Here is a 51,568-nt window from a genome sequence, read left to right as displayed (position 1 = left end):
GAGCCGCGCCACCGCGTCGCGCGCCGCCGCATAGCCGCGCCACGACAGGATCGCGAGCGCGAGGATCAGCCCGACGCCGATGGCGTAGGACGGCCAGACGAAGGCCGCGTGCCCGCCCATCGCCCAGAAGGATGCATCCATCACACGGCCACAGCGGACGGCGTCGCGGCCGGCTCGGCAGCGCGGGCGGCCATCAGCGCGCGTGCGCGCCGCTCGAGGATGCCCGTGCGCGTCCTCAGCAGGGCGAGGGCCGCGAACACGAAGAGGAAGCCGAGGCCGGTGACGAGCAGCGGCTGGAGGATGTCCACATGGATGCCAGGTGCGCCGAGTCGCGTCACCGAGGCGGGCTGGTGAAGCGTGTTCCACCAGTCGACGCTGAACTTGATGATCGGCAGGTTCACCGCGCCGATCAGCGCGAGGATCGCCGCAGGGCGGGCGGCGCGCTCGGGGTCGTCGAACGCGTTCGAGAGCGCGATGTGGCCGACATAGAGGAAGAACAGCACGAGCACCGAGGTCAGCCGCGCGTCCCACACCCACCAGGTGCCCCACATCGGCTTGCCCCAGAGGCTACCGGTGATCAGGCAGATGGCGGTGAACACGGCGCCCACGGGGGCGATCTCGCGGGCCGCGATGTCGGCGAGCGGGTGGCGCCAGACGAGCCCGATGAAGGACGCGACGGCGAGGCCGACATAGCCGCCCATCGCCATCCACGCGGCCGGCACGTGGATGAACATGATCCGCACCGTGTCGCCCTGCTGCCAGTCCCTCGGCGCGAACACGAGGCCCCAGGCGAGGCCGGTGACGGAGAGCGCGAGGCCTGCGGCCGCGAGCCACGGCAGGAGCGCGCCGGAAAGCCGCATGAAGCGGCCCGGGTTGGCGAAGCGGTGCAGGGCATTCCCCAGGGTTGGCGCCTTGGGAGCCGGTGGTGTGGCGGGCGGTCCGTCCATCGTCTGCGCCCATCATATGGGCGGGCGGCCGGGGTTTGAAGGGAATCCGGGCGCGTGGCACAAGCGCGCGGCACACACGACGAAGCGAGGAGACGGGGAATGCATTTCACCATCCAATGCGTGGACAAGCCCGACAGCGTGGAGCTGCGCATGGCGACGCGGCCGACGCATCTCGAGTACCTGAAGTCGAACCAGGAGAAGTTCGTCGTGGTCGGGCCGGTGCTGGACGGCGAGGGCAAGCCCCGCGGCAGCCTCTACGTGATCGACATGCCCGACCGCGCGTCGGCCGAGGCCTTCATCATGGCCGACCCCTATGCCAAGGCCGGGCTGTTCGAGAGCGTGGTGATCCGCCCGATGCGAATCGTCTTCAAGGACGGCCAGCAGGTTGCCGGCTGAGCGCGCCATGGCTTACTGGCTGGTGAAGTCCGAACCTGACGCCTTTTCCTGGGACCAGCAGGTGGCCGACGGCACCACCCCCTGGACGGGGGTGCGCAACCATTCGGCCAAGCTGAACCTCCAGGCGATGAGGAAGGGCGACCGCGCGTTCTTCTACCACTCGAACGAGGGCAAGGAGATCGTCGGCATCGTCGAGGTCGTGCGCGAGGCCTACCCCGACCCGACGGCCGACGAGGGCAGCCCCTGGGTGTGCGTGGACATGAAGGCGGTCGGGCCGGTGCCGAAGCCGGTGACGCTCGCGGCCATCAAGGCCGAGAAGGCGCTCGCCGACATCGCTCTGGTGCGGCAGAGCCGGCTCTCGGTGCAGCCCGTCACGCCCGAGCAGTGGAAGACCATCTGCGCCATGGGCGGGGTGAAGAAGGGCTGAGCTGAGCCCTTTCCACCCGCGTCCTGACGTCTCAGACGCTGCCGAACCCGCCATCGACCGGGAGATCGACCGCGGTGACGTAGCTCGCCGCGTCCGAGGCGAGGAACACCACCGCGTCGGCGATCTCCTCCGGCCGTCCGCCGCGGCGGAGTGGCGTCATCTGCTCGACCGCCCCCTCGAAGCCTGCCAGGGCGTCTGCCGGCATGCCCATCTTGTCCTGGAAGGCGGTGCGGACATAGCCGGGCGAGATGCTGTTCACGCGGATGCCGTCGGGTGCGAACTCTGCGGCGAAGCTTCGCGCGAGGCTGCGCACGGCGGCCTTCGACGCCGAGTAGAGCGCCGCGCCCGGAAGCCCCTTCGCATGCACGGTCGAGGCCGTGAGGATCACGCTCGCGCCGCGGCCGAGCAGCGGCTTCAGCGCCTTCACCGTGAAGAAGACGCCCTTGAAGTTGATGCCGACCTGTCGGTCGAACTCCTCCTCGGTGACCGTGTCGATCGGGCCGAACGTGCCGGTCCCCGCATTGGCGACGACGATGTCGAGCCCGCCGAAGACCTCCTTCGCGCGGGATGCGAGCGCGGCGAGGTCGGCCGCCGAGCGCACGTCCGCACCGAGGGCGATCGCGCCATGGCCGATCTCTGCGGCGGCCGCATCCGCCCGGGCCTGGGTCGTGGCGGTCAGGAGGACACGGGCGCCCTCTGCGGCGAGCGCCTTGGCCGAGGCGAGGCCCAGGCCCGAGGACCCGCCGGTGATGACGGCGCGCTTGCCGGCAAGGCGCTGGGAAGGGGTGGTCATGGGATATGTCCTGTCGATGGATGGTTGAACCGTTGCGGTCGCGGCATGACGATGGAGATGTTTGATTGATCGTTCAAGATTGAACATGCATTCAAACACCAATTCGGCTCATCACGGAAGCGGATGGAACGCGCCATGGCCGGCGCACGGCAGTTCGACACCGAGGCGGCCGAGGCAGGCATCACCCGGGCCTTCTGGCGGCACGGCTATTCGGAGACCTCGATTGAGCGGATCGAGGCAGAGACCGGGCTGAAGCGCGGCAGCCTCTACAACGCGTTCGGCGGCAAGGAGGCGATGTTCGCCATCGCGCTCAGGCGCTATGCCGGCATGGCAGCAGGCCATGTGTTCGCCGCGCTCGAGGCCGAGACGCCTGAGCAGGGGGTGGCCACCCTCTTCGCCGGCCAGATCGCGGCCCTTGACGACCCCGCACTGCCGCACGGCTGCCTGGTGACCGACGCGCTGTCGGCCTGCGAGGCGCTGCCGGCCGATGCCGCCAACGCCGTCGCCGCGGTCGCAGCGAGACAGCACGCGATGCTCGCCACGGCGCTCCGGCGCTGGCAGGCGGCCGGGCTGCTCGACCCCGCGGCCGACATGGAGGGGCTCGCGCGGCTGCTGGCCGCGACGATGTACGGCATCGCCGCGCAGTTCCGGTCGGCCGGAGACAGGAAGGCGGCGGAGGCGGCCGCCGCGGCAGCGGTGCGTGCGCTCGACGCGTTCCAGAGGCGTTGACGCGCCGCCCGCGCCGTGGGAACCGCGCGGGCATGGATGATGAGATACCCTGGCGCGCCCTATGCCGGCTCGAGGACATCCCTGATGGCGGGGCGAAGGAGTTCGCTCCCTCGCCAGGCTCCTATTCCGGGCTCTTCGCCGTCCGCCGCGGGGCGGAGGTGGTCGTCTACGAGAATTCCTGCCCGCATGTCGGCGTGCCGCTGAACTGGGCGCCCGACCGGTTCCTCGACGGCCGCTGCGAGCACATCGTCTGCGGTACGCATGGCGCGCTGTTCCGCATCGAGGACGGGATGTGCATCAAGGGTCCCTGCACCGGAGAGGCGCTCGAGCCTATCCCGTTCCGCATCGAGGACGGGGTTGTCTTCGTCGATCCCGAGGCGCCATGAGCTCGATCGCCGTGATCCCCCCTGGGTTCACGGCCGTGATGGTCGCGGCCGCGACGGCGCTTGTGCTGCTCGCCGTACTCGCGGTGCAGCGCCTGCGCGGGCGACCGCTGCGCGGGCCGCTCGCGGCGCTCCTTGCCACGCTGCTTCTGCTCGGCTGCATCCTGGCCGGCGACCAGTGGCGGTTCCGCGTCGAAGGGCTGCGCGCGGCACTGGTTCTGGCCGATGCCTGGGCGGCGGTCTGGCCGCCGCTCGCCGCGGCGATCTGGTGGCTTGGGCGGAGACGGTAAGCGCGGGGCGGCATCCCATCCCTTGCCGTGGGGGCTTGGGCGGGGCCATCGTTTGACCTAAAGCAACGCGCGCGACGCCCCGGCCGTGCCATGCCACCGGCCGGCGTGCTGCACCGCAACGAACCGGGAGGGAGAACGAGATGCCCGATACCGTGGCCCCGAAGACGGGGGAGACGCTGATCCCGGTGAAGCCCGAGATCGCGGCGAAGGCGCATGTCGATGCCGGGAAGCGCCGCGCGATGGTCGAGGCCGAGGCGAAGGACGCGGACACGTTCTGGGCTGGCGAGGCGAAGCGGCTCTCCTGGATCAAGCCGCCCTCGAAGATCAAGAACGTCTCCTTCTCGGGCGACGTGTCGATCCGCTGGTTCGAGGACGGGGTGCTGAACGCCTCCGTCCAGTGCCTCGACCGGCACCTGCCCGCGCGCGCGAACCAGACAGCGATCATCTGGGAGGGCGACAACCCCGCAGAGAGCGCGCACATCACCTATGGCGACCTGCACGAGCGCGTCTGCCGGCTCGCCAATGCGATGACGTCGCTCGGCGTGAAGAAGGGCGACCGCGTCACGATCTACCTGCCGATGATCCCCGAAGCCGCGGTGGCGATGCTCGCCTGCGCGCGCGTCGGCGCGATCCACTCGGTGGTGTTCGGCGGCTTCTCTCCCGAGAGCCTGCATGGGCGCATCGAGGATTGCGGATCGACGCTTCTCATCACGGCGGACGAGGGCCTGCGCGGTGGCCGCAAGGTATCGCTGAAGGCGAATGCCGACGCCGCGCTGAAGCATTGCCCGACGATCAAGGACGTGATCGTCGTCAGGCGCACCGGCGGGGCCGTTGCGATGCAGGAAGGGCGCGACCACTGGTACCACGAGCTTTGCGCCAAGGCCTCGCCGAAGCATGAGCCGGTGCCGATGGGCGCGGAGGACCCGCTGTTCATCCTCTACACCTCGGGCTCGACCGGGAAGCCGAAGGGCGTGCTGCATACGACCGGCGGCTACATGGTCTGGGCGAGCCTGACGCACCAGCTCGTGTTCGACTACCGCGAGGGCGAGGTCTACTGGTGCACCGCCGATGTCGGCTGGGTGACCGGGCACACCTACATCGTCTACGGCCCGCTCGCGAACGGTGCGATCACGTTGATGTTCGAGGGCATCCCGAACTACCCCTCCGTCTCGCGCTTCTGGGAGGTGGTGGACAAGCACAAGGTGAACATCTTCTACACCGCGCCCACGGCGATCCGCGCGCTGATGCGCGAGGGCGAGGCGCCGGTGAAAAAGGCCTCGCGCGCGTCGCTGCGCATCCTCGGAAGCGTCGGCGAGCCCATCAACCCGGAGGCCTGGCTCTGGTACTACCGCGTGGTGGGGGACGAGCGGTGCCCGGTGGTCGACACCTGGTGGCAGACCGAGACGGGCGGCATCCTCATCTCGCCGCTCCCCGGCGCGGTGGACCAGAAGCCCGGCTCGGCCACGCTGCCGCTGCCTGGCGTGAAGCCCGTCCTCGTCGATGCGGAGGGCAAGCTTCTCGAGGGCGCGACGGAGGGCAATCTCTGCATCACCGATTCATGGCCCGGCCAGATGCGCACGGTCTATGGCGACCATGAGCGGTTCAAGCAGACCTACTTCTCGACCTATCCAGGAATGTACTTCACCGGCGACGGCGCCCGACGCGACGCAGACGGGTACTGGTGGATCACCGGCCGTGTCGACGACGTGCTCAACGTCTCCGGCCACCGCATGGGCACGGCAGAGATCGAGAGCGCGCTCGTCGCCCACCCGAAGGTGGCCGAGGCGGCCGTCGTTGGCATGCCGCACGACCTCAAGGGCCAGGGCATCTACTGCTACGTGACGCTCACCTCCGGCACCGAGCCAACGGAGGAGCTGCGGAAGGAACTGGTGGGGTGGGTACGGAAGGAGATCGGCCCGATCGCCTCGCCAGACGTCATCCAGTGGGCGCCGGGGCTGCCGAAGACGCGGTCGGGCAAGATCATGCGCCGCATCCTGCGCAAGATAGCCGCGAACGAGACGGAGAACCTCGGGGATACGAGCACCCTCGCTGATCCGACCGTGGTCGATGACCTGGTGGCGAACCGCGGGGGGTAGGGCGGCTCGGTCGGCGCGATGGGAAGCCAGCGAGCTCGCCCCGATGGGGTCGAGCTCGCTCGGCAGCAGCCAGGTAGCCCTGTCCAGGCCCCTGCGTCAGCGGAGGCCGAGGAAGCTCAGGATGGCGACGACGACGACCACCAGGCCGATGATGTAGATGACACTGTTCATTGCGCTCTCTCCTCTGACACGCAGTTGCGCCCAGCTAACGGAGGGAAGCGGTAGCGGGTTGCATCGCGTGCCGGATATGCCGGTCGTGCTAAGCTTCTGGCCATGGACGAGGCCCGCTTCGCGGCGCTGATCCGCCGCCACCTGCCGTTCTACCGGGCGCTGGCCGAAGGCGCCCGGGCACCTGCCACGGCGGCGCAGAGGCGCTTCGTCGCCGCAGCGCGCGGCGAGGTCGAGCCCGAAACCGAGCACGAGCGGGCCTTCGCCCGCTGGCGCGAGGGTGTGGCCCGGGCGGACAGGGCGCTCGCCACCGAGCCGATGCGAACCAGGCCGGACAAGGAAAGCCGCTCGGAAGCCAGGCTCAGGCTGAAGCGACGATAATCCTCTATTCGCAGCGGGCCCCGGTCACCCGTCGCGCGGCGTCGACGCGGACGGTCAGGCGCGCGGTGTCGAAATCCATCGTGGCTGCGTCGTTCGGCCCGAGGATGCGCACGCGCGCCACGCCTTCCGGCTTCCAGCCGTCCGGCAGAACCCGGCCGCCATGCTCGCGCATGACCGCCTCGGCCGCGGCCGCGCAGGCGCGTTCGGAACCCCTCGCATGCGGGGCGAGGAAGGTCATCACCAGCGCGATCGCGAGCAGGACCGTGAGCGACGCGGCGAGCCTGTTCCAGCGCACGGGGCGAAGCGGGGTCGGGGCGGGCCGGAACCAGCCCTCAGGCCGCGGAAGCATCATCATCCCGGCACGATACACCAGCACGATGTCCCGTGCCCGTTCCCTTGCCCGGGGCGCGCCTCAGGCGCCGACCCGGTGCGCCGAGAGATGCGAGATGCTCTGCGCCTCGTGCGTCAGCGTCACGATCATGGCGATGCCGTTCGCGTCGCCCTCGAGCGCCTTCTTGGCGTTCCTCGGCAGGGGGATGTTCAGGACCTTGCAGCGCCGGATCAGCACTGCGCCGAGATGCGCCGCCGAGAGCTCGGCCTCGCAGGGCTCATGCGCCCCCTGGGCAAGCACCCGGATGCGCGCGGCGAGCGGGTCGGCCGACAGCGCGATGCCCTTCACCTGGGCGCCGCGCGGAACGAGCGCGGGCGCGATGTCGGGCATGTGCGCCTGCACGGCCTCCCGCAGGGCCGGCAGGCCGAAGATGATGCGCCGTTGCTCCTTGATGCTCATGCGGATGCCCCTGTGAGCGGCTCTCGAGACCGATCATGGTTAATGATGATTGATGCAGCATGCAGTGCGATGATTGCGGTCGCGTTAAGAACGCGGCATGCCCCTTATCCGGATACCGCGTCGATCGCCTTGGCGAGCCGGACGTCGCGCGCCGAAAGTCCGCCCGCGTCGTGCGTCGAGAGAACGATCTCCACCCGGTTCCACACGTTCGACCATTCTGGGTGATGGTCCTGCGCCTCGGCGAGCAGTGCGACTCGGCTCATGAAGCCCCAGGCCTCCGAGAAATCCGCGAAGCGGAAGCTTCGCGTGATCGCGTCCCGCCCCTCAACCATCCCCCACCGTGGCAGGGCCGCAGCGAGCCCGGCCCGTTCGGCCTCCGTCAACTTCTCGACCGCCATGTGCTTGCCCTCCCTCTGCGAATTGCCCATGTGGTGCGCATGCGCCGCTTCACCACCGCGCCCACCACCGAGGAGATCGTCGCGCTGGCCGACGAGGCGCTCGCCTGGGCCGCGCAGCGCCTGCCGCGGCACCTCGCCGGCATTCTCGACGGTGTTCACATCCTCGTGGAGGAGATGCCCGACGAGGAGACGCTGGCCGATCTCGGCCTCGAGAACCCGTGGGACCTGACCGGCCTCTGGCGCGGTGTGCCGATGACGGAGCGAAGCGTCACCCACCCATCGGCGATGCCGCCCGCCATCTTCCTCTATCGCCTGCCGATCCTCGCCGAATGGATCGAGGGTGACGTGACGCTCCCCTCGCTCGTGCGCAACGTGCTCATCCATGAGGTCGCCCACCAGGTGGGCTTCTCCGATGCAGAGATCGCCCGGCTCGAGAGGGAGGCGTGAGATGCTGGGTCGTGTGCTCGAAGGGCTCGCGGAAGCGGTCGGTTCTGCCGGCACGGTCCTTGGCGTGAGGGATGCGACCGAGGAGCCGCACTACGAGGTGATCGGCCTCGTCAACGGCGCCGAGGTGCGGCGCTACGGCGACAGGCTGGCCGCGGAGGTGACCGTTCCCGGAGAGGAGGGCGCGGCCCGGCAGGCCGGGTTCCGGCCGCTCGCGGGCTTCATCTTCGGCGGCAACGAGGCGCGCGAGAAGGTGGCGATGACCATTCCCGTCGCGCAGTCACCTGCCGGGGCGGGGGGGTGGACGGTGCGCTTCTTCATGCCCGCCGGCTACACCGAGCAGACGCTGCCGCGCCCTCGCGACGCATCGGTGCGGATCATCACCGTTCCGGGCGGGGACTATGCGGTGATGCGTTTCCGGGGCGTGCCGACCGCCGATGCCGTTGCGCTGCGCAAGGCGCGGCTGATGGCCGCGCTCTCCTCTGGCGCCTGGCAGGCCGAGGGCGAGCCGGAAGGCTGGTTCTACGACCCGCCCTGGACGGTGCCGACGCTCAGGCGCAACGAGGTCGCCGTCCGCGTCAGCCAGCGAGAGCCCGCGCAACCTCCCGCTTGAGGGCGGGCAGAACCTCGGCCTCGAACCACGGGTTCCGCGCCGCCCAGGCGCGCGTGCGCCAGGACGGGTGCGGCAGCGGGAAGTGGCTCGGCAGGAAATCAGCGTAGCGGCGCACCGCATCCTCGAGCTTCGTGTCCTTGCCGAGCACGAGCCGCACCGCATAGCCGCCGACGAGAAGCCTCAGCCCAACCCGCGCGAGCATCGGCACCACCCGTGGGTGCCAGAGCGGTGCGCAGTTCGGGCGCGGCGGCGCGTCTCCGCCCTTCGGCAGGCGCCCCGGATAGCAGAGCCCGGTCGGCAGGATCGCGACGCGGCCGCCGTAGAACTGCTCCTCGTCGAGGCCGAGCCACTCCCGCAGCCTGTCTCCCGAGGCGTCGGTGAAGGGCTGGCCGGAAAGGTGCGCCTTGGTTCCGGGCGCCTGGCTGGTGATGAGAAGCCGCGCATCCGGCGAAAGCTGGAACACAGGGCGAGGCCCGAGCGGCAGCCCCGCGCAGGCCGTGCAGGCGCGAAGCTCCGAGACCAGCGCGAGGAAGCCCTCAGGCCGCATCGAGCAGGCGCCGCACGAAGCCCGGCACCACCACGGTCGCCGGCCCGTGGATCGCCTCGTCGAACATGGTCGTGCCGGCGGAGCGTTCGAGGTTGAGCTCGACCGTCCGCGCCCGCCCGCGCACCTCCGCGACGAACCCGGCCGCGGGATAGACGTTGCCCGAGGTGCCGATCGAGACGAACAGCCCGCAGGCATCGAGGGCTGCGCCGATCGCCTCCATCTGCATAGGCATCTCCTCGAACCAGACGATGTGCGGCCGCATCCCGCCCGTGCGGCCGCAGGCGGGGCAGGCGGTGTCGGTCGAGAGGTCCTCGCGCCACTCGGTGACGGCATCGCACAGGCGGCAGCGCGCGCGGGCGAGCTCGCCATGCATGTGGATCAGGTTCCGCTGGCCTGCGCGGTCATGCAGGTCATCGACGTTCTGGGTGACGACAAGCACGGGCGCGGGCCAGCGCCGCTCGAGCTCGACGAGCGCGTGGTGCGCGGCGTTCGGCTGGACGGCGGGGTCGGCCAGCGCCCGGCGGCGGGCGTTGTAGAACCCGTGCACCCGGGCAGGGTCGCGGGCGAAGGCACGCGGGGTCGCGACATCCTCGATCCGCACCGTCGCCCAGATGCCGTCAGCGTCGCGGAAGGTCGCGAGCCCGCTTTCGCGGCTGATGCCCGCGCCGGTGAGGATAACGATGGAGGGGTGAGGCATGGCCGCAGCATAGCCTGCGACGACTGCAATTGCGTCGCATGATCAAGTTATTGAAATCATTGGACTTTCATCGTGGCGCGTGGTGAATGGCGCGGCCATGGAATGGCCTCTCGTCTTCGCTGCCGCGCTGCTGACGGCGCTCGCCACCGGGCTCGGGGCATTGCCCTTCGCCGTCGTCGGCCCCGCCTCGCTCGGCGCGCGCGGTCTCGCGCTCGGCAACGCTGCCGCGGCCGGCCTGATGCTCGCGGCCTCGGGTATGCTGGCGCTCGAGGGGGTGAAGCTCGGCCCGCTCGCGGCCGCGATCGGGGCCGTCGCCGGGGTGGCCTTCATCCGCGTCTCCGATGCGGTCCTGTCCCGGTTCGAGGACCTCGACCTCGGCGCTCTCAAGGGCGCGGATGCGCGCCGCGCCATCCTTATCGTCGGCATCATGACGCTGCACTCGGCCGCCGAGGGCATAGGCGTCGGCGTGGCCTTCGGCGACGGCGCACCGCTCGGCTGGTTCGTGACCATCGCGATGGCGATCCACAACATCCCCGAGGGGCTTGCGATCAGCCTCGTGCTCGTCCCGCGCGGCGTGTCCTGGCGGTCAGCGGCGTGGTGGAGCGTGTTCTCCTCCCTGCCACAGCCTCTGCTTGCCGTGCCGGCCTACCTCTCGGTGCTCGTCTTCGCCACGCTCCTGCCCGCCGGCCTCGGCTTCGCCGCCGGGGCGATGGCCTGGATGGCGGTGTCGGACATGATCCCCGAGGCGCGGCGCGTGGCCGATACGCGCTCTGTGCTGCTGGTCGCGATTCTCGCTGCCGTCGCGATGCTCGGGCTCTTCGCCGTGATCCCCGGCGGCTGAGCAGGCGTCAACCCGACACCACCGCCTCGACCGTCCAGCCTTCCCGGGGCTCCGCGTGCAGCGCCCAGAAGCGCTCGGCGATCCTTTCGGGATCGAAGGCGGTGCCCGGTGCGACCGTGCCGGCGATCGTCACGGTGCCGACATGGATACCCTCGCCGTCAAGCTCTCCCGCGAGCGCGTGGACGAGGCCGCGCAGGGCCGACTTCCCTGCCGTGAGCGAGGCGACCCCCGCGCCATAACCGGGGTTCAGCGCAAGCCCGCCTCCGGTGAACAGCATCGTGCCGCCGCCTGCGGCGCGCATCGCAGGGTAGACGGCGCGCGCCGCAGCGAATGCACCGGTGACAGAGAGGGCAAGGTCGCGCGCGAAGGCCTCGACGGAGAGTGCCATCGCGGGGCCAGGCGTGACCCCTGCCGCGTTCCAGACGAGCACGGTCGGCGCACCGAGCGCGGCGGCGATGGCGCCGAGCGCGGCCGCCACGGCCTCGGGGTCGGAGAGGTCGGCACCGGCAACGCTGGCGGGGACGCCAAGCGCGGCTGCCTCCTGCTCGAGGCGGGAGGCGCTGCGTGCGGCGAGGCCGATCGCGAATCCCTCGCGCGCGAACCGCCGCGCCACCGCAAGCCCGACGCCGGGACCGGCGCCAAGCACCGCGCAGACGCCGCTCACCGGCCGAGCTCCCGCGCGACGGCGTCGGCGTTCTGGGCCAGCAGCGTCGGGATGGGAACGACCGTCGGCCAGCCAGGCCAGGTCTCCTCCGCCTCGGCGACGACGCGTGCGCGTGCGGCCTCGCTCCAGGCCCCGTCGCGCAGCCTTTCGCGCACCATGCCGCGGAACGCGGAGAGGTAGTCGACCTGCTCCGCGGCGAGCAGCCCGAACGCTGCCGGTGTGCCGTGCCCGGGCAGTGCGACCGTGCCGCTCGGGTAGCGCGCGCGCACCCGCTCGAGCTGCTCGAGCCACTGGCCCGTGAGCCCCTCGAGCAGGTAGGGCGTCACGCGGTTGCCGACGAGGTCGGAGGCCAGCAGCAGCCCTGCGTCCGCCGCGTACAGTGTCGTCATGCTCTGCGCCTCGCCTGGCCCATGCTCGTCGATGCGCCAGCTCCGGCCGCCGAGCGTGACGGTCTCGCCGTCGCGCACGATGCGCGTCGGCGCGGGAAAGTCGGTCGGGGCGGCGGGGCCGAAGATCCGCTGCATCAGCGGCAGCATCGCGGGCTTGGACGCCTCGAGCGCGCGTGCCGTCTCTGCGGAGGCCATGATGGGAACGCCGGCGAAGGCGCGGGAGATGACCTGCAGCCCCGCGGCGTGGTCGGGGTGCTCGTGGGTCAGCACGATCGCCTCGACGCGTCGGTTCAGCGCACGCACGGCCGCGACAACCATCTCCCCCTCGGGGACCGTGCGCTGGCAGTCGACGATCGTGACGCCATCACTGCCGATCAGCAGCCAGGTGTTCACCGCGCCCTCGCCCGGAGTGTTGACGGGCCGCACCGAGGGGGCCGCGCCTTGCGCGCGTGCTGTCGTCGAGAAGCGCGCCACGGCGAGCGATGCGAGCAGAGGCAGGGTGGCGATACTCCGGCGCGACAGCGTCATGGCCTCGTCCTTCTGTTGCTTTCTGTGATCGGCACGCCTGAGGATGTGGACGGAACGCGGGAGCGCCAATCGATCCCGTCGATGCAGCGCATGGATGGGATCGATGCCGGCCGAAAGTGCACTCGACTTGAATCTGCTCGCAGCCTTCGAGGCCTTGTACGCCGAGCGCAGCGTCACCGGCGCGGCGCGCCGGCAGGGCATCGGCCAGCCGGCCATGAGTGCGGCGCTTTCCCGGCTTCGCAGGCTCCTCGGCGACGAGCTCTTCATCCGCGTCGGCGCCACCATGCAACCGACACCGCGGGCGGAGGCGATCGGGCCGCGCATCGCCGAGGCGCTGGCGCTGCTGCGCAGCGCGGTCGCCGCGGACGTGGCGTTCGAGCCAGGCCGGGCGGAGCGCCGTTTCACAATCGCGGCCTCCGATTCCGTCACCCTCGTCCTGATGCCGCGCGTGCTCGGGCTGCTGCGCGAGGCAGCGCCAGGGATCGCCATCAGGATCATCGGGCTTGCGAAGGACGACGCCGTCGGGCTGCTCGACCGCGGGCAGGCCGATGTGGTGATCGGCACGTTCCGGGCCGCGCCGCCCCGGCTGGTCACCACCACCCTGTTCCGCGACCGGTTCATCGGGATCGCGCGGAAGGCGCATCCCGTGCTTGAGGCGCCGGTCACCCTCGATGCCTGGCTTGCCTGGCCGCACGCCTTGTTCACGCTGCGTGGCGACATGCGCGGCGAGGTGGACGACATCCTCGCCCGGCGTGACCGCAGCCGCCGCGTGGCGCTCAGCCTGCCGCACCTTCTTGCCCTGCCGGCCCTGCTCGCCGGCTCGGACCTGCTCGCCGCGGTGCCGTCGCGGCTCGCTCCCGTCCTTCGCGGCGGCGACATCGCGACCTTCCCCCTGCCGATCGCGACCGAGGAGTGGCGCGTCATGATGCTGGCAAGCCCGCTCACGCGGCGCGACAAGGCGCTCGCGTGGCTGCGGGGGATCGTCAGGCAGGCGGCGTCGGCGCTCTGAGCCTCAGCCGGGGGTCCTGCGCCCGCGCGGACCGAGCGGGCGTGCATGGCCGCTTGCGAGCAGGGCCGCGCCGAGATCCTCGCCGCCGACGGAAACGCGGGCGACGACGCGGCCGCCATACTTGTCGTGCGCAACCTCCGTCAGGACCAGCGCGGCCCCCTCCGCGAGCGAGGCGGTGAAGACCCGGGCCGCCGCAGCACGCTCCCGCTCCGCCTCGTCGCGGGAGCGGAGCTCGGGCGCGTTCACGTCGCGCAGCCGCACGCGGGTGACCACCTCGAGGTCGAGCCAGACGGGACGCGGGCGCGGACGAGAAGCGTGTCGCCGTCGATCACCCGAAGCAGCGTCGCCTCCACGGGCCCGGCGATCGTGTCGGTCGCCAAGGCGGGCGCATGGGGGAGGCCGGCGAGGGCGAGCGCGGCGAGGCCGACGAAGGCGTTACGTAGCCGGAAGGAACAGAGCGGGAACGGCATATGCCGACAGTGGCGTGCGAATGCTTAACAAACAATGAGCCGATCCGATTCGGGCGAACGAATCAGGACCGTTCCTGTCATACGATTCGTCCACAAGATGCTGTGGGCGAATCGGACGCGCGCCCACAAGCGCGTTCTCATTCCGCCGACAGGCGCGGCGATCGCGCAGAAAACGCTGCGAAATCAACGTGTTCAGAAGTCGGTGCAGCGGCCTTTCTGCTCCCAGTCGCCATAGCGGGTCGGCTCCGGGCCCTTCGGCCCGCCGATCTCGCGGGGTGGCTTGTCCTTCGCCTCGGGCTTCGGCGCGACCGTCTCGGGCTTCGCGGTCTCTGGCTTGTCCGTGCTCATGCTGCTCATGTGATGGCGCCGGGCTTTGCGCCAAGCGGGCGCGGCCCTGATATACACCGACCGCAAGACCACACACCGGGGGAGCTGCGGGGCATGTCCGGCTACATCAAGACCGCCATCCTGCTTGCCGTGCTCACGGCGCTGTTCGGCGCCATCGGCCTCGCGCTCGGCGGCGAGCAGGGGATGATCATCGCGCTGCTTTTCGCCGGCGGCATGAACCTGTTCGCCTACTGGAACAGCGACAAGGTCGTACTCCGGATGCACAACGCGCAGGAGATCGGCCCGCGCGACGCCCCCCGGCTCTACGCGATGACCGAGGCGCTCGCGAAGCGCGCGGGGCTGCCGATGCCCAAGCTCTACGTCATCGACGAGGACCAGCCGAACGCCTTCGCCACGGGGCGGAACCCGCAGAACGCCGCCGTCGCGGTCAATCGCGGCCTGCTCACCCGGCTGTCGGAGGCAGAGGTCGCCGGCGTCGTCGCGCACGAGCTCGCCCATATCCGCAACCGCGACACGCTGATCATGACCGTGACGGCGACGGTCGCGGGCGCGATCTCGATGCTCGCCCAGTTCGGCTTCTTCTTCCGCGGCGGGTCTGGCGAGAACCGCCCGAACCCGATCGTGATGCTCGCGATGCTGATCATTGCCCCGCTCGCTGCCGGCATCGTGCAGTTCGCGATCAGCCGCTCCCGCGAATACGAGGCCGACCGCGTGGGCGCGGAGATCTCGGGCGACCCCCGCGCGCTCGCCTCCGCCCTCGTCTCGCTGCAGAACTACGCGCGGGGGATCGAGAACCACCACGCCGAGGCGAACCCGGCGACGGCCCATCTCTGGATCGTCAACCCGCTTTCCGGGGCGCGGATGGACAACCTGTTCTCCACCCACCCCGCCACCGAGAACCGCGTCGCAGCGCTCGAGAAGCTCGCGCACGAATGGGGCGGCCAGCCGCCTGCGCCGCCGCCGCCTTCCTCCTCGCCGCGCCGGGCCGGCGGTTCGGTGCCACGCTCGGGCGGCTAGTCCCGCGCGTAGAGAACCAGCGTCAGTCGCTGGCCGCGGCTGTAGTTGAGGCCAGCGACCGTGCCCACCGCCCGCACGCCGATGCCGAGCCGCGCTGCCTCGGCCATGAACGCGGCCTGGTAGCGCTCGCGCACCAGCGCCACACCGCGCGGGCGTTCGGCGAGATGCTGCGCCGCCTCCTGCCCGTTCGCGACAAGGCGGGTGTCGGTGCCTGCGAGGAAGACGAGCGAGGGCTCGTGGAACCCCGCGGTGGCGAAGGGCCGCTCGTCCGCGGGCGGCCGCCCCCCCGTCGCCGCCCAGTGCGCATCGAGCGCGGCGACGACGCGCGGGGCGATCCAGAGCGCCTCGGCGCGCGGCAGCACGCCCTGCAGAAGCGCGCCCGTCACCACCGGAGAGAGGATGAGCCCGGCCGCGGCGAGGGTGGCGAGGTCCTTCCGCCTCAGGGCACCCCAGCCGACCCAGGCGAGCAGCCCGGCCGCGGCGAGAACGAGCGGGCTGCCCCAGGTGAAGCTCCGCGCGGCGATCGGAACGGCGAGGGCGAGCGCGGCAAGGATCGCCAGCGCCGCGAACCAGAGCACGGCGGAAACGCGCGCGAGCCAGCGCGGCGGCTCCCGCCGCGCAGGGTCGAGAAGCCAGGCGGAGGTGAGCATCAGCACGGCGGGGAAGGTGACGGAGACGTAGTGCGGCAGCTTCGTGGGCAGAAGCTCGAACACGATCCAGGTCGGGATGATCCAGGCGAGCAGGAACCGCACCGCCGGCTCGGTGCGCGCAGCCCAGGTGCCGGGAATCGCCCGCAGCACGACAAGGCCGAGCGGGAAGAGGGTGAGCGAGACGAGCAGGAGGTGATAGCCCGGCGGCCCGCCATGCGCCTCGTCCGCCCCCGCCACCTTGCCGCCGAGATCGCCGCCGATCGCGTCAGCGAAGAAGGCGCCGTCCGTCGCGATCCAGATCAGCACCGCCCAGGGCAGGACGATCAGAAGTGCCAGCGGCAGGCCCCAGGCCGGGCGAAGGGCGGCGAGCCAGTCGCGCGGGCGTTTCGCGCGGCGGTCGAGCACGTAGAGGACCAGCGCCGCGAGACCCGCGACCATCGGCGCGACCGGCCCCTTCAGCAGCGCGCCTGCCCCGAGCGCCGCCCAGAACCCGGCCGCGCAGGGCGCCCCGAAGGCTGCAGGGCGGAGATAGGCCTGGGCGAACAGCCCCATCATCACCGCGATGACGCCGAGAAGGGCGGCATCCGTCTTGGCGATATGCGCCTCGACGACGACGACGACCGACACGGGCAGGGCGAGCGCTGCGAGCAGGGCCGCGCGCGGGCCGAAGATCCCCCGCCCGAACCAGAGCGTGGCGAGCGCGGCGAGCATCGCTCCGAGAAGCGAGGGGATCCGGTAGGGCCAGATGCTCGTCCTCGTCGCGAGCCCGAGCCCTTCCGCCACGCTCACGCTCGCGGCCTGCGCCCAGTGGATGCCGACGGGCTTCTTGTTCCGCGCGACGTCGCCGAAGCGGATGGCCACGAAATCGCCCGTCTCGAGCATCTGCTTCGTCGCCTGGGCGAAGCGCGCCTCGTCCCGGTCGGACGGCGGCAGGGAGAAGAAGCCGGGCAGGAACGCGGCGAGGCAGATCGCCAGCACGAGAAGCGTTGGGTGGCGCGTGCCGAGGATGCGGTCGAGGAGGTGGGGGGCGGCCATGCGCGCGCCTTCTAGCCCCGATCCGCCCCGCGCGCCATGAATGCGCCGATGGAGAGATCGTCATCGCCCTCGTCCTCCGGCGTCGCGGCCCGGCGCGCCGCCGTCACGCTTCTCGAGGCTGTTCTGGGCCGTCGTCGCACGCTCGACGAGGCGCTTGGCGCGATGCCCGAGATGGCTGCGCGGGACCGCGGCTTCGCCCACCTGATCGCTGCGACCGTGCTTCGCCGCCTCGGCACGCTCGATGCGGTGCTCGAGCCCTTCCTGCGGCGCGCGCCGCCCGATGCGGTGCTGCATGCGCTCCGGACCGGGGCAGCGCAGCTTCTGTTCCTCGGCACCCAGCCGCATGCGGCGGTGGGCGAGACGGTCGCGGCCGTCAGGACGCTGCCGAAGGGGGACAGCTTCGCCGGTCTCGCCAATGCCGTGCTTCGGCGCGTGGCGGCAGAGGGGCAGGGCACGCTGGCGGGGCTCGATGGGCCGCGCCTCGACACGCCCGACTGGCTCTGGCGCTCCTGGCACGCCGCCTATGGTCCGGCGACGGCGCGCGCCATCGCCGTCGCGCACCAGCGCGAGGCCCCGCTCGACCTCACCCTGAAGCCCGGCGAGGACGGGTCCGCCTGGGCCGCCCGGCTCGGTGCCACCCTCCTCCCGACCGGCTCTCTCCGTCTTCCGGCGGACCATGCGCCTGTGCGCGAGCTCGACGGGTTCGCCGAGGGGGCGTGGTGGGTGCAGGACGCCGCGGCGGCACTCCCCGCCCGGCTTCTCGCCGCGAAGCCTGGCGAGCGCGTGGCCGATCTCTGCGCGGCCCCCGGCGGCAAGACGGCGCAACTCGCCGCCGCCGGCGCGTCGGTCACGGCTGTCGAGCGCGCACCCGACCGGGCGGGCAGGATCGGCGAGAACCTGGCCCGCCTCGCGCTCGCGGCCGAGATCGTGGTCGCCGATGCGGCGACCTGGACGCCTTCCGAGGCGTTCGATGCCGTGCTCCTCGACGCCCCCTGCACGGCGACGGGCACGATCCGCCGCCACCCGGACATTGCCCGCGTGAAGCGCGAGCGGGACGTCGCCGCCCTTGCCCCGGCGCAGGATGGGCTTCTCGCCGCCGCCGCACGGATGCTGAAGCAGGGGGGAAGGCTGGTCTACGCCGTGTGCAGCCTCGAACCCGCAGAGGGCGAGGGGGCGGTGGCACGCGCGCTTGCCGCCGGCCTGCCGCTCCGCCCCGAGCCGTTCACCGAGGCGGAGATCGCGGCCGTTGCCGAGGCGCGGACGGCGGAGGGGCATCTCCGCACCACGCCTGCGCTGTGGCCCGAGCGCGGCGGGATGGACGGGTTCTTCGCCGCCCGCCTCGTCCGCGTTGCATCGTAACGGCCGGTTGACGCGAACGTCAGGTTGACCGGCTTTCCTGCTAAGCTACCTCTCGACCCATGTGGCGCCTGCTCACAGCTCTGTCCGTGCTTCTCGCCCCCGGCGCCGCCGGTGCGGTCGAAAGCGCGCCCGTCACCTCGCCGCGGGCGACCGTCACGGTCGTCTCGTCCGTCGAGGCGATCGCGCCGGGGCGGCCCTTCCGCATCGCGCTTCGCCAGCGCCTCGCTCCCGGCTGGCATACCTACTGGACCAACCCGGGCGATGCCGGTGCGCCGCCGGAGATGGCGCTGGCGCTGCCAGAGGGGGCATCGGCCTCCGACCTCGCCTTCCCGACGCCAGAACGCATCCCCTACGGCCCCCTGGTCAATTTCGGCTACGAGAACGAGGTCCTCTTCCTCGCCACGGTGACGCCGCCGGCGGCGCTCCAGCCGGGCGACCGTTTCGCCTTGGAGGCAAGCGCCTCCTGGCTCGTCTGCGAGAAGATCTGCATCCCCGAGGAAGGGGTGTTCCGGCTCGACCTTCCGGTCGAGGGCACGCCCCGCCCCGCGGCGGCCTCGGCGGAGATGATCCGCGCCGGGGAGGCGGCGCTGCCGCGCCCCTCGCCCTTTGCCGTCACCGTCGGCTTCGAGGGCCAGGGCGGGGCGATCGCGCTCGCCGGCGAGGCCCTGGCGCCAGGTTCGGTGCGCGAGGCCTACTTCTTCCCGGCAGACTGGGGCGTGCTCGACCATGCCGCGCCGCAGCCGATGACGCTCAGCGACGGCGTGCTGACGCTGTCGCTCGCCCGTGGCGTGGGGCCCGTACCCGCCTCCGTCTCCGGCCTCGTCTCGATCGTCGACCGGGGGGGCGTGCGAAGCGGCTACGTGGTCTCGGCAGCGCCCGGGCCTGTTCCGGCGTTGCCCGCCGCACCGGGGCTGCCTCTCTGGCAGGCCATCGCCTTCGCCGCCCTTGGCGGGCTGATTCTGAACCTGATGCCTTGCGTGTTCCCGATCCTCGCGATGAAGGCGATGGGGATTGCCCGGCTCTCGGGCGCAGCGCGGGGCGAGATCCGCGCCCATGCGGCTGCCTACACCGCCGGGGTCGTGCTCTCCTTCCTCGCCCTGGGCGGGCTTCTCGTCGCGCTCAAGGGGGCGGGGATGGCGGCGGGCTGGGGCTTCCAGTTCACCTCGCCCGTCTTCGTCGCCGCGCTCGCGTGGCTGATGCTCGCGGTCGGGCTCAACCTCTCGGGCGTCTATGCGGTGAGCGGACCGATGGGGCTCGGCCAGGGCGCGGCGTCGCAGGGCGGCAAGGTTGGCGCCTTCTTCACCGGCGCGCTCGCCGTGCTGGTCGCCACCCCGTGCACCGCGCCGTTCATGGCCGCCGCCATCGGCGCGGCGGTCGCGATGCCGCCGGCGGCGACGCTCGCGGTGTTCGCTGCCCTGGGCGTCGGCATGGCGTTGCCCTACGTGATTCTCGGCGCGGCTCCTGGCCTCGCCCGCTTCCTGCCGCGGCCGGGGGCGTGGATGGAGCGGCTTCGCCAGGGCCTCGCCTTCCCGATGTACGCCGCGGCGGTCTGGCTCGTCTGGGTCCTGGCGCAACAGGGCGGGGCCGATGCGGTGCTCGCCGTTCTCGCGGGTGCTGTTCTGCTCGGCTTCGGCCTCTGGGCGCTTGGCCAGGCGCAGGGGTCGGCCGGGCGCGGGCGGCGCATTGGGCAGGGTCTCGCCGCCGCCGCGGTGATCGGTGCCGTCGCGCTCCTACCGCGTCTCGACGCCGCTTCCCCTCCGGCAGGCGCGGCGACGGCCTCGGTCTCGATCCTGCCCGACGCCGAGCCATGGTCGCCCGAGCGGGTCGCCGCACTTCGCGCGGAGGGGCGGCCCGTGTTCGTGAACATGACCGCCGCCTGGTGCATCACCTGCAAGGTGAACGAGCGCGTGGCGCTCACCACCGACGCCGTGCAGCTGGCCTTTGCCGAGCGCAACGTCGCCGTACTGGTCGGGGACTGGACGCGCGGCGACGCGGCGATCACCGCCCTGCTCCGCCAGCATCAGCGCGACGGCGTGCCGCTCTACCTCTACTACCCGGCCGGGGGTGGCGCGCCCGCCATCCTGCCCCAGATCCTGACCGAAGGGATCGTTCTCGACGCGATCGGAGCCGCCAAGGGCCCGCTCGTCGGCGCCGCACGCGGCTCGACCATCTGACATCCATACGAGGAGACAAGATCATGCGCCTTCTGACACGACGCACGACTCTTGCCGCCGGCCTCGCGCTGGTTGCCGCCGCGCCGCGCGAGGCCCTCGCTGCGCCGAGCCTCGGCGCGCCGGCGCCCGACTTCGCCCTGCCCGACCAGGACGGAACCATCCGCCGCCTCGCCGAGTTCCGCGGCAAGGCCGTCGTGCTCGAGTGGACGAACCATGACTGCCCGTTCGTGCGGAAGCACTACACCAGCGGCAACATGCAGGCGCTGCAGGCGCTCGCGAAGGAGCGGGGCGTTGTGTGGCTGTCGATCGCTTCGTCGCCCGAGGGTGAGCAGGGCCACGTTACCGGCGGGCAGGCGCGCGAGCTCACCGAGAGCCGGAACGCGACCCCCGCCGCCGTCCTGCTCGACCCTCAGAGCGTGGCCGCCCGTGCCTACGCAGCGACGGTGACGCCGCACATGTTCGTCATCGATGGCGCGGGCATCCTCCGCTACATGGGCGGCATCGACAGCATCCGCTCCACCCGCGTCGAGGACGTGCCGCGCGCCGAGCCCTTCCTCCGCGACGCGATGCTCGCCATCGCCGAGGGAAGGGCGCCCGCGCAGGCGGTGACGCAGCCCTATGGCTGCGTGATCAAGTATTTCGGCGCCTGACGCGCCGGCCCAGCACGGGGCTTTCGATCGGCACGCGCGAGGGCGGCGAGGGGGACCCCGCCGCCCTCCGCCGTTGCACGACGCCCGCCCAGAACATTCCGATTGCAAAACAGTAACGCGGTGACTATTCTGCGATCGTGACGGTCAGACCGGGCCGCCCCTCAAGGGCCGAGATCCGCGATGTTTGCCTTGCCCCGTCCCCTTTCGCCTGCCCGCCTGGTGCTGTGGCTCCTGCTCGCGCTTGCCGCGTGCGGGCCCTCGATCCCGCGCGAGCAGGTGCAGCGCGCGAATGCCGCCTACGAGGCGGTGGCCGGGCGCAGCGATGCGATGCTTGCCAATCTCTCGGTTGCGGAGCGGCGCACGTACCTGCGAACGCTCGCCGCGACAGGTGCCCCGCGCGACGGCGACATCGTCGTGCCAACGGTGTTCGACCCCACCAGCGCCGCCTATTTCTCCTCGGTCGGCGACCCCGTGCTGACGGCGTCGCTTCGGCGCGGCATGGGCCTTGTGGGTGACTACTTCAAGCTGCTCGTCATGCTCGCGGAGGGCAGGCCCGTCGAGGAGGCGAAGGGCCAGATCAACGCGCTCGCCGGCTCCGTCGCCGGGCTGATCACGGTCGCGACCGGTGGCGCGGCGCTGCCCCTCGCGGCGCTCGCCAGGCAGCTCGGCCCGCTGATCGACGGGTGGGGACGGGCGCAGAATGGCGAGGAGCTGCGCCGGCTCGTGCTCGAGGGAGAGCCCATCGTGCGCGAGCAGATCGCCGCGATGCAGGCGGCCTCGACCGCCGCGTACGAGACGCTCACGCGCGAGCCGATGCGCGCGGTGCGCACCACGCTTGCCGACAACGACGCCGCGCGGCGCGCCGCCTTCGTGCAGATGGCAGAGGCGCAGGTGCTCGTCGCCGACTATGTCGTGCTGCTCGACAAGCTCGCGCAGACGCTGACCGCGCTTGCCGCAGCGGTGCGCAATCCCGGCTCGCCGCCGACGCTTGCCTCGCTCTCTGCTTCGGCCGACAGCGCGCTCATCCAGGCCCGTGCCGCGGAGGGCGCGATCGCGATCCTCAAGGCGGGGAGGACACCATGAGCGGCGAGGATCCACGCACGACGCTGAACGCCATGAGCGAGGCGCTCGTCGCGCAGCGGAGGAGCGCGACCGACCCCGCGTTGCGCCAGGAACTCTCCAGGCAGATCGAGGCGATCGAGGACCAGCTCGACGTGCTCGCCGTGCTCAATGCGCGCGAGGCTGCGAGGGCGGTCGATGCAGCGAGCAGCCGGCTCGAGGCGCTGCTCGCCACCGCGCGGGTGAACCCCTTCGACCCGCTGATCCAGAGAGCGTTCAAGGGCGCGGCCGACCGCGTGGTGAAGCGGGCCGACGCGGCGAGCGCAGCCTTCGCGTCGCAGGAATTCCCGGCCGTCGAAGAGGACGAGCCGCCGGCGGTGCAGGACGCGACGCTGCCTGCCGCGGCCGCGCCAAGCCGAGGGGACGCACCGGAAGTGGCGCCTTCCTCAGCACCGGCTGGGGATACCGGCGCCGTCGTCGCCACACCTCCGCCTGCCGCCAAAGATCCTGTCGCGGCTGAACCCGTTGCCGCCCCGGCCGCAGCGGCGCGGACGGAGGCGGACGTCCCGAAACCGTCGGCGCCAGCCACATCGGAACCAGCGCCCGATTCGCTTCCGCCGCTGGTGCGCGGCAACACGCTCGCGCAGCTCGCCGAGGACTACAGGCTGTGCTGGGCCGCCTGCCGCATCCGCCCCGAGAAGCGCAAGGAGGTGGAGGCGGCGACCGACAGGATGCTGCAGGGCCGCGCCCGGTACGAGGCGGTCAGCCGCCGCAGCGGCGGGGTGCCCTGGCAGCTCATCGGTATCATGCATGGGCTCGAATGCGGCTACGACTTCTTCAAGCACCTGCACAACGGCGACAGCCTCGGCGCCCCGACGACGCGCGTGCCGGCCGGCCGCCCACCGGGCTGGACGAGCACAGGCACGTGGGAGGAGAGCGCGCTCGATGCCGTGCGGTTCAAGTTCAAGGGCATCACGGACTGGTCGCTGCCGCAGGTGCTCCATGCGCTCGAGAGCTTCAACGGCTTCGGCTACCGGCCGAAGGGCATGCGCTCGCCCTATCTCTGGAGCTTCTCGAACCTCTACACCAAGGGCCGCTTCGTCGCCGACCACGTGTACGATCCGGAGAAGGTCTCGAAGCAGGTCGGCGCCGCGCTCATCCTCAAGGTGCTGGAGGAGCGTGGCCTCTGGCCGTGATGCCCGCGACCGTCAGATCATCGCAAGCGGTCGCTTGCGCGAGGGCGGCGGAAAGGCCGCGTCGATCGCCGCGAGATCCTCGTCCGTCAGCGTGAGGGTGGCGGCCGCGGCGTTGTCGCGCACATGCGCCTCGTCCGCCGCCTTCGGGATCGCGATCATGCCGCGGTGCCGCAGAGCCCAGGCCAGAGCGACCTGCGCGGTGCTCACCCCATGCCGTGCCGCGCCCGCCTTCAGCGCGGCGCTGCGCAGCAGCCGCCCCCCCTGCCCGACCGGAGAGTATGCCATCACAGGCATGCCGCGCTCGGTGCACCAGGGAAGCAGGTCGAACTCGATGCCGCGCGCTTCGGGGTTGTAGAGCACCTGGTCGGTCGCGCAGGCCCGGCCGGCGGGGAAGGAGAACAATTCCTCCATGTCGTCGGTGTCGAGGTTGGACACGCCCCAGCGCAGGATGCTTCCCGACGCACGCAGCGCCTCGAACCCGGCGACGGTCTCCTCGAGCGGCTCGCCACCGCGCCAATGCAGCAGATAGAGGTCGATCCGATCGGTGCGGAGCCGCTTGAGAGACCGCTGCGCGGCGGCCACGACACCGCGGCGCGAGGCGTTGTGCGGATAGACCTTGGAGACGATGAAGGCGCGGTCGCGCTGCCCGGCGAGCGCCTCTGCCACCACCTCCTCGGCACCGCCCTCTGCGTACATCTCCGCGGTGTCGATCAGCGTGAGGCCGAGATCGAGGCCGAGCCTCAGCGCCGCCACCTCCTGCTTCCGCGCGGCACGGTCCTCGCCCATCTTCCAGGTGCCCTGGCCGAGCGCGGGAACCTCCGTGCCATCCGGAAGCTTGACCCTCCTCATGTGCGATCCTCCCTCCCAGCGGCTATATGGTGCGTCGAACCGTCGCCTTGCGGGAAGGGTGAACGAACGATGCGCGGAATGATGGCTCTGGCCGTGGTGGTTGCCTTCGCCGGTGGCGAGGCGTTGGGCCAGGCGCGGGTGGTGACGCCCGCGATGAGCGACGAGCAGGTCGGACCCTGGGTGATGACCTGCCGGACAGACCCGATGACAGACCGGAGCGACTGCACGCTGCGCCACCGCCTCTGGCTCGAGCTGCCCGACCTGCAGCGTGCCTCGAGCGTCGGCGTCGCCTTCGAGATCGTTCTGCGCGACGGCCAGGCCCTGCCGGCCGTGACGGCACGCGCCCTATCCCTGTCAGACCCGCAGCGCGGGGCGCTCGCGGTGGGCGGTACGGTCGAGCTGCGGCTCGATTCCGAACCGGCGATGGTGATGCCCTGCACGCTCGAGGGCCGCGATGCGATCTGCGCGCCCGAGCCCGGCGAGACCTCGGCGCGGGCCGCCGCGCTTCTGCCCGAGGCACGGCGGGTGCTCCTGCGGCTGAAGGCCCCGGCCCGGGCGGTGACCGGCGGCGGGTCGGACGACATTCTCGCGCTCGACCTTGGCGAGACGTCGCGGGCGATCGCGCTCCTTCGCGAACGCGCCTCGGGCCAGCCGCCACGCCCTCCGGCGCCGAGCGCGACATCCTCCTTCCTCGAGCAGCTCGAGCGCATGCTCCGCCGCTGATGGCGGAGCGGGCGGGCAAGGCCCATCTCCAGGCCATGCCCGGGCTCAGCATCGTCTGGTTCAAGCGCGACCTCAGGGTCGCCGACCACGCTCCCCTCGCTGCCGCCGCCGCGGCCGGGCCTGTGCTGCCGCTCTGGATCGTCGAGCCGGGGCTCTGGGCGGCGGAGGAGGCCTCGGCGCGGCAGTATCTTTTCCAGGCCGAAAGCGCGGCGGAGCTTTGCGCCGATCTCGCCGTCCTCGGCCAGCCCCTCGTCGTGCGCGCGGGCGAGCCCCTCGCCGTCCTCAGCGCGCTCGCCGAGGCGATGCCGGTCCGCGCCATCCATGCGCACCAGGAAAGTACGGGAGAGCGGGACTTCGCGCGCGACCGCGCGGTGCGGGCCTGGGCGCGCGAGGCCGCCATCCCGTTCCACGAGCATCGCCAGAACGGCGCGATCCGCGCCCTGCCGAGCCGGGACGGCTGGGCGGCCCGGTGGGAGCGGTTCACCCGCGCGCCCGTCCTGCCGGCCCCGGCCACGCTCGCCCCGCTCGGCCTCGACCCGGGCACGATCCCGCATCCCCAGGCACTCGGCCTCGCGCCCGACCCATGCCCGGGGCGGCAGCGCGGCGGCAGGCGCGCGGCGGAGGCGCTTCTGTGGTCGTTCCTGGCGGACCGTGCGCTGCCCTATCGCCGCGCGATGTCCTCGCCGCTGGCCGGCTGGGCTTCATGCTCGCGCCTCTCGCCGCATCTCGCCGCCGGAACGCTCTCGGTGCGCGAGGCGGCGCAGGCGGCGCGGCGGGCGCGTGACGGTGAATCGGGCGGGCTTGCCGAAGGCATCGACAGCTTCCTCACGCGGCTCGCCTGGCACTGCCACTTCATCCAGAAGATCGAAACCGAGCCGGCGATCGAACGCAGCGCGATGCACCCTGCCTATGCCGGCATCGGTGGCGCCGGCCCCGGCGAGCCGGTCTTCGAGGCCTGGGCGGCGGGGCGCACGGGCTGGCCCTTCCTCGATGCCTGCATGCGCTGCCTCGTGGAGACGGGGTGGCTCAACTTCCGCGCCCGCGCCATGCTCGTCTCCGTCGCCGCGATGCACCTCGGGCTCGACTGGCGCGCGGTGGGGCTGCATCTCGCCAGGCTCTTTACCGACTACGAGCCCGGCATCCACTGGAGCCAGGTGCAGATGCAGTCGGGCGTGACGGGAGTGAACACGATCCGCATGTACAACCCGGTGAAGCAGGGCTTCGACCAGGACCCCGAGGGCGCCTTCGTCCGCCGCTGGGTACCCGAGCTTCGCGCCCTGCCCGGACGGCTCGCGCTCGAGCCCTGGCGGGCAGGCGGCGCGGCGGGCTACCCCGCACCGATCGGCGATCACGAGGCGCTGGCACGGGCCGCGCGCGAGCGGCTCTGGGGCGTGCGTCATGGCCCGGCCTATCGCGCCGCGGCCGATGCGGTTCAGGCCCGGCACGGCAGCCGGCGCTCCGGCATGCGGCAGGTGGGAAGCCGCCGGCCGCCCGCGCAGCCGCGGCTGGAGCTCGGCGAATGAGGGCGGACCGTTCCGAGATCGAGAGGACGATCCTGTCGCTCACCGCCGCGCGCGGCGAGGGAAGGAGCATCTGCCCATCGGAGGTCGCGCGCGCGATCGCGGGGAACGACGAGAAGGTCTGGCGCCTGCTGATGCACCCCGTGCGCGAGACTGCGCTCGCGCTCGCGCGGGACGGCCGGATCGCGATCCTCCGGAAGGGCAAGCCGCTGCCGCCGGGCGAGCCGGTCCGTGGGGTGATCCGCCTCGCCGCTGTAAGCGAGGGCTCGCCGCCCTCAGCCGACGCCTGAGACGAAAAGGGCGGCCACGAGGGCCGCCCTTCGCGTCGGAAGCCCGCGCAGGCTTCAGGCAGATTTGCGCCGGCGCGCCGCGAACCCGAGGCCGAGCAGGCCTGCGCCGAGCAGGCCGAGCGTGGCGGGCTCGGGCACGGAGGTCGTGCTCGCGGTGATGCGGACCAGCAGGTCGTCGTGGTTGTCGTCGACCTGGTTGCCATCATCGAGCCAGAGATAGACGACATCGCCTGACTGCGGCGCCGTCAGCGGATTGCCGTTGAGGATGTCGAACGTCGCGAAGAAGTTCTGCGCGTTCACCACCGTGTCGTTCACGTTGCCGCTTCCGACGCCCGGAACGATCGCATCGGCGTTGTTGCGAACCTCGTAAACCCCACCATTGCCGCCGTTGATGATGAACTTGAAGTCGAGGCTGTCACTGCTGAACGAGGCCAGCGGGGCTCCGAGGCTCGACGCGCGATTGATGCCGTCGAGCCCAATGCCGGTGTTGCCGCTCGTGGTGAACGTCCCCGCGCCGGGCACGGTGAACTGGTTTCGGTTGCTCGCTTCTGCGCCGAAGAATTCGTAGAGGTAGCTCGCCCCCGCCGTGCCGACGATCGTCGCCCCGTAGTAGCCGTAGCCTGGGCCGGCCGACGTCAGGGGCGCGAACAGCGGCAACAGCTCGTTCGTGTTCCCGCCACCAGACCCGCCCGACGGGATAGAGCCGAACTGCGGCGCGGCGGCGACGCCGTTGCCGATCCCCGCACCGTTGCCGAGCGACAGCAGCGCTGCTTCGGCCACTCCCACCCCGCCGAGCGAGAGGGCGGCCACGGCAGCGCCGGCCATCAGAAGGTTCCGCATTTTTTGTCTCCCAGAAGTCGCTATTTCAGCAACTGTGCAGCTTCGAATTCTGGAAGCAATTTGCATGCCATTGTAGGAAACTGAGCCCGTTCAGCGTCTTGCGGCTGCACCAAAGCGCCGGTCGGACAGACTGTAAAACATCCCGACTCGTTTCGTCGCCGCGCGTATCGGCGTAAAAAGTGCGGAACCGGGTCGTGCCCTGCCCGTGGTCAGCGACCCGAGGCAGGGCGGCCGGGGTGCGTCTCGAGCCGGCGGACGACGCCGCGCAGGATCTCGAGGAACAGCGACGCAAGCGGCGGCAGCGTACGGCCCTTGAGCGTCGCGACGACCGTGGGAAAGCGCCACGGCGGCACCGCAACGGGAAGGACGCGGAGCCGCGCGCGGGGCGCGCCGAGCCTGAGCGCCGAGTCGTGGATCATGGTGATGAAGCGGCCCGTCTCGATCAGCCCGAAGCGGAGGTTGAGCGAGTTGCTGATCACCCGGATCGGCGGCACCGCCATGCCCAGCGCGGCGAAGGCGTCATGCGTGGGCCCTCCCGGCGCGATCTCGGCGCGCGACTGGATCCACGGCGCATCGGCGAGGTCGGCGAGCGTGATCGCCCGCCGCCGCCGCGCCCACGGGGCATCGGGCGCAGAGACGACCATGAGCTGCTCGTTCAGCAGCGGCTCCATCGCGATGTCGGGACCCGTCTCGACGATGCGGGACACGACGAGATCGACGCGGCGTTCACGCAGCAGCCTCAGGCTGTTGTCGGGGTTGCCCTGCTCGAGCTCCAGATGCGCGCGCGGATGGCGCTGGGAGAGCTCGTCGACCGCAGCGGCGACGATGCCGGCCGCGGCGATCTCGGAACAGCCTATGCGGAGGAGGCCGGCACCGGGGTCGGACAGGAAGGCGATCTCCTCCACGCCCTGGCGAAGCGCATCGAACACGGCCTGGCCGTGGCGGATCAGCGCCGCGCCGTAGGCGGTCGGCGAGACGCCGTCCGCGACCCGGTCGAGCAGGCGCACGCCGAGCGTGGCCTCGAGCGAGGCGACTACCTTCGAGACCACCGGCCGAGACACGGCGAGCCTGTCCGCCGCCTTGGCCATCGAGCCCTCCTCGCCGACGACCATCAGCACGTGCAGGTCACGCGGCTTCAGGCGCCTGGCGATGCGGTCCGTCGGCTGCATGGTGTGGTACCCATAATGGAAATAGGGTGTCAGAAAACAGAGCTTGGGGCTACGCCTCGCGTCGGTCCAGTCTTTCCTTGCACGAACCGATCCGACGCAAGGGAACCCGTCGATGGACAGGATGATGCTGAGGCGCCGCACCGCCCTCCTCGCGCCGCTGGCCGCGCTCGCGGCGGCGCGGCAGGCCGAAGCGGCGGTGGACCGGCTCGCGCGCATCATCGTCGGCTCGCCTGCGGGAAGCGGCACCGACACGGTCGCGCGGCTTCTCGCCGGCGCGCTCGTAGATGCCCGCTACGCCCCGGCCGTGATCGTCGAGAACCGGCCGGGTGCGAGCTCCCGCCTCGCAGCGGAAGCGGTGAAGGCGGCTGCGCCCGACGGCGCGACGATCCTGCAGGCGCCGATGCCTGTCCTGACGCTGTTCCCGCACGTGTTCCCGCGCACCACGCGCTACGATCCCATCGCCGATTTCGAGGCGGCGACGACGATCGGCGAGCTCTGCTACGGCCTTGTCGTCCGCGCCGACCATCCTGCGCAGGACCTCGCGGGCTTCCTCGCCTGGGCGCGCGAACGCGGCGGGGCGACCTTCTCTCCCCCCGTACTCGGCGCGCCGCAGCACATGCTCGGCCTCGTGCTCGCGCGCGCCGCAGGGGTGAGCCTCACGGTCGTGCCCTATCGCGGCGGCGCGCTCGCCCAGACGGATCTTCTGGGCGGGCGGATCGACAGCTTCATGAGCCACATGGCGGAGCTTGCGCCGAACGTCCGCGCCGGGCGCACGCGGCTCCTTGCCGTCACGTCGCCGCAACGGCTGAGGAGCCTTCCCGAGGTTCCGACCTTCGCCGAGGCAGGCTTCGCGCAGCTCACCTCGAGCGAGGCCTTCTGCCTGATGCTGCCCGCGGACACACCGACCGGCGTTCGCGACGTGCTCTATCAGGCGGTGAAGGCCTCACTTGCGCGGCCCGACATCGCCGAGCGGCTCGAGCGGCTCGAGATCACGCCGATGGCGCTCTCTCCGGCCGCGACGGCCGAGCGCATCCGCACCGAGCTTGCTGCGTGGGAGCCCGTGGTGCGCGCGTCAGGCTTCACGGCCGAGGAGTAGCCCCCGATGGCAAGGACGCACGATGTCGCGGGCGGAGCGCGGCTTGCGCATCTCGGGCTGGTGGTGGGCGACCTCGCGCGCATGCGGCACTTCTACGCCGAGGTTCTCGACCTTGCCGTAACCGACAGCGGCATCAGCGCGCGGCGCGGCCGCGAGATGGTGTTCCTGAGCGGCGAGGCCGGCGTGCACCACGCACTTATGCTCGTCGAGGGCGAGCGCGGCGCATCGGGCGGGCTCGACCACATCGCCTTCACCGTCCCCTCCCTCGCCGCGCTGCGCGGCGTGCGCGACAGGGCGGCGGCGTGCGGCGCGGCGGGGCTTCGTGCGGCCGATCACGGCAATGCCTGGTCGATCTACTTCGTCGACCCGGAGGGCAACGCCGTCGAAGTGTTCGTGCCCGCGCCCTTCGCGATGACCCAGCCCTCGTCCCGCGCGCTCGACCTCGACCGGAGCGATGACGACATCATCGCGGAGACGAAGCGTGCGTGCGCGGGATAGGCGCATCAGCGTGATGGCGATCCCGCGGCGGGTGCCGCCATGCCGTGCCCGATCGCACAGCCCGCCCCGGCACGCTCGGCTACAACGATCACGCAACGTGATCTGGCGACCATGCACTGCCATACGAGGGACATATCGCATTCGCGGCGACATCCGCATGGTGTCATGCAGGCCCTCCCTCGTATCCCTGCTGGAGCCGGAGTTCAGTCCGGTGAGCGGAGCGCGGCATGACGATGGCGCGGAGCCATATTGTCGCGGAATGGCAACGGGAGCGGCAGTGATGAGTACGCTCTGCGCAGCAACACCCGCCGTCCTCGACGGTGCGGCGCCGGTGCCGCCACAGGTGGGGACGGGAGGAGCGAGGGCTTCGACGATGACCGCGAAGACCGCCCGGCACGGTGCGCTTCCCGCGACCGCAATCGCATCGTCGCGGCAAGGTGAGTGAGCCATGCCGGCAGACCTCACAACCGCCGCGGCCTGGGACGCAGAGCTGCGCCTGATCGTCGGCTTCGTCCTTGGCTACGTGGTCATTCTCGCCACGCCCGGACCCAACATGCTCGCCGTCGCGGGCATCGCGTCGCTGCATGGGGTACGCGGGGCAGCGCCGTTCTGCGCCGGCGTTGCTCTCGGAGCCGGTGCGCTCGGTGCGGCGCTTCTCTTTGCGATCGGCGCTGCGGCCGATGCGGTGCGCAACTGGGACGCCGCTGCACGGGCGGTGGGCGCGCTGCTTCTCCTCTGCATCGCCGTCGCCATCGCACGCACGCGGCCGCCGGCTGTGGACGAGGGCACTGCGACAGGCCGCATTCGGCCAGGTGCGGCTGCCGGATGCCTGGCGGCGCTCGGAGCAGGGTTCTGCACCGCAGCGACCAATCCGACGACCGGCGCGTTCTTCGCCTCCCAGTTCCTCGGCCCGCTTGGCGGCGCCGCACATGGCGAAGCTGTGACTGCGGTCGTCACGCTGATCGCCGTCGTGGCAACCGCACTCGCCTTCTTCCTGACCGTCGCGGCCGTGCTCTCCCTACCCGCTCCACGCCGGGCGGCGCTGGCCTGGCATCGACCGATCCGCGTGGCGGCGGCCACTGCGCTCGTCCTGATGGCCGCCGCGACGGCGTGGTCGTGTCTCTCCTGCGGCTAGTGGATTCGGCAGGGTGGCGCGACGAGGAGGGCGTATCGACGCCGGAACGGCCATGCTCCGGAGAGGCGCATCGGCGTGCATCCATTTTTGCGCCAGGCGCTGCCATGGCGTGTCGGATCGCACATCGGGCGGCGGGGCCGTCGCATACCATCGCGACATCGAAACGGGAGCGACGATGATGAGGACGCTCTACGCAGCAGCATTGGCCGTGCTCGCCACCGCGGCGGCCTCCCCCGCATTGCCGGCGGAAACCCTGGTCCTGCGCATGACCGCGAGCGTGGAGTACGCGCTGCGCAACCGGATGCAGGACAGCGACGGGTTCTGGTTCGCCACCTACGAGCTCAAGGGACATGCCTTCCCCAACGGCAGCGACAGCATCGCCTACGACCTCTCCTGCGTCGGCGCCTCCTGGGGCATCGATGCGTCGCTCGGCGGAGAGGAGGCGATGTGCCGCCTCGGCGAGGACGGCGCGCCTGTCCTGTTCGCCCGAGGCAGCGCGGTCGACGGGCGCGCGCGCACCGCGCTTCTGCGCTTCGAGCTCTATGGCGGCCGCGGGCGGTTCGCCGGTCTCGACGGCACCATGACGATGGAGCGCGGAATGGACCTGAGTGGCGAGCGGCCGACGGGAAGGGCAGGGCTGATGCTCCGCCTCGCCATGGTCGCGCGCGACAGGGCGGCCGAGTGACCGTGCGTACGCTCGCGGCAGCCGCGCTCCTTATCCTTGCCTCGTCGCCTGCGCTGGCGACGCGCGATCTCGGCACGATGCCGTTCAGCGGCGTCATGACCGTGGAATGGATCGCGTCGGAGCCCAGCGATGGCGACGTGGAGACGGTGCGCTATCGTATCGTCGGTTCCGTCGACGGCGACACCGGCGACGGGCGGGAGGCCCTTCTCTCGGGCTTCGATCTCCGATGCGTGGGGACGATGGAGCTCGGCGGCGGGCTTATCCAGTCCGACGAGGCCTCCTGCCGGGTGACCGACCGGTACGGCGAGGGCATGTGGCTCGACCTCGCTTCCGGCCAGGATACTTGGTCCTGGCACACGCTGAAGGCGAGGTTCGGCGACGGCACCGGACCCTACGCTACGGTTCGCGGCGAGGGGGAGCTCACCCGCGCGATGCTCATTCCGCCCGGCTCGACCGCGCCGATGGGCGTGTTCCACGGATTCATCCGCTGGTCGCGCGAGTAAGGCGCAGAAGGCTACGATCCGGCGCGAGGCCCTGGACAGCAGCGCCGTGATAAGGCGCGTTCGTGCCGCAGAGGCATCGTTTCCCGCATCCGTCCTGCGAGCACGTCGTGGCGAGATGTGCCTGTGCGCACGGATCCGGCCCGGCGATCGGTGCGTCAATCTCTGCATCGAAGGGTGAACGGGAAGTGGCGGAATGGCCATGCGTACGACAATCGGGGCGGCGCTGATCGTCACGATGGCTGCGGCCCACGCTTCGGCACAGCAGATCGGCGTGCTGCCGTTCAGCGGGCAGATGTCGCTCGAATGGCTCGGCCTCGAACCGGACAACGACGGCGTGGTCAGCGCCCGCTACCGTGCCCGCGGTGGAACCGACGGAGACGGCGGCGAGGCGCTGCTCGCAGGGTTCGACCTTGGCTGCACCGGCACGATGCGGTTCGAGCCGGGACGCTTGCTGGCCGACAACGCCGCCTGCGCGCTGACCGACCGGTTCGGCCAGGGCATGCGGCTCACGCTCGAGGCCGAGTCCGGGCCGTGGGGATGGCACACGCTGCGCGCCCGCGTCGAGGACGGAAGCGGACCGTACGCACGGCTTCGCGGGCGAGCGACGCTTACGCGGATCATGCACGGGCCGCCGGAAAGGCCGATGCTCTGGGCCTACGTTCACGGTGCCGTTGCATGGGAGAGGCGATAGCCGCCCATCCCGCCGACTTGGCCGCACCATCCGTCCGCGGCACAGTGGGTGCCCAGCACCTCCGGAACCCGCCAATGCCGACCATCACCTTCGCCAACCCCGCAGGCATGCCGAAGCCGGCCGCGCGCTATTCCATGACGGCGGAGGTCGTGGGCGAGGCTCGCTGGGTGCTGATCAGCGGCCAGCTGCCGATCGCAGAGGACGGGTCCGTTCCCGAGGATTTCGCCAGCCAGGCAGAGCTGGTCGCACGCCACATCGAGGCGGCGCTCGCCCATCACGAGTTCGGCTGGGGGAATGTGGTGAAGCTGACGACCTACCTCACGACGCGGGCGGCGCGCGGCGCTTGGCAGGCCAAGCGCGACGCCCTGTTCCCCGGCACGCCTCCGGCAAGCACGCAGGTGATCGTCGCCGGCCTCGCCGATCCGCGCTGCGCGATCGAGGTCGAGGCGATCGCGGTCGGCTGACGGGCTCGTTCAGATCTCGGCCGCGGCGTCGCGGCAGGCAGCCTCGCAGGTCCGGCATACCTCCGCGCAGATCCGGCAGTGCTCGTGCATGTCGGCGTGGCGCTCGCACTCCTCCGCGCAGGTGCGGCAGGCCGCCTCGCAGGCCGCGAGAACGTGGCGGAGCACGTCGCGGTTCGTGCCGGTCCGCCGCGTGGCCATCGCTCCCGCCGCGCAGCAGAGATCGGCGCAGTCGAGATCGAGGCGGATGCACTGGCTGAGATGTTCCACGCCGTCCTCGGCGAGGCAGGCATCGGCGCAGGACGCGCAGGTCTGCGCGCAATCGTAGCAGGCGACGACGCAGCGGGTGAGCGCGTCCTCCCCCATGGCGAGGTGGTTCGGGTGGCTCTGCAGCATCTCGGCGGCGTGCATCATTCTCGTGTTCCCTCTCGGGCGGACGGACCGGTTTCGAGGCTCAACGACGCGGGCAGGGCAGGGTTGCGCAACGCCTGGGCCTGCATCTCCATCGGCCCGACGGATGACGGGTATGTGAGGAGCGTCACTGCACGAGAGGGGGGACCGGGCCTAGGTTCGGGCCGAGACGAGGAGAGGACGTTCCGGTTTCACGGCGCATGGCAGCCATGCCGAGAACCGCGCCGGTGGACACGAAGCCGAAACACCTCGATGCGCCGAATCACACCCGAGACGACCGGGAAGCGAGTGCCATGCCTAGACTGATCATTCCGCTTGTTGCTGCGCTGATCGGGCTGACGACCCTGATCGCCTCCGGCACATTCTCCGAGCGTTCGCACCAGGCGAGCTCGGGCGATGCCTTCATCGCCCTGCTGCACGCCTCCCACGCCGCTGCCGTCGCCGAAAAGGGCCCGACCCGGACGCGCTGAGCCGGACGCCCCGAACGGCATCCGGGCGGCGCCTCGCCGCGGACTGCGAGGCGGCCGCCCTTGCCCGACCCGGGGACCGACGCCGTCAGGCCTCCGAGGCGCCGCGGGCGGATGTGCCGCCCATCGAGATCATCGTCAGGAACTCGCGCCGCGTCGCCGCATCGTCGCGGAACGCGCCGAGCATCCTGCTCGTGACCATCGACACGCCGGGCTTGTGGATGCCGCGCGTCGTCATGCACTGGTGTGCGGCCTCGATCACAACGGCCACGCCCTTGGGCTGGAGCACCTCGTTGATCGTGTTGGCGATCTGCGCCGTCAGCTTCTCCTGGATCTGAAGCCGCTTGGCATAGACCTCGATCACGCGCGCAAGCTTCGAGATGCCGACGACCCGCTTGTGCGGCAGGTAGGCGACATGCGCGCGGCCGATGATCGGCACCATGTGGTGCTCGCAATGGCTCTCGAGCCGGATGTCGCGCAGCAGCACCATCTCGTCGTAGCCGTCCGTCTCCTCGAAGGTTCGGGCGAGCATCTCGACGGGGTCGGTCTCGTAGCCGGCGAAGAACTCCTCATAGGCGCGGACCACGCGCGCAGGCGTGTCGACGAGGCCCTCGCGGTCCGGGTCGTCGCCGGTCCAGAGAAGCAGGGTGCGCACGGCGGCCTCGGCCTCCTCGCGCGTCGGGCGCGAGCGGCTGACGGGGGCGGCGGACACCGCGGCGGGGGCGTGGATATTCATCAGTCGAAGTCCCTTTCGGACTGGGGTGGCGGGATGACCGTTCTTGTTGCCCCTCCTTGTCGGACGCGCCGTATCGCACGCGCATCCGGTGGCGGGGTCGTGGGCGGCGCAGGGGACCATCCCCGGCGCCGCTCAGGCACCTGACCTCAACTGTGCTCGAAGTGAGGCCGAATGGCCACTCGTCAAGCGTCCGCGGGGCGGTTCAGTGCAGCCGCATCTGCTGGTGGGGGCTGTCGAGGGAGAAGGCGGGGATGGCGGCGTCGAACGCTTCGCCCGTGCCCTGCACAACCATGTGGTAGGCGCCCTCCATGAAGCCCGAAGGCGTGGGAAGCGGCGCGCCGGAGGTGTACTCGAAGCTCTCGCCAGGTCCCAGCACCGGCTGTTCGCCGACCACGCCTGGCCCGTGCACCTTCTGCACGCGCCCCATCGCATCGGTGATCGACCAGGAGCGGTGGGTGAGCTGCACCGTCTCCGCGCCCTCGTTGGCGATCTCGACCTTGTAGGCCCAGACGAAGCGCCCCTCCTCGGGGGAGGACTGCTCCTCGAGGAAGAAGGGCTGCACGGTGACGCGGATGCCGCGTGTCGTCGCGCTGTAGCCGCCCTCGCCCGCCATCCCAGCCGCGCCCTGCCCCAGCACTCAGCCCTGCCGCATCGCCGCCGTCGCGGCGCCCGCGCCGATCAGCATGGCACCGCCTGTGCGGTTGAACCAGCGCCGCACGCGCGGCCGCCGCACCGCCCCGGCAAGCCGCGCTGCGGCGAGCGCGTAGAGCGAGGCGTTGGCCGCGGCAAGCGTGACGAAGGTCACGACCAGGATGGCCGCCTGCGGCAGGAAGGGGCGCGCGGGGTCGATGAACAGCGGCACGAAGGCCACGAAGAACGCGATCGATTTCGGGTTCAGCGCGGTGACGATGAAGGAGGCGCGCGCCGCCTTCCACGGCTCGAGGGCTGCGGGGATCTCGCCCTCGTCCGGAACCTTCGCCCGCCACAGCGAGACGCCGAGCCAGACGAGATAGGCCGCGCCTGCGAATTTCAGGACGGTGAAGGCGGTGGCCGAGGCGGCGAGAAGCGCGCCGAGCCCGGCGAGGGAGAGCGTCATCGCCACAAGATCGCCCGCAGCGACGCCGGCGACGAGCGGCCAGGCGCCGCCGCGCCCGCCACGCCCCACACCAAGAGACTGGCCAATGACGAGCAGGATGGTCGGCCCGGGGATGGCAAGGATGATCGCCGCCGCGGCCACGAAGCCGACCCAGGTTTCCCACCCCATCGCCGCCATGCCTTCGCCCGATCAGGCCGGGCGGCGCGGGATCATTCCGCGGCGCGTGCGACCTTCGCCGCCATGAGCGCGCGGCCGAGGTCCTCCGTCAAGTCGGCGGGGTCCTCGAGCCCGACGGAGAGGCGCACCAGCCCGTCGGAGATGCCAAGCTTCGCCCGCTCCTCCGCGCCGATGCGCATATGCGTCGTCGTCGCCGGGTGGGTGACGAGCGACTTGGAATCGCCGAGGTTGTTGCTCACCCGGATCAGGCGCAGCGCGTCCAGCACCGCGAAGGCTGCCGGCTTGCCGCCCTCGACCTCGAAGGCGACGACGGTGCCGCCCTGGCTCATCTGTGCCATCGCGAGCGCGTGCTGCGGATGGTCCTTGCGCGAGGGGTAGAGAACCCGCGTCACGCCCGGCTGGGCGGCCAGGAAGTCGGCCACCGCCGCCGCGCCCTGGCACATCGCGTCGATGCGGAGCTTCAGCGTCTCGAGACCCTTCAGCAGCACCCAGGCATTGAACGGGCTGAGCGAGGGGCCGGTGTTGCGGATGAAGGGCTGAAGCGTGTTCTCGATCCACGCCTTGGATGACAGGATCGCCCCGCCGAGGCAGCGCCCCTGCCCGTCGATATGCTTGGTGGCGGAGTAGATCACCACGTCGGCGCCGAACTCGAGTGGCCGCTGCAGCAGCGGGGTGGCAAAGACGTTGTCGACCATCACCGTCGCGCCAGCCTTGTGCGCGAGGTCGCACACCGCCCGGAGGTCGACCACCTCGAGGCAGGGGTTGGACGGGCTCTCGAGCAGGACGGCATTGGCCGGGCGGGCGAGAGCGCGCTGCCAGGCGGCAAGGTCGCGCCCGTCGACGAACTCCGTCTCGATGCCGAACTTCGGCAGGAGCGTCGAGACGATCCAATGGCAGGAGCCGAACAGGGCGCGGGAGGCGACCACGCGGTCGCCCGCCTTGAGGTGCGCGAGCATCGCGGCAGAGACCGCCGCCATGCCCGTGGCGGTGGCACGGCAGGCCTCGGCGCCCTCGAGCGCGGCGAGCCGCTCCTCGAACATCGCGACCGTCGGGTTGCCGAAGCGGCTGTACTGGTAGTGCTGCGCGGTGCCGAGGAAGGTGGCCTCGGCCTGGGCGGCATCGTCATAGACGAAGCCGGAGGTGAGGAAGAGCGCCTCGGCGGTCTCGCCATGCTGGCTGCGCACCTGCCCGCCATGGACGGCGAGGGTGGCGGGACGGTAGCGGTTCGGTTCGGTCATCGATGACGGACCCCATCTCGTTGCGGGCCCGGCCACGGGGTCGCGACCCCCTCGTTCGGGGACCTGCGGCCTTTTAGCGCGTATGTTTCACCTCGCCGCAAGCCGGCCGGACAAATCGCGAGGGGTGCTGCCACCGCCGCAACGCTTAAGCGGCTGCCTCGCGGGGGTCAAGCGTGCGTCGGCACCGGCCGGCCCCTCGGTGCCCGGGATCCGGGTTCACCAGCCCAAGGCAACCCGAGCGCGAGGGGCGAGGGGATGCCCGGTGCGTGCAGGCGCAGCAGGAACATGCCGACCCCGGCGAGGCCCTGCATGAGGCCGGGAGAGGCATTCGCGCCCGTCGCCTGCTGCGGCAGCCCGAGGCGCCGAACCGCGGCGTGGCCGACGGCGCGCGCAAGGTCCTGCCCGCCCTCCTCTCCGCCATCGCGCCGGGCCTCGCAGTACAGCACGACATCGGCATTGCCGCAGGCGCCGTGGCAGAGGCAGAGATCGGCCCTGTCGGCGCGCAGCGCGGCACGTAGCGCCGCGCGCGTCGAGGCGAGCGCCGCTCGTGCCTCGTCGCCGGACCGGGCACAGCCGAGCACGGCATGCGCATGGACGCGGGAGAGGGCGATTCCCGGCGCACCGTGGCACCAGAATGCGGGATAGGCGCGCGGTACCGTGCCGCGCGGCCCGCCCGCGACGACGCCGCGAAGATCGGCCCAGTTGCCCTCCTCCGCGGCGTAGAAGCGCCGTTCGTAGGCGAGCGCCCGGGCGGCCGTGTCGGCGAAGCGGCGCTCGCCCGTCATGTCGAACAGCCGCACGAGCGCGGCAGCGATGCCGGCCGCACCGTGCGAGTAGCCGCAGAGGTGCCGGTTGCGCCGCTCCGCGGGCGAGCCCCATGAAGCGCAACCCTGCCGGATCGTCGCCGCTTCGCAAAGACGATGGCCGAGCGACGATGCGGCGTCGCCGAGCACCTCCGGAGCGACATGGCGGGACAGTTCCGAGAGCGCAAGGATCGCGCCGGCAGAGCCGGACATGACGTCGTGCTCCGCCTTCGCGTCGGCGTAGGGAAAGCGCGCGATCTCGGCTGCAAGCTCCGACGCCATGCCGGTGAGGAGCTCGTCGCCGAGCGCAGCACCCGCGCGGGCAGCGGCGACGGCGATGCCGCTCCAGCCGGGGAAGAGGCCGACGCGCGCGTCAGCCGGTACCGTCGCGGCGAGGTGGCGGGCCTGCAGCAGCGCCGCGCGAGCGGTCGCCGCGAACTGGGCCTCGCCGCTTCGCGCGGCGAGCTCGGCGAGGAACCAGGCGATGCCTGCGAGACCGGAATAGAGGCCCGGGCCCAGCGTTCGATGAACCGTCTCGCCATGCGGATGGCCCGCCATCGGCTCAGGCCCGAGCCAGGTGCACCGCTCGCCGTGCCACACCGCGCTGCCGGCCAGCATCATTCCGATCGCGCCTGCCGCTTCGAGCCACGCGCCGGAGCCACTGGTTGAGGGTGGCTCCACTTCAGGGGGAGTGAAGGTCGGCCATGCGGCATACCGGTCGTCGGCATCGGCCCGGCGGAGATGCGGCCGGTCGAGGTCGAGCCCTGCCTCGCGGAACTGCGCCTCGACGCGGGCGAGCCGCGCGGCGGCCGAGCGCTCGCGCGCCGCATGGGCAGCGACGAGCGCCTCGGCCACCAGGCGGCAGCGATGCATGCCGAAGCTCTCGCCGGTGCCGGGGTCCTCGGCGAGGCCGAGCCCGGGCGCGAGCCGAAGCGTGAAGGCGGGAATCGCGTCGCCCAGGGCGCCTGCCAGGGCGCGGTGGACCGGGCGCACCGCCTCGTGCATCGCGTCATGCTTGTCGGTGGGAACGTAGAGCACCGCCGCATCGCAGCGCGTGAAGCGCCTCGCGTCGTTCAGCACCTTCAGCATGAACGGCAACGTGGCTTCGTTGAGCGCGACGGTGAGTGCGGTGACGAGCGACGCGGCCGCATCCGGCGCGATGTTCCAGTAGACCCTGAGCAACGGCACCGAGCCATCTCGCACCAGCTCCCGCTCGCCAAGCGCGACGTAGAAGCCCGGCGAGAAGCCGAAGCACTCCTTCGGAACGCGCACCGTCACGGGGCCCTCCTCGCCCTGCGCCTGCTCGACCGCTTGCGTCGGAACCAGCAGCGTGAGCGCGTCCTTCGTGACGGTGCAGACGCCGTTCCCCCGCCGCGTTATCGACCACCCGCTGTCCAGCGAGAAGCGGCTGCGGTTCGCGGCCGAAAGCTGCCTGACGAAGTCGGTCAGCCCGACATCGGGGTGGAGGTCGGAATGCGGTGTGGCGGGAACCGGCCGTCCCCGTATGTAGAACTGGTTGTAGAGGCGGGCCTGGATCGATCCTGTCAGGTACGTCTTGGCCAGCCTCGGGTCGAGGCTGTCTGCGATGCGCCTTGGCAGTCGCGGCGACGGCGCGCCGAACCACGAGAAAGACGTCGCGGAGCGGATCCGCAGCGCCGCGATCGCATCGCTCAGGACAGCGCGGCTGGCGTCCATCCCACCCTGCCATTGCCGGTGATGCCGAGGAGCTGCGCGGCGGCTTCCTCCGGCCGTTCGAGCATGCTGAGACCAAGCTGGAGGAAGCAGACGACCGTGCCGTTCAGCGACGCGGCCGGCTGCATCTGCTGGAACGCAACCTGCACCAGAAGCGCAGCCGCGTAGCGCGTCGCCTTCACGAGCGCGTCCGCCCGCTCTCGTGCCTCGAAGCCGATGCCCGACGCGTAGGCATCCCAGAACGCCCCGATCGCCGGCTGCAGGTCAGCGAGCCTGAACGCGGCGCTGTCGAGGTTCTGCTCGGACGGCACCTCGTCGACCACCGGGACGGTGTTGAGCCAGCACCGCAGATACTCGGCGACGATGGTCGCTGCGTCCCAGAGAGGATCGCCGAGCTGATGGGCCTCCCAGTCGACGATCCTCACGGGCTTGCGTTCTGGCGGGACGATCCAGTTGTCCCACTTGCAATCGCCATGGATCAGCGCGGACGCCAACCAGTCGCGGCGAAGCGCTGCGAATTCCTCGGCGAAGCGCGGATAGCGCTGCACGATCCGCACGAGCTGCATGTTGGCAGCACTCGTCTCGGCGAAGATGCCGAGATCGGGCTCGGCGAGGTGCAGCACCCACGGCAGCCCGCCGCGCGGATCGGGCATGGGCGTGATGCCGTCGAGCTGGTCGTGGCGGTGCAAGTCGGCGAGCGCGGCCCCTGCCACCACTCCGGCCCAGGCCGGGAACCTGCGCCGCCCTGCCATCTGTTGCTCCCTGAGCGTCCTGCCGTTCCCGAGATACTCGATCAGCAGGATGTCTGCCGCCTCGTCGTAGAGCAGCCTGCGGGGCAAAAGGGCGTGGAACCGCGGTGGCGGATGCTTCGCCTCGGCCCAGTCATAGAACGACGCCTCGCGGCGGACGGTGCTCGAGCGCGAGGCGCGCTTGCCCTGCTTCAGGAAGTAGGACGGCCCGCCCTCGACCACGATGGCGAGGTTGGCGTTGCGCCGCGACACGTCGATCATGGACACGCCGTGCTCGACCACATGGTCAGGCGTCAGCAGTGCCCGCTCGAGCAGCCAGGGAACCGCGCCGGCGGGTCCGAGCATCACGTCAGGCTAGCAGCAATGCGACAGGTATGTCGGGCAGAGGCCTGCGCTGTTGCCAGGGTTCGGACAGTTCGTTTCCGTCGCTGCCGACACGATCACGATGATCGTGGTGGTTGCGAGGATCGTGATGATCGTCAGCGGCGTGGTATGGGCTGTCGTGTCGCCGTCGCCGATCGTGAAGCCCTTGCCGAAGCGCCCGATATGGTCGCGAGAGACGGGCCCGTCGAGGAAGGCCGCGTGCGCCTGCGATGCCCTCAGGCGGTTGAGCACCACCTTCGCGTCGCGCTGCAGCCAAAGCGCGGTCCCACCGAGCGGCGCCGCCTCGAGCGGAAGGCGCTGGCTGTTGACGACGTCCGCCGCGTCGAACTCCAGATAGTCGTTCATCGTCGGCGAGAGGTAGAGCCGCCATCGGCCTGTCGAGGCCGACTTGCCGAGCCAGCCCATCATCATCCGCGTATTGGGAATTCGGGACGGATCCGAGACGAGGCTCTCGACGAGTTCGTCCGGGTTGAGCTTTGGCGCGGGCATGCTGTCCGTTCCTTCTTCGTGAGGACGGTCCCATGCGGCAAATCCTGCGAACGCCGTCACGCGGGTGATGTCGCGCCATCACAGAGTGCGTGGATGCCATATGCATCCCGCACGCCTCCGGGGCGCGGAACCACGGCCGTTCAGTGCGTCGCAGAGGATACCGCGATCGCAACGAATGCGACTCAACACCATCGCCGCCGGCGCAGTCAACGTTGCAGAAGTCACATCGAAGCGACCGTTACGATCCGCAAACGCACCGATGTGCCGCTCGCTCAGAGCCGCTCGCTCACCGGGGGTCGCTCGGCGCTGGCCGCTCAGCGCTGGGCGATCGTGAACGATCCCGGTAGGCGATGGACCCGCAACCGTGTCTCGACCCAGCTGTAGCAACTCCCCTCGCCATCACGCGGGCAGCAGGAAATGATGTCGCCGCCTGGCGCCCAGGTGCGGCAGCAGCACTCCTTCATGCCGCACGAGCAGCCGTAGATCGGCGGCTTGGCGGCAAGCGCTGCCACGACCGAGGGCGTGATGGCCGGCGCGCCGGCGGCGGTGCGATAGGCCGCGCCAGGTCCGAGCGAGGCACCGGCGGTGAAGCCCGGCAGCCGCGCGCTCACAGGAGCGCGCTCCGCCGCGGACGCGGGGCGCGGCATGTGCGCTCCACGGTTTCGCAATCGGCCGTGATGCAGAGCCGCGTGCCCTCGATGCAGGGGCCGCAGGCGGGCTTGCAGGTCGGCTCGCTGGGGCCCACGCCACCCCCGCCACCGGGGTCTTCGAGACAGCCGATCTTGCAGAAGGCGTTGCTCACGGGGTTGGTCTCGGTGAAGTCGCAATCGGCCATGCAGAACCCGATCGGCCGCAGTTGCGCGACGACGAGGCCGGACCCTGATCCTCGCCGCGTCCCGCGATAGGCCGAGCGGCTCGCATACTGGGTCGCCTCGGCGGTGAAGCCTGGCAGTGCTTGCATCGGACTCTCCCTTCTCCTTAGCGGTCGTAGAACGGCGCGAGCTTGCTCACGAGGAACGGGAACTCCTCGGTCACGTCGACCCGCACGAAGGCCTTCTCGATCACGTCGGTCGTTCGGTCGGTCGTGGCGAGGATGACGTCGAGAATCCTGCGCGAGCCCGAGAGCGCGGAGGGCCGCACCTCGACGCCGGTGAGCGCCGCATTGCGCGCGAACGCAGCTGCGATATGCGCGTAGATGGCCGGATAGCGCATCGCGAGATAGTTCACCGCACGATGCTCGTCGGTCGCGCCCGCGTTGTCGGTGAGCAGCAGGAGACGGTCCAGCATCTCCTCCGAAGCGGCGCGAAACTGGGCCGCCGGCGTCTTGTCCGGGCGGGGGATCGCCTTGAGCAGGGCGTCGCGATCGAAGCTGTAGATCTGGTCGAAGGCGAGGACCGGCAGCATCAGCCCGTTGCACGCCTCCGGACCCGCCACCGGCCCGCGCAAGCCGATGACCACGTCGAGGTCGGCGGGGCTGGGTGCAGGGCGGATGCTCTCGACGAGGAGATCGAGCTCGGCCGGTTCGCGCGGCTGCAGGATGTAGGTTTCGACACCCTGGACGCGCAGCACCCAGCACATCTGCCGCGCGAGATATCGGTGCTGGCGCTGCGACAGTACGGCGTGGAAGAGCTGCTGGTCGGTCTGCCCTGCCGCATCGGCCCTGCCCGCGACCTGCGCAAACTCCTTCTCGGCGGCGAGGGTCGGAAACCGCACCTCGATGCGGCCCACCGCGTAGGCATAGCCCTGCGGCTCCCAGCCCGCCCCGCCGCAGGACGGGCATGGCCCGGTGCCCTCGGCCGCCATGACCTCCCCACGGTGAACCGGCATCGTGCCGGCGGGGGGAACCGCTTCGACGGTCTCTGCCTCCATCGTCGTCGCCCTTTCCTGCTCTCTTTCAGCGTCTGCGGCCTGTGAAGGTCACGCCGGTGAACGTCACCCATCTGTTCATCGTCGCCGCCCGCGCCTCGCATCCGCCGCAGCGACGGAACCCGGCCCGTCGTGCGACGGCGGAGACGGCCTCGCCGAGCCCGACCTCCTTCCCCGCACCGAACCCCGGCAGGCGCACGCGGAAGGGCGGCTTGGCCTGAGAAGGGGGCGACCTGCTCATCGCGCCGCCCCCTGCATCGCCTGCCACGCGCCCCAGGCATCCAGCATGGGCGGCACGACCGACCTCCTGCTGCCGGGCCAAAGCCGCGTGACGGCGGCGCGGACAAGCCTTGCCGGCGCGCGCGGGAACTCGGACCACAGGAGCGCGATCGCGCCGGTGACGAACGGCGCCGCGGCGCTGCTGCCGCCGAGCGTGACGCTCGCCCCGTCGGCAGCGAGGCTCTCGACCTTGTCTCCCGGCGCGGCGAGCCCATTGCGCCCGATCGTGGCGCCGAGCGTCGCCTCTGCAAGAGGCCGGCCAGCGCCGTCGCAGCCGATGACCGGAATGACGCAAGGGTGGGCGGTGATCGCACTGCTGCCGATCGTCGCCACGTTGCCGGCTGCGGCGACGACGATCACGTCCCGCCGCGCCGCGTGGTCGAGCGCTGCCGTCAGCGCCTCTGTCTCGCCAGCCGCCCCCGGCTCGATCGCGGCGGAGACGTTGACGATGCGCGCCCCGGCCTTGATGCAAGCCTCGATCGCGGCGGCCAGTGCGCGCGGGGCGGCACTCGGCGGCGCGCCGGGCCCGTTGCCGGCCTCGCTGAAGACGGGGCTCAGGAGCAGGGTGCAGTCCGGCGCGATCGCGGGCGATCCGCCACCCCGATCGCCCGCGAGGATGCCGGCCACGAACGTGCCGTGGCGGCAGGCGGCGGTCGCGTGATCGGCGCAGACGGCCTCCCGGGGACCGGGCAGCGGCGTAATGCGTGCCTCGCCGAGGCTGGGATGATGGAGCGCGACGGGGCCATCCACGAGCGCGACGACGACCTCCGGCCGACCGCGCGTACGCACCATCAGCGGCGTGAGGCGTACCAAGTCCAGTGGTCGCATGGCCCACTGTCCCTTGCCGAGCGCCCGGCCCGCCTGCGAACTCTCCGCCCGTCGATGACGTTCTGCAACAGGAATGATGTAAGGCGCGTCGTGCGGCGCTTCAGGATTGCGTGATGCCGGGTCGGCATGCCCGGAGCGGCGCGTTGGCCCCCGCTTGCCCGGCCGTGCGCCGTGCCCGTATAACCGCGGGATCAGGCGGGTATGATGTAATGGTAGCCTGTCAGCTTCCCAAGCTGAACGCGCGGGTTCGATTCCCGCTACCCGCTCCAGCCACCCCGCACACCGTGGACCCGCCGGGGCTTGTCGGAGATTCTTACGGCCCGGGCGCCAGCTGGATAGGGGGGCTGGCAGACCGTTCAGTTTGCTGACATGACGCTGCTGGCATGAAACCTGCTTCTCCTCGTGGAGAGGCGCTTCAATTGCGGAGCGCGGCATGACGAGCATCGAGGACTGGCAATGAGGAAGCTTCTTCTGGCGGGCGTAGCAGCGGCGGGCATGGCCCTCGCTGCGGGTGGCGCACAGGCCGCCCTGATCGGCGGGACCGTCAGCGAGGCCGATTTCGTGGCCGCGATGGGGACGGCCTCGACTGCGGGCTGGGCCTATCTCGGGCAGACGACTGCCGCCTTCACCCTGCCTGGCAGCGGCGAGCTCGAGCTGCGCAATGCCGAGTTCGGCAATTCGTTCGGATTCTCTGGCCTCGGGCCGGGCTATGCCAACCAGACTGTCGTGTTCGGTCCCGGCGCTGCCGTTGGTTCCGTGGCGGCGATCGCGCCCGGCTTCTCGCCGTTCCTGTTCTTCTTCGACAACAACCGGACGGGTGCCAACGACGCCATGCTCTGGACCGACGGGCGGGTGACCGGCGGCAATTGGCGCGAGCAGGCCGACATGGACATCTTCTTCAACGCGTCCAGCGGCACCTACGCCTTCTTCTTCGACGATGGCGGCCCGACGGGTTCGCAGGACGACAACGACTACAACGACATGGTCGTGAGCTATCGGCCGACCGCTGTTCCGGAGCCGGCCACGCTCGCCCTGCTCGGCGCCGGGCTGCTCGGCCTCGGCCTCGCCCGCCGTCGCCGTCGCGCGGCCTGATCGTCGCGACACGCTGACGCAACGCCTGACTGGCTGGAACAGGGCGGTATCGCAAGGTACCGCCCCGTCTCTTTGGTGTGGCCGGATGGTCGCTCCTGTTCCGATGGCCCCGCCCGCAATGCAGCGACATAGGCCTGGCGAACACACTGCCGCCTCGCGCCATGCGGTCGCAAAATGGCTCCGCGCGCCGTCAAGGCTCGCGTCCCGGCGCCGAGTGCGATACAACTAATGCGCGAATACCTTGCAAGCCTGGCGTCCGGATAGTAATTTGTTCCTATACATCCACCTCGCTGGTGGATCTGTCGCCCGGGAAGCCTGCATGTCTGCTGACTCTGGCCATCCCCTCGAGACCCTCTCCGTCGATCTGACGAAGGATGTGTTTCTGCGCTCGATGCTGCGGGCGCTGACCGGTGCCCTCGAGGACGTCGTCGGGCTCGAGGAGGCGGAGGGCTACATCAGCGTGGTCGGCCGCACGCTCGGCAGCGAGATCGATCGCGAGTACCGCACCGCACTGGCGGTCGACCGGCTCAACAGGGCGCAGCTCGGTCAGGTCCTGACCAACCTCAAGGCCCGGATCGACGGCGACTTCACGATCGAGGAGGAGACGGAGGACAGGATCGTCTTCCACAACACGCGCTGCCCGTTCGGCCGCAAGGTCGAGAACCGCGAATCCCTCTGCATGATGACGTCCAACGTGTTCGGCCTGATCGCGAGCGAGAGCCAGGGCTACGCGAAGGTCTCGCTCGAGCGGACGATCGCCCGCGGCGACGGGCATTGCCGCGTCGTCGTGTACCTGCGGCCTGGCCGCGAGGAAGGACGGGAATACTTCAGGCGGGATGATGACCTCGCTTGCTGAGGCCTTCTTCGCCTTCGCTCGGCTCGAGCGGGCACCGATGCTCCTGCTCGACCGGGCCGGGCGCGTGCTCGCCCGCAACGAGGCAGCGAGGCGAACCATTGCCGCGGGCGAGGAGACGGTACTCGCCGCCCTTCCCGCCGCACGGTTTCTAGACTTCCTGCGCGATGCCGCGTCCGCGGCCGACCCGATCCCCGGCCGCTTCGCCTTCCCCGTTTCGGCGGCCGAGACGGTCGATCTCCGCTGCGAGGCGGGCGCCTGTCGCTTCGGCGAGGGGGAGCGCGCCATCCTGCTGCGGCTGCTGACCGGAGATCGCGACCAGCGGGGCTTTGCCGAGCTGAAGCGCCAGGTCTCGGCACTCAACGCCGAGATGCACGGGCGTCGGGAAAGCGAGGAGCGTCTTCGTCTCGTCATCGAGACGATGCGGGACGGCGTGGTGATGTTCGACAGCGAGGGCGTCATCGCCCTGGCCAACCCTGCAGCGGCGGCCATGTTCGGCGTCGCTCCCGGCGCGTTCGTCGGCCGCACCGTGCTCTCGCTCACCCCGATCGCTGCACAGACGGAACTGTCTGAGCCAGCGCTCAAGGCGATGTGGTTGCCGCGCAGCGCGCCTGCGGGCCGGGAAACAGCGGTCGCTGTGAGGGAGGACGGCACGAGCTTCCCGCTCGAGCTTGCGGTGCAGCGCAGCACCTCGGGCCGCCACGAGGTCTTCGTCGCCATCCTCCGCGATGTCGGCCAGCAGCTCCTCCTGCAGGAGCAGCTCGCCCAGGCGCAGAAGATGGAGGCGATCGGCCAGCTTGCCGGCGGCATCGCGCATGACTTCAACAACCTGCTGACGGTCATCATCGGCGGCGCGGAATCGCTTCTCGACGGGCTCGCATCCGACACGACGGCACGCGACGCGGTGCGCAGCATTCTCTCCGCCGCGCAGCATGGCTCGGAGCTGTCGCGCGCGCTGCTCGCCTTCGCCCGACGCCAGCCCCTGAAGCCCGCGATGTTCGACTGCGCGAGCCGGATCGTTGCGATGCGCGACCTTCTCCGCCGCGCGCTCCGCGCGGACATCGCGCTCCAGATCGGCCATGGCCAGCATCCCCTGATGGTGCGGGCCGATGCCGCGCAGCTCGACGCCGCCATCCTCAACCTCGCGATCAACGCGCAGGACGCGATGTCCCGCGGCGGGGCGCTGAACATCTCTGCCGATGCGGTCGCGCTCGGCGAGGAGGAGGCGACAGCGATCGGCGTTGCGCCCGGCCCTTATGTACGCATCGCGGTGGCAGACACAGGCAGCGGCATCCCGGCCGAGCTGCTCGGCCAGGTGCGCCAGCCCTTCTTCACCACCAAGGGGCTGGGGCGCGGCACCGGCCTTGGCCTCGCGCAGGTCGACGGCTACGCCGCCCAATCGGGCGGCGGCATGGCGATCCTGAGCGAGGAGGGGGCAGGCACCACGGTCGAGCTCTACCTTCCCTTCCTCGCTGCAGCCGAGATTGCCGAGGCCGTTGCAGCCGGACCCGAGAGCGACCTCGAGCCGCCCGCGCCCGCCTCGGTGCTGATCGTCGAGGACGATCCGATGGTGCGCCGCGTCGCGGTGCGCATCCTCTCGGGCCTCGACTGCACCGTGCATGTCGCCGAGAACGGTGCGTCGGCGAAACTGCTGCTCGACGGCGATGAGCGGATCGACCTCGTCTTCACCGACATGGTGCTGCCGGGCAGCCTCTCAGGCATCGATGTCGTCCTCCACGCGACCGCGCGACGCCCAGGGATCCTGTGCGCCATCGCCTCCGGCTATGCGGGAACGGCGCTGTCCGACCAGGGCGAGCTTCCCGCGGAGGTCACGTTCGTGCCCAAGCCCTACCGGAAGGCGGACCTCGTCCGCCTCGTCGCGACCGTGAAGGCACGCCTGCTCGCCGAGTGACGCCCTGCGTTGCACCCCCGCCCGCTCCGTCTGAGCGTTCACCGCCCTGAGAGGGGCGATGGCGGAGGGACGAGAGGCAGATTCCCGGCCATGCCGCGCTCACGAGGCGCTAGACTGCCTTCGTGCCGGGATCGCGAGGGTCACATGGCGCTCACGCTTCATACCATGTCTGGCTCGCCCTATGGGTGGCGGGTCTGGCTCGCGCTCGAGCTGAAGGGCATTCCCTACGAGCTTCGGACGCTCTCCTGGGAGGGCGGCGATTTCCGCACGCCCGGCTTCGCCGCGCTGAACCCGCGCCGGCGCGTGCCGGTGATCGAGCACGACGGGTTCGTGCTCTACGAATCCGCCGCCATCCTCGAGTACATCGCCGATACCTGGCCCGATGGCCCCGCGCTCTTCTCCTCCGATCTCCGTCAGAGGGCGATCGAGCGCCGGATGGTCCGCGAGGCCGACCAGTACTTTGCCGCCGCCCTCGAGCATCTCGTCGAGGCCGTCTTCTACACCCCGCCCGAGAAGCGCGAGCAGGCGCGGATCGACGCGATCTGGGCAGAGATGCGCGAGGAGCTCGCGCTCTGGGAGAGCCTGATCCGCGGCGACTTCCTCGCGGGCGGCTTCTCCGCCGCCGACATCACGCTCTTTCCCGAGATCGCGCTCGGCTTCCGCATCGCCGAACGGAACCCGGGCCTCGTGACGGGTGAGCTTCTGGGCCCGCGCCTCGCGTCCTGGTACGCGCGGATGCGGGCGTTGCCGCTCGTGCGGCGAACCTGGCCGCCGCACTGGGTTCCGCCGGCGCTGGAATAGCGGCGTGCGATGCCCACGAGGAAGGGGCGGCCCTTGCGGGACCGCCCCCGTTCCGTCCACCGGGCCTTGCGGCCCGGAGCGCCGGCTCAGCCGCGGCGACGGCGGGCCGCGGCGCCGAGGCCGAGCAGCCCCATGCCCAGAAGGGCGAGCGAGGCGGGCTCGGGAACCGGAACGCCCGGCACGAACTCGAACGCTTCCTGCGAGGCCGTGACCGTGATGGTGTCGAACGCGTCGAGGTTGCTGATCATGACGGCGAGGTTCGTCGTTCCCGCCTGCACGCCGCCGAGACCAGCGACCACGTCGGCGCCGGAAACGACCGTCGTCGCGCCGCCACCGGAGAAGGTGAAGGTGAGCTGGTTGTAGGTCGTGGGGCTCGGGTCAACCGAACCCCAGAGCAGGTTGAACGACGTCTGCAGCGCGCCGTACCCGAGGATCACCGAACCCCCGGCCGTGCCGGCCCGGGCGTTCAGATAGTTGAGCGTATCGGCCGCGCCGCCCGCGGTGCGGAAGGGCGAGCGGGTGACGCCGCTGACGTCGCCGGAATAGACGCCCGACAGACCGGTGAAGCTCACATCCACGCCCGTGCTGGTGGTGAACGGCGCCTGGCTCACTAGCCCGTTGATGCCGGCTGCCCCGAGATTCTCGAGGGCGAAGGGCATGTTCGTGGCCGTCGGGTTCGCGACGATCGAGGCGCTGATCGTCGGCGCGGCATGCGCCTGCACGAAGGACACGGCGGCCGTGAAAGCTCCGGCCAATGCAATGGTTCGAATGACGTTCATCCCTGGTCCCCTCCCGAGGTTGTGGCCGCACACGGCGAAGTAGCGCGGCTTGGTTCGCAATGTTGTTGAGCAAGAACGGTGCCAAACACGTAACGTGCTGACATCGTTTCGCTTCGAATCCGCTGCCACCGTGCGGTGTTAAGTTTCCTGACTCGCCCTCAGCAGCCTGGCTTGACCGGCTGGAGGTAGGGAAGCAAGGGCGGCTGCGGCGCGCGCCGCACCTCCTCGATACGCGCGACGGCCCGCGCCGCCGAGCCGCGAAGATGCTCGGCAAGCGCCTCGGCCGCTTCCTCCGCTTGGCCGCGTTCGAGCGCGGCAAGCACGCGGAGATGCTCGGGCAGGAACGGCTCGGCCGGAAACAGCCGGGGCACCCAGCCGTAGAGGAAGCTGTGCGCGACGAGCAGGGATTGGTGCTGCCGCACCGCCTCCATCAGCGCCGCGTTCGGACAGAACCCGAGAAGCTCGCCATGCAGGTCCGCCTCCAGCGCGTCGAGGGCGGCGCCGTCGAGCTGCTCCGCCCGTGCCATGGCGGCCTCGATGCGGCGACGACGCTCGGCGACGAACCCCTCGGGCAGGAGCGGCGCGGCGCGGACGAGCGCTGCCGGTTCGAGCAAGGCGCGCATCTCGTACAGCTCGCCCACATGCGCTGCCGTCAGCGCAGGCGCGACGAGGCGGGCCCGCGCGTCGCGGCGGAGCAGCCCGCGCTGGTTCAGCCGCGCGATCACCTCCCGCGCGACGGTGCGGCTCACCCCGTAGTGGCGGGCGAGCTCCGTCTCGACCACGCGCCAGGCGGAGAAGGACTGGCGCGACACGATCGCGCGCTCGACGTCGCCGTAGAGCCGCGCCCAGCTCGCGGAGGGCGCGAGGCGCTCCCCGCCGAGGCCCGCGAGCGAAGGCTTGGCGCCGGCAAAGGCCGCGCCGGCGACGATGTAGCCGCGACCCTGCGCGCGCCGCACCAGGCCGCGCGC

At 71.0% G+C, this 51,568-nt stretch carries 64 protein-coding genes, 1 tRNA gene and 1 riboswitch (1 of these 66 cut by a window edge); of the genes, 34 read left to right on the top strand and 31 right to left on the bottom strand.

The window, feature by feature from the left end; translation table 11 throughout:
- A protein-coding gene (ccmD, locus tag FIF60_RS15025) for a heme exporter protein CcmD (RefSeq protein WP_144186912.1) crosses the window boundary here: on the bottom strand, positions 1–141 show its 5' portion. The gene continues 42 nt to the left of window position 1, outside the view; the window shows 141 of its 183 coding nt (coding positions 1–141); its start codon is at positions 139–141; its stop codon lies off the left edge, out of view.
- Positions 141–947, bottom strand: a complete 807-nt coding sequence (locus tag FIF60_RS15020) for a heme ABC transporter permease (protein ID WP_144186911.1) — start codon at positions 945–947, stop codon at positions 141–143. The genes ccmD and FIF60_RS15020 overlap by 1 nt, the downstream gene beginning before the upstream one ends.
- 99 nt (positions 948–1,046) lie before the next feature.
- Between FIF60_RS15020 and FIF60_RS15015 the strand changes: the two genes are divergently transcribed.
- The gene (locus FIF60_RS15015) at positions 1,047–1,343 is read left to right on the top strand and encodes a YciI family protein (RefSeq protein ID WP_144186910.1); all 297 of its coding nucleotides are present in this window, start codon (positions 1,047–1,049) and stop codon (positions 1,341–1,343) included.
- A gap of 7 nt (positions 1,344–1,350) precedes the next feature.
- Positions 1,351–1,770 (top strand): EVE domain-containing protein, encoded by a 420-nt coding sequence (locus FIF60_RS15010; RefSeq protein WP_144186909.1) that lies wholly within the window; start codon positions 1,351–1,353, stop codon positions 1,768–1,770.
- 31 nt (positions 1,771–1,801) lie between these two features.
- Here FIF60_RS15010 and FIF60_RS15005 read toward each other — a convergent pair whose 3' ends face one another.
- Positions 1,802–2,563, bottom strand: a complete 762-nt coding sequence (locus FIF60_RS15005; protein ID WP_144186908.1) for an SDR family NAD(P)-dependent oxidoreductase — start codon at positions 2,561–2,563, stop codon at positions 1,802–1,804.
- Between the two features lie 135 nt (positions 2,564–2,698).
- On the opposite strand from FIF60_RS15005, the gene FIF60_RS15000 reads away from it, so the two are divergent.
- From FIF60_RS15000 to maoP, 5 genes are all read left to right on the top strand, one after another.
- Positions 2,699–3,292, top strand: coding sequence for a TetR/AcrR family transcriptional regulator (locus FIF60_RS15000; protein WP_158639241.1), 594 nt, complete (start codon positions 2,699–2,701; stop codon positions 3,290–3,292).
- A 32-nt stretch (positions 3,293–3,324) separates the two neighbouring features.
- On the top strand, positions 3,325–3,678 hold the full coding sequence (locus tag FIF60_RS14995) for a Rieske (2Fe-2S) protein (protein WP_144186906.1): 354 nt from the start codon (positions 3,325–3,327) through the stop codon (positions 3,676–3,678).
- On the top strand, positions 3,675–3,965 hold the full coding sequence (locus tag FIF60_RS14990; protein WP_144186905.1) for a hypothetical protein: 291 nt from the start codon (positions 3,675–3,677) through the stop codon (positions 3,963–3,965). The genes FIF60_RS14995 and FIF60_RS14990 overlap by 4 nt, the downstream gene beginning before the upstream one ends.
- Positions 3,966–4,105: 140 nt before the next feature.
- A complete protein-coding gene (gene acs / locus FIF60_RS14985; RefSeq protein ID WP_144186904.1) occupies positions 4,106–6,061 on the top strand; it encodes an acetate--CoA ligase in 1,956 nt (651 codons plus the stop codon).
- Between the two features lie 273 nt (positions 6,062–6,334).
- Complete coding sequence (maoP, locus tag FIF60_RS14975) at positions 6,335–6,610, top strand: DUF413 domain-containing protein (protein WP_144186902.1); 276 nt, start codon at positions 6,335–6,337, stop codon at positions 6,608–6,610.
- 4 nt (positions 6,611–6,614) lie between these two features.
- Here maoP and FIF60_RS14970 read toward each other — a convergent pair whose 3' ends face one another.
- The 3 genes from FIF60_RS14970 to FIF60_RS14960 all read right to left on the bottom strand — a co-directional run bounded on the left by FIF60_RS14970 (position 6,615) and on the right by FIF60_RS14960 (position 7,798).
- Positions 6,615–6,986, bottom strand: a complete 372-nt coding sequence (locus tag FIF60_RS14970; RefSeq protein ID WP_144186901.1) for an I78 family peptidase inhibitor — start codon at positions 6,984–6,986, stop codon at positions 6,615–6,617.
- Positions 6,987–7,022: 36 nt separating this feature from the next.
- Positions 7,023–7,400 (bottom strand): hypothetical protein, encoded by a 378-nt coding sequence (locus FIF60_RS14965; protein ID WP_144186900.1) that lies wholly within the window; start codon positions 7,398–7,400, stop codon positions 7,023–7,025.
- Positions 7,401–7,504: 104 nt separating this feature from the next.
- Entirely contained in the window at positions 7,505–7,798 is a 294-nt protein-coding gene (locus FIF60_RS14960; RefSeq protein ID WP_144186899.1) for a 4a-hydroxytetrahydrobiopterin dehydratase, read from the bottom strand.
- 39 nt (positions 7,799–7,837) lie between these two features.
- Between FIF60_RS14960 and FIF60_RS14955 the strand changes: the two genes are divergently transcribed.
- Both FIF60_RS14955 and FIF60_RS14950 read left to right on the top strand, forming a co-directional pair.
- Positions 7,838–8,245: a metallopeptidase family protein gene (locus tag FIF60_RS14955; protein ID WP_144186898.1), complete on the top strand. Its 408-nt coding sequence runs from the start codon at positions 7,838–7,840 to the stop codon at positions 8,243–8,245.
- Position 8,246: 1 nt separating this feature from the next.
- Positions 8,247–8,855, top strand: coding sequence for an SOUL family heme-binding protein (locus FIF60_RS14950; RefSeq protein ID WP_144186897.1), 609 nt, complete (start codon positions 8,247–8,249; stop codon positions 8,853–8,855).
- Here the strand turns inward: FIF60_RS14950 and FIF60_RS14945 are convergent.
- Entirely contained in the window at positions 8,821–9,402 is a 582-nt protein-coding gene (locus tag FIF60_RS14945) for a uracil-DNA glycosylase family protein (protein WP_144186896.1), read from the bottom strand. The genes FIF60_RS14950 and FIF60_RS14945 overlap by 35 nt on opposite strands.
- Positions 9,392–10,099, bottom strand: coding sequence for an NAD-dependent deacylase (locus FIF60_RS14940; RefSeq protein WP_144186895.1), 708 nt, complete (start codon positions 10,097–10,099; stop codon positions 9,392–9,394). Before FIF60_RS14940 ends, FIF60_RS14945 begins: the two co-directional genes overlap by 11 nt.
- 97 nt (positions 10,100–10,196) lie before the next feature.
- On the opposite strand from FIF60_RS14940, the gene FIF60_RS14935 reads away from it, so the two are divergent.
- Positions 10,197–10,940 carry a ZIP family metal transporter gene (locus FIF60_RS14935; RefSeq protein ID WP_144186894.1) on the top strand — a complete coding sequence of 248 codons (744 nt, stop codon included), beginning with the start codon at positions 10,197–10,199 and terminating at the stop codon, positions 10,938–10,940.
- Positions 10,941–10,947: 7 nt separating this feature from the next.
- On the opposite strand, the gene FIF60_RS14930 is transcribed toward FIF60_RS14935, so the two are convergent.
- Together FIF60_RS14930 and FIF60_RS14925 are read right to left on the bottom strand one after the other, a co-directional pair.
- Positions 10,948–11,604: an SDR family NAD(P)-dependent oxidoreductase gene (locus FIF60_RS14930; RefSeq protein ID WP_158639240.1), complete on the bottom strand. Its 657-nt coding sequence runs from the start codon at positions 11,602–11,604 to the stop codon at positions 10,948–10,950.
- A complete protein-coding gene (locus FIF60_RS14925; RefSeq protein WP_158639239.1) occupies positions 11,601–12,521 on the bottom strand; it encodes an MBL fold metallo-hydrolase in 921 nt (306 codons plus the stop codon). The genes FIF60_RS14930 and FIF60_RS14925 overlap by 4 nt, the downstream gene beginning before the upstream one ends.
- Before the next feature lie 103 nt (positions 12,522–12,624).
- On the opposite strand from FIF60_RS14925, the gene FIF60_RS14920 reads away from it, so the two are divergent.
- Complete coding sequence (locus FIF60_RS14920; protein ID WP_158639238.1) at positions 12,625–13,530, top strand: LysR family transcriptional regulator; 906 nt, start codon at positions 12,625–12,627, stop codon at positions 13,528–13,530.
- Positions 13,531–13,533: 3 nt separating this feature from the next.
- On the opposite strand, the gene FIF60_RS14915 is transcribed toward FIF60_RS14920, so the two are convergent.
- The 3 genes from FIF60_RS14915 to FIF60_RS14905 all read right to left on the bottom strand — a co-directional run bounded on the left by FIF60_RS14915 (position 13,534) and on the right by FIF60_RS14905 (position 14,348).
- Positions 13,534–13,791: a thermonuclease family protein gene (locus tag FIF60_RS14915; protein ID WP_158639237.1), complete on the bottom strand. Its 258-nt coding sequence runs from the start codon at positions 13,789–13,791 to the stop codon at positions 13,534–13,536.
- Positions 13,773–14,000 (bottom strand): hypothetical protein, encoded by a 228-nt coding sequence (locus FIF60_RS14910; RefSeq protein ID WP_144186889.1) that lies wholly within the window; start codon positions 13,998–14,000, stop codon positions 13,773–13,775. The genes FIF60_RS14915 and FIF60_RS14910 overlap by 19 nt, the downstream gene beginning before the upstream one ends.
- A gap of 192 nt (positions 14,001–14,192) precedes the next feature.
- A complete protein-coding gene (locus tag FIF60_RS14905) occupies positions 14,193–14,348 on the bottom strand; it encodes a DUF1674 domain-containing protein (protein ID WP_239451648.1) in 156 nt (51 codons plus the stop codon).
- A 93-nt stretch (positions 14,349–14,441) separates the two neighbouring features.
- On the opposite strand from FIF60_RS14905, the gene htpX reads away from it, so the two are divergent.
- Positions 14,442–15,365, top strand: coding sequence for a zinc metalloprotease HtpX (htpX, locus tag FIF60_RS14900; protein WP_144186887.1), 924 nt, complete (start codon positions 14,442–14,444; stop codon positions 15,363–15,365).
- Here htpX and FIF60_RS14895 read toward each other — a convergent pair.
- Complete coding sequence (locus tag FIF60_RS14895) at positions 15,362–17,050, bottom strand: ArnT family glycosyltransferase (protein ID WP_144186886.1); 1,689 nt, start codon at positions 17,048–17,050, stop codon at positions 15,362–15,364. The two genes, htpX and FIF60_RS14895, sit on opposite strands and share 4 nt — an antisense overlap.
- A gap of 48 nt (positions 17,051–17,098) precedes the next feature.
- Between FIF60_RS14895 and FIF60_RS14890 the strand changes: the two genes are divergently transcribed.
- From FIF60_RS14890 to FIF60_RS14870, 5 genes are all read left to right on the top strand, one after another.
- A complete protein-coding gene (locus FIF60_RS14890) occupies positions 17,099–18,409 on the top strand; it encodes an RsmB/NOP family class I SAM-dependent RNA methyltransferase (RefSeq protein ID WP_144186885.1) in 1,311 nt (436 codons plus the stop codon).
- Positions 18,410–18,468: 59 nt separating this feature from the next.
- Positions 18,469–20,583, top strand: coding sequence for a protein-disulfide reductase DsbD family protein (locus FIF60_RS14885; protein WP_144186884.1), 2,115 nt, complete (start codon positions 18,469–18,471; stop codon positions 20,581–20,583).
- A gap of 23 nt (positions 20,584–20,606) precedes the next feature.
- Complete coding sequence (locus FIF60_RS14880) at positions 20,607–21,233, top strand: redoxin domain-containing protein (RefSeq protein WP_144186883.1); 627 nt, start codon at positions 20,607–20,609, stop codon at positions 21,231–21,233.
- A 189-nt stretch (positions 21,234–21,422) separates the two neighbouring features.
- A complete protein-coding gene (locus FIF60_RS14875; protein WP_144186882.1) occupies positions 21,423–22,316 on the top strand; it encodes a hypothetical protein in 894 nt (297 codons plus the stop codon).
- Positions 22,313–23,488 (top strand): hypothetical protein, encoded by a 1,176-nt coding sequence (locus FIF60_RS14870; RefSeq protein ID WP_144186881.1) that lies wholly within the window; start codon positions 22,313–22,315, stop codon positions 23,486–23,488. Before FIF60_RS14875 ends, FIF60_RS14870 begins: the two co-directional genes overlap by 4 nt.
- 12 nt (positions 23,489–23,500) lie before the next feature.
- On the opposite strand, the gene FIF60_RS14865 is transcribed toward FIF60_RS14870, so the two are convergent.
- Positions 23,501–24,337, bottom strand: coding sequence for an aldo/keto reductase (locus tag FIF60_RS14865; RefSeq protein WP_144186880.1), 837 nt, complete (start codon positions 24,335–24,337; stop codon positions 23,501–23,503).
- A gap of 78 nt (positions 24,338–24,415) precedes the next feature.
- Here FIF60_RS14865 and FIF60_RS14860 point away from each other — a divergent pair, with 78 nt between their 5' ends.
- The 3 genes from FIF60_RS14860 to FIF60_RS14850 are packed head-to-tail and all read left to right on the top strand — an operon-like array spanning position 24,416 to position 26,870.
- Positions 24,416–25,060 carry a hypothetical protein gene (locus FIF60_RS14860; protein ID WP_158639236.1) on the top strand — a complete coding sequence of 215 codons (645 nt, stop codon included), beginning with the start codon at positions 24,416–24,418 and terminating at the stop codon, positions 25,058–25,060.
- Positions 25,060–26,583 (top strand): cryptochrome/deoxyribodipyrimidine photo-lyase family protein, encoded by a 1,524-nt coding sequence (locus tag FIF60_RS14855; RefSeq protein WP_144186878.1) that lies wholly within the window; start codon positions 25,060–25,062, stop codon positions 26,581–26,583. The genes FIF60_RS14860 and FIF60_RS14855 overlap by 1 nt, the downstream gene beginning before the upstream one ends.
- A complete protein-coding gene (locus FIF60_RS14850) occupies positions 26,580–26,870 on the top strand; it encodes a DUF3253 domain-containing protein (protein ID WP_144186877.1) in 291 nt (96 codons plus the stop codon). The genes FIF60_RS14855 and FIF60_RS14850 overlap by 4 nt, the downstream gene beginning before the upstream one ends.
- A 54-nt stretch (positions 26,871–26,924) precedes the next feature.
- Here FIF60_RS14850 and FIF60_RS14845 read toward each other — a convergent pair whose 3' ends face one another.
- Entirely contained in the window at positions 26,925–27,710 is a 786-nt protein-coding gene (locus FIF60_RS14845; protein WP_158639235.1) for a PEP-CTERM sorting domain-containing protein, read from the bottom strand.
- Between the two features lie 209 nt (positions 27,711–27,919).
- On the bottom strand, positions 27,920–28,879 hold the full coding sequence (locus FIF60_RS14840; protein ID WP_158639234.1) for a LysR family transcriptional regulator: 960 nt from the start codon (positions 28,877–28,879) through the stop codon (positions 27,920–27,922).
- A gap of 112 nt (positions 28,880–28,991) precedes the next feature.
- On the opposite strand from FIF60_RS14840, the gene FIF60_RS14835 reads away from it, so the two are divergent.
- From FIF60_RS14835 to FIF60_RS21650, 7 genes are all read left to right on the top strand, one after another.
- On the top strand, positions 28,992–29,975 hold the full coding sequence (locus tag FIF60_RS14835) for a Bug family tripartite tricarboxylate transporter substrate binding protein (RefSeq protein WP_144186874.1): 984 nt from the start codon (positions 28,992–28,994) through the stop codon (positions 29,973–29,975).
- A 6-nt stretch (positions 29,976–29,981) separates the two neighbouring features.
- Complete coding sequence (locus FIF60_RS14830) at positions 29,982–30,473, top strand: VOC family protein (protein WP_144186873.1); 492 nt, start codon at positions 29,982–29,984, stop codon at positions 30,471–30,473.
- Between the two features lie 448 nt (positions 30,474–30,921).
- A complete protein-coding gene (locus FIF60_RS14825) occupies positions 30,922–31,608 on the top strand; it encodes a LysE family transporter (protein WP_144186872.1) in 687 nt (228 codons plus the stop codon).
- Positions 31,609–31,786: 178 nt separating this feature from the next.
- Positions 31,787–32,293, top strand: coding sequence for a hypothetical protein (locus FIF60_RS14820; protein ID WP_144186871.1), 507 nt, complete (start codon positions 31,787–31,789; stop codon positions 32,291–32,293).
- On the top strand, positions 32,290–32,796 hold the full coding sequence (locus tag FIF60_RS14815) for a hypothetical protein (protein WP_144186870.1): 507 nt from the start codon (positions 32,290–32,292) through the stop codon (positions 32,794–32,796). Before FIF60_RS14820 ends, FIF60_RS14815 begins: the two co-directional genes overlap by 4 nt.
- Before the next feature lie 199 nt (positions 32,797–32,995).
- Positions 32,996–33,487: a hypothetical protein gene (locus FIF60_RS21655; protein ID WP_158639233.1), complete on the top strand. Its 492-nt coding sequence runs from the start codon at positions 32,996–32,998 to the stop codon at positions 33,485–33,487.
- A gap of 74 nt (positions 33,488–33,561) precedes the next feature.
- Positions 33,562–33,951 carry a RidA family protein gene (locus tag FIF60_RS21650; RefSeq protein WP_158639232.1) on the top strand — a complete coding sequence of 130 codons (390 nt, stop codon included), beginning with the start codon at positions 33,562–33,564 and terminating at the stop codon, positions 33,949–33,951.
- A gap of 9 nt (positions 33,952–33,960) precedes the next feature.
- On the opposite strand, the gene FIF60_RS14805 is transcribed toward FIF60_RS21650, so the two are convergent.
- Positions 33,961–34,362: a four-helix bundle copper-binding protein gene (locus tag FIF60_RS14805; protein ID WP_239451647.1), complete on the bottom strand. Its 402-nt coding sequence runs from the start codon at positions 34,360–34,362 to the stop codon at positions 33,961–33,963.
- Positions 34,363–34,652: 290 nt separating this feature from the next.
- Here FIF60_RS14805 and FIF60_RS21645 point away from each other — a divergent pair, with 290 nt between their 5' ends.
- On the top strand, positions 34,653–34,829 hold the full coding sequence (locus FIF60_RS21645; RefSeq protein WP_158639231.1) for a hypothetical protein: 177 nt from the start codon (positions 34,653–34,655) through the stop codon (positions 34,827–34,829).
- A gap of 85 nt (positions 34,830–34,914) precedes the next feature.
- Here the strand turns inward: FIF60_RS21645 and folE are convergent, their stop codons facing one another.
- From folE to FIF60_RS14755, 10 genes are all read right to left on the bottom strand, one after another.
- Positions 34,915–35,562, bottom strand: coding sequence for a GTP cyclohydrolase I FolE (gene folE / locus FIF60_RS14800; protein ID WP_144186868.1), 648 nt, complete (start codon positions 35,560–35,562; stop codon positions 34,915–34,917).
- Positions 35,563–35,764: 202 nt separating this feature from the next.
- On the bottom strand, positions 35,765–36,175 hold the full coding sequence (gene apaG, locus FIF60_RS14795) for a Co2+/Mg2+ efflux protein ApaG (RefSeq protein WP_144186867.1): 411 nt from the start codon (positions 36,173–36,175) through the stop codon (positions 35,765–35,767).
- A 24-nt stretch (positions 36,176–36,199) separates the two neighbouring features.
- Positions 36,200–36,835 (bottom strand): LysE family translocator, encoded by a 636-nt coding sequence (locus FIF60_RS14790; protein WP_338032085.1) that lies wholly within the window; start codon positions 36,833–36,835, stop codon positions 36,200–36,202.
- Positions 36,836–36,867: 32 nt separating this feature from the next.
- Positions 36,868–38,073 (bottom strand): O-succinylhomoserine sulfhydrylase, encoded by a 1,206-nt coding sequence (gene metZ / locus FIF60_RS14785; protein ID WP_144186866.1) that lies wholly within the window; start codon positions 38,071–38,073, stop codon positions 36,868–36,870.
- A 53-nt stretch (positions 38,074–38,126) separates the two neighbouring features.
- Positions 38,127–38,205: riboswitch (SAM riboswitch) on the bottom strand.
- 35 nt (positions 38,206–38,240) lie between these two features.
- Positions 38,241–40,571, bottom strand: a complete 2,331-nt coding sequence (locus FIF60_RS14780; protein ID WP_144186865.1) for a lanthionine synthetase LanC family protein — start codon at positions 40,569–40,571, stop codon at positions 38,241–38,243.
- Positions 40,547–41,662: an aminoglycoside phosphotransferase family protein gene (locus FIF60_RS14775; protein WP_144186864.1), complete on the bottom strand. Its 1,116-nt coding sequence runs from the start codon at positions 41,660–41,662 to the stop codon at positions 40,547–40,549. Before FIF60_RS14775 ends, FIF60_RS14780 begins: the two co-directional genes overlap by 25 nt.
- Before the next feature lie 9 nt (positions 41,663–41,671).
- Positions 41,672–42,190, bottom strand: a complete 519-nt coding sequence (locus tag FIF60_RS14770; protein ID WP_144186863.1) for a hypothetical protein — start codon at positions 42,188–42,190, stop codon at positions 41,672–41,674.
- 314 nt (positions 42,191–42,504) lie between these two features.
- Positions 42,505–42,801 carry a hypothetical protein gene (locus tag FIF60_RS14765; RefSeq protein WP_144186862.1) on the bottom strand — a complete coding sequence of 99 codons (297 nt, stop codon included), beginning with the start codon at positions 42,799–42,801 and terminating at the stop codon, positions 42,505–42,507.
- Positions 42,798–43,151, bottom strand: coding sequence for a hypothetical protein (locus FIF60_RS14760; protein ID WP_144186861.1), 354 nt, complete (start codon positions 43,149–43,151; stop codon positions 42,798–42,800). The genes FIF60_RS14765 and FIF60_RS14760 overlap by 4 nt, the downstream gene beginning before the upstream one ends.
- A 17-nt stretch (positions 43,152–43,168) precedes the next feature.
- Positions 43,169–44,059, bottom strand: a complete 891-nt coding sequence (locus tag FIF60_RS14755; RefSeq protein WP_204251208.1) for a cyanobactin maturation protease PatG family protein — start codon at positions 44,057–44,059, stop codon at positions 43,169–43,171.
- A 56-nt stretch (positions 44,060–44,115) separates the two neighbouring features.
- Between FIF60_RS14755 and FIF60_RS21640 the strand changes: the two genes are divergently transcribed.
- The gene (locus tag FIF60_RS21640; protein WP_158639230.1) at positions 44,116–44,277 is read left to right on the top strand and encodes a hypothetical protein; all 162 of its coding nucleotides are present in this window, start codon (positions 44,116–44,118) and stop codon (positions 44,275–44,277) included.
- A 16-nt stretch (positions 44,278–44,293) separates the two neighbouring features.
- Here the strand turns inward: FIF60_RS21640 and FIF60_RS14745 are convergent, their stop codons facing one another.
- Positions 44,294–45,163 (bottom strand): S8 family serine peptidase, encoded by an 870-nt coding sequence (locus FIF60_RS14745; RefSeq protein ID WP_144186859.1) that lies wholly within the window; start codon positions 45,161–45,163, stop codon positions 44,294–44,296.
- Between the two features lie 195 nt (positions 45,164–45,358).
- Here FIF60_RS14745 and FIF60_RS14740 point away from each other — a divergent pair.
- From FIF60_RS14740 to FIF60_RS14720, 5 genes are all read left to right on the top strand, one after another.
- Positions 45,359–45,432 (top strand) — tRNA-Gly (locus FIF60_RS14740).
- Between the two features lie 187 nt (positions 45,433–45,619).
- Positions 45,620–46,255 carry a PEP-CTERM sorting domain-containing protein gene (locus FIF60_RS22120; RefSeq protein ID WP_144186858.1) on the top strand — a complete coding sequence of 212 codons (636 nt, stop codon included), beginning with the start codon at positions 45,620–45,622 and terminating at the stop codon, positions 46,253–46,255.
- Between the two features lie 319 nt (positions 46,256–46,574).
- Entirely contained in the window at positions 46,575–47,111 is a 537-nt protein-coding gene (locus tag FIF60_RS14730) for a methanogen output domain 1-containing protein (protein WP_144186857.1), read from the top strand.
- Positions 47,095–49,020: a PAS domain S-box protein gene (locus tag FIF60_RS14725; RefSeq protein ID WP_158639229.1), complete on the top strand. Its 1,926-nt coding sequence runs from the start codon at positions 47,095–47,097 to the stop codon at positions 49,018–49,020. Before FIF60_RS14730 ends, FIF60_RS14725 begins: the two co-directional genes overlap by 17 nt.
- A gap of 144 nt (positions 49,021–49,164) precedes the next feature.
- Positions 49,165–49,821 carry a glutathione S-transferase family protein gene (locus tag FIF60_RS14720; protein ID WP_158639228.1) on the top strand — a complete coding sequence of 219 codons (657 nt, stop codon included), beginning with the start codon at positions 49,165–49,167 and terminating at the stop codon, positions 49,819–49,821.
- Positions 49,822–49,907: 86 nt separating this feature from the next.
- Here the strand turns inward: FIF60_RS14720 and FIF60_RS22115 are convergent, their stop codons facing one another.
- Together FIF60_RS22115 and FIF60_RS14710 are read right to left on the bottom strand one after the other, a co-directional pair.
- Positions 49,908–50,600, bottom strand: coding sequence for a PEP-CTERM sorting domain-containing protein (locus FIF60_RS22115; RefSeq protein ID WP_144186854.1), 693 nt, complete (start codon positions 50,598–50,600; stop codon positions 49,908–49,910).
- Between the two features lie 158 nt (positions 50,601–50,758).
- The coding region (locus tag FIF60_RS14710) for a GntR family transcriptional regulator (RefSeq protein WP_144186853.1) at positions 50,759–51,568 on the bottom strand (810 nt) is incomplete at its 5' end.

Source organism: Elioraea rosea (assembly GCF_007644105.1).
Taxonomy (GTDB): Bacteria; Pseudomonadota; Alphaproteobacteria; order Acetobacterales; family Acetobacteraceae; genus Elioraea_A; species Elioraea_A rosea.
This window is presented reverse-complemented; position numbering and strand designations above follow the sequence as displayed.

Bases quoted from the DNA above. Each gene is read 5' to 3' on its own strand.
- FIF60_RS15020 (WP_144186911.1), bottom strand. From the start codon at position 947: ATGGACGGACCGCCCGCCACACCACCGGCTCCCAAGGCGCCAACCCTG.
- FIF60_RS15015 (WP_144186910.1), top strand. From the start codon at position 1,047: ATGCATTTCACCATCCAATGCGTGGACAAGCCCGACAGCGTGGAGCTG.
- FIF60_RS15010 (WP_144186909.1), top strand. From the start codon at position 1,351: ATGGCTTACTGGCTGGTGAAGTCCGAACCTGACGCCTTTTCCTGGGAC.
- FIF60_RS15005 (WP_144186908.1), bottom strand. From the start codon at position 2,563: ATGACCACCCCTTCCCAGCGCCTTGCCGGCAAGCGCGCCGTCATCACC.
- FIF60_RS15000 (WP_158639241.1), top strand. From the start codon at position 2,699: ATGGCCGGCGCACGGCAGTTCGACACCGAGGCGGCCGAGGCAGGCATC.
- FIF60_RS14995 (WP_144186906.1), top strand. From the start codon at position 3,325: ATGGATGATGAGATACCCTGGCGCGCCCTATGCCGGCTCGAGGACATC.
- FIF60_RS14990 (WP_144186905.1), top strand. From the start codon at position 3,675: ATGAGCTCGATCGCCGTGATCCCCCCTGGGTTCACGGCCGTGATGGTC.
- acs (WP_144186904.1), top strand. From the start codon at position 4,106: ATGCCCGATACCGTGGCCCCGAAGACGGGGGAGACGCTGATCCCGGTG.
- maoP (WP_144186902.1), top strand. From the start codon at position 6,335: ATGGACGAGGCCCGCTTCGCGGCGCTGATCCGCCGCCACCTGCCGTTC.
- FIF60_RS14965 (WP_144186900.1), bottom strand. From the start codon at position 7,400: ATGAGCATCAAGGAGCAACGGCGCATCATCTTCGGCCTGCCGGCCCTG.
- FIF60_RS14960 (WP_144186899.1), bottom strand. From the start codon at position 7,798: ATGGCGGTCGAGAAGTTGACGGAGGCCGAACGGGCCGGGCTCGCTGCG.
- FIF60_RS14955 (WP_144186898.1), top strand. From the start codon at position 7,838: ATGCGCCGCTTCACCACCGCGCCCACCACCGAGGAGATCGTCGCGCTG.
- FIF60_RS14950 (WP_144186897.1), top strand. From the start codon at position 8,247: ATGCTGGGTCGTGTGCTCGAAGGGCTCGCGGAAGCGGTCGGTTCTGCC.
- FIF60_RS14945 (WP_144186896.1), bottom strand. From the start codon at position 9,402: ATGCGGCCTGAGGGCTTCCTCGCGCTGGTCTCGGAGCTTCGCGCCTGC.
- FIF60_RS14940 (WP_144186895.1), bottom strand. From the start codon at position 10,099: ATGCCTCACCCCTCCATCGTTATCCTCACCGGCGCGGGCATCAGCCGC.
- FIF60_RS14935 (WP_144186894.1), top strand. From the start codon at position 10,197: ATGGAATGGCCTCTCGTCTTCGCTGCCGCGCTGCTGACGGCGCTCGCC.
- FIF60_RS14925 (WP_158639239.1), bottom strand. From the start codon at position 12,521: ATGACGCTGTCGCGCCGGAGTATCGCCACCCTGCCTCTGCTCGCATCG.
- FIF60_RS14920 (WP_158639238.1), top strand. From the start codon at position 12,625: ATGCCGGCCGAAAGTGCACTCGACTTGAATCTGCTCGCAGCCTTCGAG.
- FIF60_RS14910 (WP_144186889.1), bottom strand. From the start codon at position 14,000: ATGCCGTTCCCGCTCTGTTCCTTCCGGCTACGTAACGCCTTCGTCGGC.
- FIF60_RS14905 (WP_239451648.1), bottom strand. From the start codon at position 14,348: ATGAGCACGGACAAGCCAGAGACCGCGAAGCCCGAGACGGTCGCGCCG.
- htpX (WP_144186887.1), top strand. From the start codon at position 14,442: ATGTCCGGCTACATCAAGACCGCCATCCTGCTTGCCGTGCTCACGGCG.
- FIF60_RS14895 (WP_144186886.1), bottom strand. From the start codon at position 17,050: ATGGCCGCCCCCCACCTCCTCGACCGCATCCTCGGCACGCGCCACCCA.
- FIF60_RS14890 (WP_144186885.1), top strand. From the start codon at position 17,099: ATGGAGAGATCGTCATCGCCCTCGTCCTCCGGCGTCGCGGCCCGGCGC.
- FIF60_RS14885 (WP_144186884.1), top strand. From the start codon at position 18,469: ATGTGGCGCCTGCTCACAGCTCTGTCCGTGCTTCTCGCCCCCGGCGCC.
- FIF60_RS14880 (WP_144186883.1), top strand. From the start codon at position 20,607: ATGCGCCTTCTGACACGACGCACGACTCTTGCCGCCGGCCTCGCGCTG.
- FIF60_RS14870 (WP_144186881.1), top strand. From the start codon at position 22,313: ATGAGCGGCGAGGATCCACGCACGACGCTGAACGCCATGAGCGAGGCG.
- FIF60_RS14865 (WP_144186880.1), bottom strand. From the start codon at position 24,337: ATGAGGAGGGTCAAGCTTCCGGATGGCACGGAGGTTCCCGCGCTCGGC.
- FIF60_RS14860 (WP_158639236.1), top strand. From the start codon at position 24,416: ATGATGGCTCTGGCCGTGGTGGTTGCCTTCGCCGGTGGCGAGGCGTTG.
- FIF60_RS14855 (WP_144186878.1), top strand. From the start codon at position 25,060: ATGGCGGAGCGGGCGGGCAAGGCCCATCTCCAGGCCATGCCCGGGCTC.
- FIF60_RS14850 (WP_144186877.1), top strand. From the start codon at position 26,580: ATGAGGGCGGACCGTTCCGAGATCGAGAGGACGATCCTGTCGCTCACC.
- FIF60_RS14845 (WP_158639235.1), bottom strand. From the start codon at position 27,710: ATGCGGAACCTTCTGATGGCCGGCGCTGCCGTGGCCGCCCTCTCGCTC.
- FIF60_RS14840 (WP_158639234.1), bottom strand. From the start codon at position 28,879: ATGCAGCCGACGGACCGCATCGCCAGGCGCCTGAAGCCGCGTGACCTG.
- FIF60_RS14835 (WP_144186874.1), top strand. From the start codon at position 28,992: ATGGACAGGATGATGCTGAGGCGCCGCACCGCCCTCCTCGCGCCGCTG.
- FIF60_RS14830 (WP_144186873.1), top strand. From the start codon at position 29,982: ATGGCAAGGACGCACGATGTCGCGGGCGGAGCGCGGCTTGCGCATCTC.
- FIF60_RS14825 (WP_144186872.1), top strand. From the start codon at position 30,922: ATGCCGGCAGACCTCACAACCGCCGCGGCCTGGGACGCAGAGCTGCGC.
- FIF60_RS14820 (WP_144186871.1), top strand. From the start codon at position 31,787: ATGAGGACGCTCTACGCAGCAGCATTGGCCGTGCTCGCCACCGCGGCG.
- FIF60_RS21655 (WP_158639233.1), top strand. From the start codon at position 32,996: ATGCGTACGACAATCGGGGCGGCGCTGATCGTCACGATGGCTGCGGCC.
- FIF60_RS21650 (WP_158639232.1), top strand. From the start codon at position 33,562: ATGCCGACCATCACCTTCGCCAACCCCGCAGGCATGCCGAAGCCGGCC.
- FIF60_RS14805 (WP_239451647.1), bottom strand. From the start codon at position 34,362: ATGATGCACGCCGCCGAGATGCTGCAGAGCCACCCGAACCACCTCGCC.
- FIF60_RS21645 (WP_158639231.1), top strand. From the start codon at position 34,653: ATGCCTAGACTGATCATTCCGCTTGTTGCTGCGCTGATCGGGCTGACG.
- folE (WP_144186868.1), bottom strand. From the start codon at position 35,562: ATGAATATCCACGCCCCCGCCGCGGTGTCCGCCGCCCCCGTCAGCCGC.
- apaG (WP_144186867.1), bottom strand. From the start codon at position 36,175: ATGGCGGGCGAGGGCGGCTACAGCGCGACGACACGCGGCATCCGCGTC.
- FIF60_RS14790 (WP_338032085.1), bottom strand. From the start codon at position 36,835: ATGGCGGCGATGGGGTGGGAAACCTGGGTCGGCTTCGTGGCCGCGGCG.
- metZ (WP_144186866.1), bottom strand. From the start codon at position 38,073: ATGACCGAACCGAACCGCTACCGTCCCGCCACCCTCGCCGTCCATGGC.
- FIF60_RS14780 (WP_144186865.1), bottom strand. From the start codon at position 40,571: ATGGACGCCAGCCGCGCTGTCCTGAGCGATGCGATCGCGGCGCTGCGG.
- FIF60_RS14775 (WP_144186864.1), bottom strand. From the start codon at position 41,662: ATGCTCGGACCCGCCGGCGCGGTTCCCTGGCTGCTCGAGCGGGCACTG.
- FIF60_RS14770 (WP_144186863.1), bottom strand. From the start codon at position 42,190: ATGCCCGCGCCAAAGCTCAACCCGGACGAACTCGTCGAGAGCCTCGTC.
- FIF60_RS14760 (WP_144186861.1), bottom strand. From the start codon at position 43,151: ATGCAAGCACTGCCAGGCTTCACCGCCGAGGCGACCCAGTATGCGAGC.
- FIF60_RS14755 (WP_204251208.1), bottom strand. From the start codon at position 44,059: ATGGAGGCAGAGACCGTCGAAGCGGTTCCCCCCGCCGGCACGATGCCG.
- FIF60_RS14745 (WP_144186859.1), bottom strand. From the start codon at position 45,163: ATGCGACCACTGGACTTGGTACGCCTCACGCCGCTGATGGTGCGTACG.
- FIF60_RS22120 (WP_144186858.1), top strand. From the start codon at position 45,620: ATGAGGAAGCTTCTTCTGGCGGGCGTAGCAGCGGCGGGCATGGCCCTC.
- FIF60_RS14730 (WP_144186857.1), top strand. From the start codon at position 46,575: ATGTCTGCTGACTCTGGCCATCCCCTCGAGACCCTCTCCGTCGATCTG.
- FIF60_RS14725 (WP_158639229.1), top strand. From the start codon at position 47,095: ATGACCTCGCTTGCTGAGGCCTTCTTCGCCTTCGCTCGGCTCGAGCGG.
- FIF60_RS14720 (WP_158639228.1), top strand. From the start codon at position 49,165: ATGGCGCTCACGCTTCATACCATGTCTGGCTCGCCCTATGGGTGGCGG.
- FIF60_RS22115 (WP_144186854.1), bottom strand. From the start codon at position 50,600: ATGAACGTCATTCGAACCATTGCATTGGCCGGAGCTTTCACGGCCGCC.